General features: G+C 61.3%; 30 protein-coding genes and 4 tRNA genes. 21 read left to right on the forward strand and 13 right to left on the reverse strand.

What is annotated here, in order from left to right; all coding sequences use genetic code 11:
- Positions 1-66: 66 nt before the first annotated feature.
- The 6 genes from E4P01_RS11420 to E4P01_RS11445 form a co-directional block, all read right to left on the reverse strand.
- Complete coding sequence (locus E4P01_RS11420) at positions 67-1,806, reverse strand: dipeptidase (RefSeq protein WP_216090974.1); 1,740 nt, start codon at positions 1,804-1,806, stop codon at positions 67-69.
- Between the two features lie 95 nt (positions 1,807-1,901).
- On the reverse strand, positions 1,902-3,119 hold the full coding sequence (locus E4P01_RS11425) for a phospholipase D-like domain-containing protein (RefSeq protein ID WP_216090975.1): 1,218 nt from the start codon (positions 3,117-3,119) through the stop codon (positions 1,902-1,904).
- A 56-nt stretch (positions 3,120-3,175) separates the two neighbouring features.
- On the reverse strand, positions 3,176-3,823 hold the full coding sequence (locus tag E4P01_RS11430; protein ID WP_005786664.1) for a MotA/TolQ/ExbB proton channel family protein: 648 nt from the start codon (positions 3,821-3,823) through the stop codon (positions 3,176-3,178).
- A gap of 24 nt (positions 3,824-3,847) precedes the next feature.
- On the reverse strand, positions 3,848-6,133 hold the full coding sequence (locus E4P01_RS11435; RefSeq protein ID WP_216090976.1) for a TonB-dependent receptor: 2,286 nt from the start codon (positions 6,131-6,133) through the stop codon (positions 3,848-3,850).
- A 24-nt stretch (positions 6,134-6,157) separates the two neighbouring features.
- Positions 6,158-6,883 carry an energy transducer TonB gene (locus tag E4P01_RS11440; protein WP_148852257.1) on the reverse strand — a complete coding sequence of 242 codons (726 nt, stop codon included), beginning with the start codon at positions 6,881-6,883 and terminating at the stop codon, positions 6,158-6,160.
- A 2-nt stretch (positions 6,884-6,885) separates the two neighbouring features.
- Entirely contained in the window at positions 6,886-7,293 is a 408-nt protein-coding gene (locus tag E4P01_RS11445; protein ID WP_005786670.1) for a biopolymer transporter ExbD, read from the reverse strand.
- A 190-nt stretch (positions 7,294-7,483) separates the two neighbouring features.
- Between E4P01_RS11445 and E4P01_RS11450 the strand changes: the two genes are divergently transcribed.
- Both E4P01_RS11450 and E4P01_RS11455 read left to right on the forward strand, forming a co-directional pair.
- On the forward strand, positions 7,484-8,038 hold the full coding sequence (locus tag E4P01_RS11450; RefSeq protein ID WP_148852256.1) for a GNAT family protein: 555 nt from the start codon (positions 7,484-7,486) through the stop codon (positions 8,036-8,038).
- Positions 8,035-9,609: an alkaline phosphatase D family protein gene (locus E4P01_RS11455; protein WP_148852255.1), complete on the forward strand. Its 1,575-nt coding sequence runs from the start codon at positions 8,035-8,037 to the stop codon at positions 9,607-9,609. Before E4P01_RS11450 ends, E4P01_RS11455 begins: the two co-directional genes overlap by 4 nt.
- 65 nt (positions 9,610-9,674) lie before the next feature.
- Here E4P01_RS11455 and E4P01_RS11460 read toward each other — a convergent pair whose 3' ends face one another.
- Positions 9,675-10,355 carry an alanyl-tRNA editing protein gene (locus tag E4P01_RS11460; protein ID WP_216090977.1) on the reverse strand — a complete coding sequence of 227 codons (681 nt, stop codon included), beginning with the start codon at positions 10,353-10,355 and terminating at the stop codon, positions 9,675-9,677.
- A gap of 89 nt (positions 10,356-10,444) precedes the next feature.
- Between E4P01_RS11460 and E4P01_RS11465 the strand changes: the two genes are divergently transcribed.
- Complete coding sequence (locus tag E4P01_RS11465) at positions 10,445-11,419, forward strand: LysR family transcriptional regulator (RefSeq protein WP_216090978.1); 975 nt, start codon at positions 10,445-10,447, stop codon at positions 11,417-11,419.
- 60 nt (positions 11,420-11,479) lie between these two features.
- On the opposite strand, the gene E4P01_RS11470 is transcribed toward E4P01_RS11465, so the two are convergent.
- Together E4P01_RS11470 and E4P01_RS11475 are read right to left on the reverse strand one after the other, a co-directional pair.
- Complete coding sequence (locus E4P01_RS11470; protein ID WP_003190109.1) at positions 11,480-11,887, reverse strand: PA2817 family protein; 408 nt, start codon at positions 11,885-11,887, stop codon at positions 11,480-11,482.
- 75 nt (positions 11,888-11,962) lie between these two features.
- A complete protein-coding gene (locus E4P01_RS11475) occupies positions 11,963-14,410 on the reverse strand; it encodes an acyl-CoA dehydrogenase (protein WP_005786682.1) in 2,448 nt (815 codons plus the stop codon).
- 191 nt (positions 14,411-14,601) lie between these two features.
- On the opposite strand from E4P01_RS11475, the gene E4P01_RS11480 reads away from it, so the two are divergent.
- From E4P01_RS11480 to E4P01_RS11495, 4 genes are all read left to right on the forward strand, one after another.
- Positions 14,602-15,261, forward strand: coding sequence for a transglutaminase family protein (locus E4P01_RS11480; protein WP_216090979.1), 660 nt, complete (start codon positions 14,602-14,604; stop codon positions 15,259-15,261).
- Positions 15,262-15,317: 56 nt separating this feature from the next.
- Entirely contained in the window at positions 15,318-15,935 is a 618-nt protein-coding gene (locus tag E4P01_RS11485; RefSeq protein ID WP_148852252.1) for a glutathione S-transferase, read from the forward strand.
- Positions 15,936-16,070: 135 nt separating this feature from the next.
- Positions 16,071-17,003: an ABC transporter ATP-binding protein gene (locus E4P01_RS11490; protein ID WP_032877040.1), complete on the forward strand. Its 933-nt coding sequence runs from the start codon at positions 16,071-16,073 to the stop codon at positions 17,001-17,003.
- Positions 17,000-17,779 (forward strand): ABC transporter permease, encoded by a 780-nt coding sequence (locus tag E4P01_RS11495; RefSeq protein WP_005786689.1) that lies wholly within the window; start codon positions 17,000-17,002, stop codon positions 17,777-17,779. Before E4P01_RS11490 ends, E4P01_RS11495 begins: the two co-directional genes overlap by 4 nt.
- A 146-nt stretch (positions 17,780-17,925) precedes the next feature.
- Here the strand turns inward: E4P01_RS11495 and E4P01_RS11500 are convergent, their stop codons facing one another.
- The gene (locus tag E4P01_RS11500) at positions 17,926-18,465 is read right to left on the reverse strand and encodes a TetR/AcrR family transcriptional regulator (RefSeq protein WP_032877039.1); all 540 of its coding nucleotides are present in this window, start codon (positions 18,463-18,465) and stop codon (positions 17,926-17,928) included.
- Positions 18,466-18,555: 90 nt separating this feature from the next.
- Between E4P01_RS11500 and E4P01_RS11505 the strand changes: the two genes are divergently transcribed.
- The 3 genes from E4P01_RS11505 to E4P01_RS11515 all read left to right on the forward strand — a co-directional run bounded on the left by E4P01_RS11505 (position 18,556) and on the right by E4P01_RS11515 (position 22,937).
- A complete protein-coding gene (locus E4P01_RS11505; protein WP_032877038.1) occupies positions 18,556-19,743 on the forward strand; it encodes an MFS transporter in 1,188 nt (395 codons plus the stop codon).
- 111 nt (positions 19,744-19,854) lie between these two features.
- The gene (locus E4P01_RS11510) at positions 19,855-21,003 is read left to right on the forward strand and encodes a TDT family transporter (RefSeq protein ID WP_216090980.1); all 1,149 of its coding nucleotides are present in this window, start codon (positions 19,855-19,857) and stop codon (positions 21,001-21,003) included.
- A gap of 59 nt (positions 21,004-21,062) precedes the next feature.
- Positions 21,063-22,937: an MFS transporter gene (locus E4P01_RS11515; protein WP_216090981.1), complete on the forward strand. Its 1,875-nt coding sequence runs from the start codon at positions 21,063-21,065 to the stop codon at positions 22,935-22,937.
- Positions 22,938-23,043: 106 nt separating this feature from the next.
- Here the strand turns inward: E4P01_RS11515 and sugE are convergent, their stop codons facing one another.
- From sugE to rdgC, 3 genes are all read right to left on the reverse strand, one after another.
- Entirely contained in the window at positions 23,044-23,358 is a 315-nt protein-coding gene (gene sugE / locus E4P01_RS11520; RefSeq protein ID WP_010211634.1) for a quaternary ammonium compound efflux SMR transporter SugE, read from the reverse strand.
- Between the two features lie 112 nt (positions 23,359-23,470).
- Positions 23,471-24,430 carry a bile acid:sodium symporter family protein gene (locus tag E4P01_RS11525; protein ID WP_216090982.1) on the reverse strand — a complete coding sequence of 320 codons (960 nt, stop codon included), beginning with the start codon at positions 24,428-24,430 and terminating at the stop codon, positions 23,471-23,473.
- A 166-nt stretch (positions 24,431-24,596) separates the two neighbouring features.
- On the reverse strand, positions 24,597-25,517 hold the full coding sequence (rdgC, locus tag E4P01_RS11530; protein ID WP_005786703.1) for a recombination-associated protein RdgC: 921 nt from the start codon (positions 25,515-25,517) through the stop codon (positions 24,597-24,599).
- 159 nt (positions 25,518-25,676) lie between these two features.
- Between rdgC and E4P01_RS11535 the strand changes: the two genes are divergently transcribed.
- From E4P01_RS11535 to E4P01_RS11585, 11 genes are all read left to right on the forward strand, one after another.
- Positions 25,677-25,752, forward strand: a tRNA-Val gene (locus E4P01_RS11535).
- A gap of 19 nt (positions 25,753-25,771) precedes the next feature.
- A tRNA-Asp gene (locus E4P01_RS11540) sits at positions 25,772-25,848 on the forward strand.
- 176 nt (positions 25,849-26,024) lie between these two features.
- Positions 26,025-26,100 (forward strand) — tRNA-Val (locus tag E4P01_RS11545).
- A 19-nt stretch (positions 26,101-26,119) separates the two neighbouring features.
- Positions 26,120-26,196 (forward strand) — tRNA-Asp (locus E4P01_RS11550).
- 306 nt (positions 26,197-26,502) lie between these two features.
- A complete protein-coding gene (locus tag E4P01_RS11555; RefSeq protein WP_032877032.1) occupies positions 26,503-26,871 on the forward strand; it encodes a hypothetical protein in 369 nt (122 codons plus the stop codon).
- Between the two features lie 30 nt (positions 26,872-26,901).
- Complete coding sequence (locus tag E4P01_RS11560; protein WP_032877031.1) at positions 26,902-28,011, forward strand: MupA/Atu3671 family FMN-dependent luciferase-like monooxygenase; 1,110 nt, start codon at positions 26,902-26,904, stop codon at positions 28,009-28,011.
- Positions 28,008-36,545, forward strand: coding sequence for an SDR family NAD(P)-dependent oxidoreductase (locus E4P01_RS11565; RefSeq protein WP_216090983.1), 8,538 nt, complete (start codon positions 28,008-28,010; stop codon positions 36,543-36,545). Before E4P01_RS11560 ends, E4P01_RS11565 begins: the two co-directional genes overlap by 4 nt.
- Positions 36,546-36,579: 34 nt before the next feature.
- On the forward strand, positions 36,580-37,485 hold the full coding sequence (locus tag E4P01_RS11570) for a hypothetical protein (protein ID WP_216090984.1): 906 nt from the start codon (positions 36,580-36,582) through the stop codon (positions 37,483-37,485).
- Positions 37,486-37,626: 141 nt separating this feature from the next.
- The gene (locus tag E4P01_RS11575) at positions 37,627-43,857 is read left to right on the forward strand and encodes an SDR family NAD(P)-dependent oxidoreductase (protein WP_216090985.1); all 6,231 of its coding nucleotides are present in this window, start codon (positions 37,627-37,629) and stop codon (positions 43,855-43,857) included.
- 73 nt (positions 43,858-43,930) lie between these two features.
- On the forward strand, positions 43,931-47,263 hold the full coding sequence (gene fabD / locus E4P01_RS11580) for an ACP S-malonyltransferase (RefSeq protein ID WP_216090986.1): 3,333 nt from the start codon (positions 43,931-43,933) through the stop codon (positions 47,261-47,263).
- Positions 47,260-51,578 (forward strand): SDR family NAD(P)-dependent oxidoreductase (locus tag E4P01_RS11585; protein WP_248130008.1); only part of this gene is annotated, 4,319 nt, incomplete at its 3' end. The genes fabD and E4P01_RS11585, both read left to right, overlap by 4 nt.

The following is a 51,578-nucleotide window of genomic DNA, read 5'->3' on the forward strand; positions in this document are numbered from 1 at the left end:
TCCCCTGTGGGAGCTGTCGAGCTTCAGCGAGGCTGCGAAAGCGGTGGTTCAGTCGATGAGGATGGGTCAGAGCTTCGGCAACTGCCCGACGCGGCCCATCATTTCAGTGACGATCTGCAGGTCCAGCAGGAACTGCTCAACCGTTTTGAACTCACTGTCGGTGTGCCCGGTGTACTTCTCTTCCGGACGGGCCAGGCCAAATTGCACCCCGTTGGGCAAGTCGTGCACCGAGGTTGCACCGGCCGAGGTGCCGAACTTGTGCGGCATGCCCAGGTTTTCCGTGGCGACCGCCAGCAAGGCTTTGACCCACTCACCTTCAGGGTTGCGGTACATCGGTGTATCCAGCGAATAGGCGAAGCTCACGTTGACCTTGGCTTGCTGGTTCCAGGCATTCAGTTTCTGTTCGATCTGTGCCTTGAGTGCCTCCGGGGTTTTACCCTTCGGCGCCCGCAGGTTCACCGCCAGCTTGAAGGCTTTGTCATCCAGGCCGACAAAGGTCGGCGAGGTGGTCAACGGCCCCATGAAGTCATCGGCGAAGCCCACGCCCAATTTGCCGCCCAGGTAATCCAGGCCCCAGTTGTCCGCTGCATAACGCGCCGCATCAGTGATGTGGTTGTGCTTGAGGGCAATCTTGCCGTCGACGCCGTGGATCAGTTCCAGCATACGAGCCACCGGGTTGACCCCGGTTTCGGGTTCGGAGGAGTGGGCGGATACGCCGGTGACAGTGAGTTTGACGTCCTTGCCATCGACCTTGGCGCTGACCTGGAAATTGCCGCCGTTGCGCTTGGCATAATCATTACCGGCCTGCTGCAGGCTGGCCGCTAACTCAGCAGGCTTATCGCTGACCAGCGTAGCGACCGAAACCGATGGAATCTGGTTGGTGGCCTTGCCGCCGGTCATTGCGATGATTTCTGCGCCTGTGCCTTCACCTTTGCGTACCGGGAAGGTCGCCATGATGGTGCCCGAGCCTTTCTCGGCGATCACCACCGGGTAGCCGCCATCCAGCGCCAGGTTGTATTGCGGCACGGGGTTGCGTTCGAAGTAGTAAGGAATCGCGTCACCGGCGGTTTCTTCGGTGGTGTCCACCAGCAGCTTGAACGTGCGCGCCAGCGGCAGTTTTTCTTCCTTGATCACCTTCATGGCATACATCGCCACGACGATGCCGTTCTTGTCATCTTCGGTCCCACGGCCATACATGCGGTCGCCGATCAGCGTGACCTTGAATGGGTCGAGCTTGGTGCCGTCCTGCAGCACCCAGTTTTCCGGCGTGACCGGCACCACATCGGCATGGGCATGTACGCCGACGACTTCATCACCGCTGCCTTCCAGGGAGATTTCGTACACACGGTTATCGACATTACGGAAGTTCAGGTTGAAGGATTTGGCCAGGGCCTGGATCTTGTCGGCGATCTTGAGGAATTCCGGGTTTTTGTACTGTGGCAGCCCGTCTACGTTGAAGGTCGGAATCTCCACCAGTTCGCGCAAGGTTTCCAGGGCAGCCTTGCCGTACTTCACACGGGTGTAGATACCGAGCAGGCGATTGATCTCGTTCTGTTGCTCGGCGTTCAGGGTTTTGTTGTCGAGAAAGGCGCTGATAGCCGGGCCGACGTCAGCCGATTTACCCAGCTCGCCCTTGGCCAGGTTGCCGAGGAAGCTGCGGAAGTCGGTGACCGATGTCTCGCCGAAGCTCTTCACAATCGCCGCGCTTTGGTCTGCGCTGATGTTGGCGAAAGCGGGGGTTGAGAGTGCCGAAAGGCTAGCCGCGAACAGGGTGGCAACGGCCAATTGCTTGAGTGGAAAGTGCATTGTTTAAGGCATTCCTTTGCAGGTAGTGAGTAGGGTGTTTCTGACAGGCAAGTCGGAAACATTTCCACACACTACCACTACTCAGGTGCCCAAGGTCAATGCTGGCCAGGATGGGGCTCAGGGTATTCATCCGTCACGCTCAAGGCTCTGGCGTAGGGCCCGTCCCACAGTTGCTCATGCAATTGCCCTACACGCCTGGCCATCGCTTCACTGCGCATCACCACCTCCAGATTGCGCGAGTTATCCAGGTAACCGCCCAACCAGTTGCTGGTGCCGATCCACGCCACTTGCCCGTCGATCTCCATGGTCTTGCTGTGGATCACTCGGGCATAAGGGATAAAACCTTGCTTGGCTTCGGGCAGGGTGACGATCTTGATTTCGACGTTGGGCAATACCGCCAGGCTCTTGAGGTAGGGCAGTTCCAGCTTATCGGTGTTCCAGTTGGACACCATCAGTTTGATCGACACCCCACGGGCAGCAGCGGCACGCACGGCGTTGTCGATCACCGCGTAGTACGGGCGGGTTCGATCAGGCCCGTAGGACAGTGGCGCGTAATCGAGCAATTGCACACGCACTTCTTTTTTGGCTTCGCCCAGCAGGCGTGGCAGTTCCAGCTGTGAGTCGCCTACGCCTGGCGGGTTGTAGCGTTGCGGGCTGGCCACCAGGTAGTTGCCGGTGCGTGCGGGCGCCTGGCCGGTGGCCGGCAGCGGCACCGGTTGCTTATCGGCGAGCGCAGCCTGGGCTTGCCAGTCTTGATCGAAGATCGCCTGCACTTGGCCCACGACGGCTGCGTCACTGATGCGCAGCCCGGTTTCGTGGATATGTTCCAGGGAGCGCCAGTCGAAATTCTGGCTGCCGATAAACGCCTGCGTGCCATCCACCAGCAGGTATTTGGCGTGGATGATGCCGCCGCTCAGTTGCCCGTAGGGCAGCACCCGCAAGGTCAGGTTGGGGATCGCACGCAGGCGTTCCAGGGTGGCAGCTTCCGACAGCCTGAGGCCTTTTTCTTCCAGCAAAAAACGAATTTTCACGCCGCGCTTGCCGGCAGCCTCAAGGCGTTCGATGACCGTGTTCATCACCGAGCCGGGATGGTCGACGGCGTAGAACTGGCCGATATCAATGCGGCTCTTCGCACTGTCGAACAGCTCGATCCATACCGGGCCAGTCTGGCGCAAATCGGCGGTGACCAGGGCGGTATCCACCGGCACGGTGTGCACCAGCTCAAACCCCGGAATGGAAAAGTCCGCCTGGGCCAGCGGACTGAGCAACACGCCGGCGAGGCTGGCGATACGCAACTTCATCGAAAGGGACATAGGCGTCTCATCGGACAAAACAAAGGGGCGGGCGGATTACGCGCCCGCCCGACGGGTCACGCTGTGCGGCTGTGCAGGGAGGTCGGTACAAGGTGCGGCACTTCGCCTTGTACGCGGGCTCCGCTGGCCGCGCGGATCAACAGGATCTTCAACTGGTCGTTGATGCGTTCCAGGCTGTCCTGGAAAAAGTTGTGGAACACCACGCAGAACAGCGCGATGGCAATACCCAGGCCGGTGGCGAACAAGGCCGTGCCGATACCACCGGAAATCTGCCCTGGGTCGGAAACACCCGCCGTGGCCAGCGCCTTGAAGGTGTCGATAATGCCGAGGATGGTACCCAGCAAGCCCAGCAGCGGGGCGGCGGTGGTAATGGTCTCGATGATCCACAGGCTGCGGGCCAGCGGGGCGCGTGTCTTGAGGTATTGGGTGTCGATTTCGTCGTCCAGGTCCTTGCGTGAACCGTTGGAGGCTTTCTGCGCCAGCACCGGCAGGATCATGTTCAGCGGCAGGCTGTCGCGACGGCTCAGGTTTTCCGGCAGGTCACGCTCGCTGTGCACGGGGGCGCCGAGGGCGTCGATCAACGCCCGAGCCTGGCGGCGCACGTAGGCAAAGTAGATGCCGCGTTCGATGGCGATGAAGATCGCAATGGCCATCGCTGCGTACATCACATAGAAGGTGACGTCGTGGAGCAGGTTCATATCCATGCTGGTGTTCCTCTTGGGTCAGTCTTAGAAATTCGCTTCCAGCGAAACCGTTACGGTGCGGTCCAGGCCAACGATGTAGGCCGGGTCGCCATCGCGAAAACCGCTGTAGCTGGCCGCGTTGGTCTTGGTGGTGTACACGCCGTCCAGGTACTTCTTGTCGAACAGGTTGTCGACGTTCAGGCGCAGGGTCGCGTCCTTGACGACTTTCTTGTCCACCGGCAGGTAGATACCGGCGCCAAGGTTGAACACGGTGCGTCCGGAAATGGCTTCGTCGTTGGTCAGGTCGCCATAGAGCTTGCTGGTGTACTTGCCGCCGAAGGTGCCGTAGAAGCGCCCGTCGTCGTAACCAACGTTGGCCGCCAGCATGTTCTTGGGCACGTTGGCGAACTGCTTGCCGCTGGTGGGCAGCACGATGGGCTTGCCGGCGTTGTAGACGGTCAGGTCATCCTGCTGCTCGGCCTTGGTGTAGGTGTAGGAGGTGTAGTAGTTGAAGTGGTGGGGCAACTGGCCACTCCATTCCAGCTCCAGGCCTTTGTTGACCACGGAGCCCGCGTTGATGTCGGCAAAGTCGCCGTTGATGTCCCGGGACGAAACCTGGCGGTTCTTGAAGTCCATGTAGAACAGGGTGGCGGCCAGGGTCATGTCGTCGCCGCTGTAGCGCCAGCCCAGTTCATGGTTCCAGCTGGTTTCCGGTTCGGCGTCGATCGAGCCGGCGCCTTTGTCGTAGAGCACGTAGTTCTGCGGTACCCGCATGTTGCGCGACAGGCTGTAGAACAACTGGTCACGCTCGTCCAGCTGGTATTTCAGGCCGGCGTTGGGCAGCAGTTTGTTGTAGGTCTGGTTACGTTTTTCCGGGCGTTCGTTAAGGCTGCCATGGTTGGTGCCTTCACGCTCGACGTTCATGTAGGCCAGGCCGGCGATGAAGGTCCAATCCGGGTTGATGTACCAGGTGTCCTGGGCCCAGACCTTTTGCGCCGGGGTCACGGTGAAGCGGTCGCGCCCCTGGACCTGGTTGCCGTTGGCATCGACGATGGCGCTGTTGGAATCCGGCCAGGTATCCACTGGCTTGCCGTTGCTCTTTAGGGGAATGAACGGCTGGGTCTGGCTCTGGCGTGCGCGCTCGTACCAGTAGCCGAATTGCAGGCTGTGGTCGCCCAGGTCCCAGGTCAGTTTGGTGGTGATGCCCGGCCGCCAGGTTTGCGTGCGTGAAGGGCGGTAGTACACGCCGCTGTTCGGTGTGCCATCGGCGTTGTACTGGGCGGCGGTGGGCAGGTTGCCCAGATCGAACACGCCACCCTGGTTGGAGCCACGGTTGAGCGCATAGGCGGACGAGCCGACGCCGCTGCCGTTGCCCCAGTAGTAATACGGGATCACCGACAGCGCCAGGTTGTCGGCCAGTTTGAACTGGGTGTTGAGCACGGCGGTGAAGGTCTGGAACGGGTTCTGCGCCAGGGCGTAGTAGCTGTTGTACTTGCCGTTGCTGCCCACGCTCGGCGTGGCCGGGTAGGGATCGTACTTGCGGCCGTTCTGCTGGAACTGCGCCTTGGTCAACTGGCTGTAACTGTTGTTGTCCTGCTCGTGGTACTTGAGGATCAGGTTGGCGGTGTTGCCGTTGCCGGCGTCGAAGAAGCTGTTCCACTCCACCTTGTCCGCACGCACCGCGCCTGAGCCACGCCACATCTGCCCTTCGGTATGGGACACCGACAGCCAGTTGCTAAGACCGTTGATTTCACCGGTATTGAGGCGGGCGAAGGTCTTGCGCGTGGCGTTGCTGCCGACCACCTGTTTGACGAACGCGCCGGTTTCCTTGGTCGGGCGAATGGTCACGATGCCGATGTTGCCGCCGCTGGAACCAATGTGCGGGCCGTCGGATTCCGAAGCACCCTGGGTGACGAAGATCTGGTCGATGTTTTCCGGGTCGCCCAGCAGGTTGGAGTACAGCGCGTAGTTGCCGGAGTCGTTGATCGGCATGCCGTCCACCGACATGCCCACCTGGTCGGAGTTCATGCCGCGCATGGTGAAGCGAAAACCCGAGAGGCCGGTGTTGTCTTCACTGGAGATGTTCAAGCCTGGGGTGTACTTGAGCTTATCGATGGCATTGCCTGTTGCTGCCTGCTTGTCCAGTGCTTCCTTGGTCACCGTGGAGCGGCCCTTGATGCTTTCTTCCGGGACCATGTAACCGCCCCCTGCGCTCGCCTTGCCTTGTACCCCAATGGTGCCGACATCACTGTCGCTGGTCTCTGCCATGACCAGTCCCTGGCTCATGCTGGTCGCGGCAACGAGTGCCAGATGAATGCGGGTGAACTTCATCACTGTCGTCCTGATGTCGGGTGCTTATTGCACGCTGTAGTTGAAGGTGGCGGTGAAGCGCTGCTCATTGCGGCCCCCGAAGGCTTGTTCGGGGAACGGTTTGACTTGCTTGATGCGACGCAAGCTGTTGGTGGCGGCCCGGTTGAGCAACATGCTTGAGGCCTGAGTCTGCAAGCCGGAATCGAGCACACGGCCCTGGCGGTCCACCAGCAACCACACCACCACCTCGCCGCTGGGGCGTTCGAGCGACGCCTGGCGCCCGGTGGGGTACTGCTTGTAGGTGTCCAACTCGTTGCGCAAGCCTTTGAGGTAACCGCCTTCCAGGGCCTGGCCATCGACCTTCGGTGGCGCCGGTGGGGCGGGCGTCGGTGCCGTTTGGGCGACGGCGGCCGGGGCTGGCTTGGCGGCCACCGGTGGCGGCGTTGGCGCGGGCTTGGCGACCACGGGCGCCGGCTTGGGCACAGGTTTTGGCTTGGGTTTGGGTTCGGGTTTAGGCAGCGGCTTGGGCGGTGGCGGTGGCGCCGGCGCGGCCTCTTCCTCTTCTATTACCGGCGGTGGCGGTTCTTGTTCCACCACCGGTTCCGGTATGACTTCCGGTTCCGGCTCGACCAAGGCCAATTCGACCGCCGACTCGTCATACACCGGCTCGACCTTCAAGGTCTGGGACTGGATACCCAGTGCAATCAGCACCAGGGCGATCAGGGCCGGGACACTGCCCAGCAGCTGACGCGCACGAAACAGAACGTACATGATCAAGACTTACGCGTAGCAATGGACACGGAGGTGAAGCCACCCAGGCGCAGGGTGTCCATCACTTCCACCAGGCGCGAAACCTCTACGCCTTTGTCGCTGTTGACGATGATCGTCGACTTGGTGTCGGGCTTCTCGGCCGCCTTCAAGGCCGGCACCAGGGCATCCACCGTCAGGTCCTTGCCGTCCAGTTGCAACTGGCCTTCCAGGCCCAGGGTGAGGATGAATTTGTTTTGCGGTTTGAGCTGCTGCGAGCTGCTGGCGCTGGGCAATTGGGTCTTCATGCCGAGCGCGGGAATCACGTTCAGGCTCACCAGTACGAAAAACACCAGCAGGAACATCATCACGTCGATCATCGGGATCAGTTCGATGTGCGCCTTGCGTTTCTTGGGTTCGTCCCAGGTTCTCATTCCGTTACCCCGTTATTGAATTAGGGGCAACACGCTAGCAAGCAAAAATGACCGAATGGTTAACTTTAATTGACGGTTTAAAGGCTCTAGGACGGGTCTTTCAGAAAACTTACCGGTCAGTTTTGGCACGTAATGAAACTGACACTCGGGGCGTACATGCTTGAGAAATTTATCTTGAGAGCCAGCTTCCATGGACACAGCATTGCCTCAATTGACTACCCCGCGGCTGCTGTTGCGAGCACTGGAAATGCACCAGGCCCAGTTGCTTTTCACGCTCGCCAACGGCCCGAAAATTGCCGACAACACGGCGAATATTCCATCGCCCTACACTCTGGAAACCGCCGAGGATTTTATTGCAGGGATTGCCGATAAATACCGCACTGGTGAACTGCTGAACCTGGGGATGCATGTGCTGGGCACACACGAGTTGATTGGCATGGTCAGCCTGCGCATCAATGCTCGTCATCACTATGGGCACTTGGGGGGCTGGGTGGCGGCGCACTGCCGTAACCAGGGGTTCGCGGCAGAAGCGGCAAGCGCGGTGATGGACTTCGGCTTCGGCGAGCTGGGTTTGCAGCGCGTGGGCAGCCAGTGCTTTGGTCGCAACAAGGAATCGGCGCGGGTCATGGAAAAGATCGGCCTGCGCTATGAAGGCTGCATGCGCCAGGCGTTTCTAAAGAACGGCGTGTATGAGGACTTGCTCGGGTTTGCCGCCGTGCGTGACGACTGGGAGCGCTGTCTGTGAGCGGCGGGGTAGACCACAACCGGCGCCGGATACTTGGCGGGCTGGCGGTCGCTACCGCGTTTTCGATCCTCAGCCCGTTTGCGCGCAGTGCCGGGGTGGATTATCCGTTCACCCTCGGCGTGGCTTCCGGCGACCCGTTGCCGGATGGCTTTGTGATATGGACGCGCCTGGCGCCGTTGTTCAACGCCGCGGATGGCCGTGGCGGGCTGAGTCGCTCAGTGCCAGTGCGTTGGCGGGTGGCCAGCGATGCGGCGATGACGCGTATTGTGAGGCAGGGGGAGGTGCTGGCGACGCAGCGTTTCGCTCACGCAGTGCATGTCGAAGTGGCGGGGCTGGCGGCGGATCGGCCGTATTGGTACCAGTTTGAAGGGCTCGGTGCGCAGAGCCAGGTGGGCCAGTCCCGCACGATGCCGCCGCTGCAGGCCATGGCATCGGCCCGGCTGGGGTTTGTGTCGTGCTCGCACTGGGAGCGCGGTTACTTCAGTGCCTACCGACACCTTGCCGCGGAGCGGCCCGACCTGGTGTTTTTCCTCGGCGACTATATTTACGACAGCTCCTACGCGGCGGATTCTGGCAAGGTTTTTCGTTCTCACGGCAGTGGCAATGCGCAAAGCCTGAGCGACTATCGCAACCGCTACGCGTTGTACAAGACCGATCCGGACCTGCAAGCCCTGCACGCCGCCGCACCCAGCGTGGCGACCTGGGACGATCATGAAGTGCAGAATGACTATGCCAACCGCTGGTCCCAGGATCCCAAGGTTGCGGTGGCGCAGTTTCTCCAGCAACGGGCGGCGGCTTACCAGGCGTTTTACGAACACATGCCCTTGCGCGCCAGTAGCGTGCCCAAGGGCGCGGACATGCGTATTTATCGACGTCTGGACTACGGCCGGCTTGTACGTTTCCATGTGCTCGACGGGCGTCAGTATCGTTCCGAGCAACCGTGCATCGCAGCCAATGGCAGCCACCAGGGGCATGTTGTCACCACCCCTTGCAGCAACTTGCGTGACCCCGCCCGCACGTTGCTCGGCTGGCAACAAGAAGCCTGGCTGGACCAGGGTTTTGCCCAGTCGAAGGCGCAATGGAATGTGATCGCCCAGGATTTGCTGGTGGCGCCGCTGATCCAGCGCGATCTCACCAACCACAAGCCGGGGCGCTGGACCGATGGGTGGGATGGCTACATGGCTAACCGCTCACGGATGCTGGCGTCGATTGTGCGCAATCGCGTGAAGAACCCGGTGTTCTGGGGCGGGGACATTCATTCGTTCTGGGCCACTGACCTGCATGCTAACGCCGACAACCCGGACTCGGCGGTGGTTGCCACCGAGTTCGTTGGCTCGTCGGTGACCTCTGACGGCCCGCCCTATGACGCGTTCATGAAGATCATGCCGCTTAACCCCCATGTGAAGTTCTTCGACAGCCGCCAGCGCGGGTATGTGTCGGTGGAGTTGGCGGCCGACAGCATGTTGACGAATTTTCGGGCGATCAGTGACCCGCGTGACCCGGCGGCGACGGTGTCGACGTTGAAGTCGTTCGTGGTCGAGCCGGGCAGGGCAGGGGCGATTGCCGTCTAGCCTATTTCTCTGTGGCGCATCGGTCCACTGTGGGAGGGGGCTTGCTCCCGATAGCGGTGGATCAGTTACAGGTAAGCTGACTGACACACCGCTATCGGGAGCAAGTCCCCTCCCACATTAGTTTCAATTTCATAGCGCACCGACAATGCGCCCTTTTTCTCCGATAGCGCCAGGATCGTCACCTGGCCCAGCTCGCTCAACGCTTGCACATGAGTGCCGCCACAGGCGTAAGCCGGCAATTCACCGAAGCCGACTTCGCGGGTGCCTTCATCCAGCGTCATATGCCGTGGATAGTCAGCGGCGATCCATTGGTTGACCCATTGCTGGAGCGTTTGCGCATCCATGTCTTGCGCGCTTTGGCCACGGATAAAGGTGATCTTGCCTTCGCCCGGCCAGTGGTGGGCCTTGATCGGCATCCAGCCCAGACGTTCGCCGGCGTTGCCGATCAAATGGCCCGCCGAATGCAGGCGGCTGTGCAAGGCTCGACGCTGTGCGTCGACTCGTGCAATGACCGGTCCAGGTTCCAGAGGCCGGTCGACGTAATGCACCACCTGTTCGGCTTCCTGCACGACCCGCAGTACCTGGCTATCGCCGAGCCAGCCGGTGTCGAACGGCTGGCCGCCGCCTTGGGGATGAAAAATCGTCGACTGCGCAATCACGGCGAATTGCTCTTCGTGCGGGGTGCAACTGAGCACTTCCAGCTCGGCTGTCAGGTGGTCATGGGTAAAAAACAGGCGCTCGGTCATGGTCTACATCCGCATCAGGGTTCTGTGGGCAGTATAAATAGTGCGCAGATGAGTGATAATCCGCTCAATTATCAATGGACCTGTGCGTCATGAGCATCAATCTTCCTTTGCCGTTGTTGGGTGAAATGGCGATTTTCGTCAAGGTCGTGGAAACCGGCAGCTTCTCCGAAGCGGCGCGGCAACTGAGCGTCTCCCCCTCGGCGGTGAGCCGCAGCATTTCACGCCTGGAGCAGGCCCTGGCCACGCGCTTGCTGCAACGCACAACGCGCAAATTGCGCCTGAGCGAGGGCGGTGAAGAGGTATTCAAGCGTTGCCAGGAGATGGTCAGCGCGGCCCGCTCGGTGATGGAAATCAGCGGCCAGTTCACCGATGAAGCCGAGGGCCTGGTACGGGTCAGCGTGCCCAAGGCCGTGGGGCGGTTCGTGGTGCATCCGCATATGCCGGAATTTCTGCGGCGCTACCCCAAGGTGGATGTGCAATTGATCCTTGAAGATCGGCATGTGGACCTGATCGACGACAATGTCGACTTGAGCATTCGTATCACTGACAGTCCACCTCCCGGCCTGGTCGGGCGCCAGCTATTGCCCATCGAACACCTGCTGTGTGCGACGCCGCAGTACCTGGCCGAGCGTGGCACCCCAAGCCATCCTCATGATTTGCTCGAGCACAGTTGCATTTACCTGGGGGAAACGCCCGGCGATTCACGTTGGAAATTTCGCCAGGCCGGCAAGGCGGTGACGGTTGGCGTACGCGGGCGTTATGCAGCGAACCACACTGGGGTGCGGTTGGATGCGGTATTGCAGCATGTGGGGATTGGCAGCTTGCCGTATTTCACGGCGCGGCATGCGTTGGCGGCGGGCCAGTTGGTGCAAGTGTTGCCAGCGTGGGACTTTATTGCGTCTTACCATGGCGAGGCGTGGTTGCTGCATTCGCCAACGCGGTACTTGCCGCCGAAGTTGCGGGTGTTTATCGATTATCTGGTGGAGTGCATGGCCAAGGAGCCAAAGCTAAATGTGGGAGGGGGCTTGCCCCCGATAGCGGTCTGTCAGTCACCTTTACATTGACTGACCCACTGCTATCGGGGGCAAGCCCCCTCCCACATTTGAATCTCAGTGCTTGAAAAGTCAGTGCTTGCTCTGGTCCTGGGGCATGGCCAGCAGTTGCTTTTCCTGGTTCCAGTCGAACGGTTCGTCGTTCTGTTCGGCCTCATAGCGACGTTCTTCCAGGGCCTGGTACAGGTCCAGTTCTTCGTCGGGCATGAAGTGCAGGCAGTCACCGCCAAAGAACCACAGCAGGTCGCGTGGCACCAAGTGGGCGATTTGCGGGTAGCGCAGGATGACCTGGCTCATCAGGTCCTGGCCCAGGTACTGGCTTTCGATCGGATCGATCGGCAACAGGGCGCGCAGTTCGTCGAAACGCTCCAGGAACAGCGAGTGGCTTTCCTCGGGTACCTGTTCGGCTTCGCCGACGGCAACCAGGATGCTGCGCAAGTGGTCGAGCAAGACGAGATGATCGGCAACGACGTTGGACACGAGATAAGGCCTCTAAAGCAAAAACGGGCGCGAGAGTATATGCCTCTCGCGCCCGTTTTTATATGACCGCCGGTATCAGCGGACTTTACCTTCTGCCTGCATCAGCTCTTCCTTGCTGAAATCATCCACGTCGATCACCTTGCGCCGTGCCGCTTCGGCATCGCGCAGGGTTTGCGCTTCACCTGGTTGCAGCACGCCGGCATGCAAGGCGGCATCGATGGCAGACTCACCGGCAGTCGGTTTGACCTGCCCGCTTTTAAGCGCGGTATGCAGTTTTTTCTGCAACGGATGGCTGGCGCCGAGCAAATCGTAGGCATGTTGCAGAGCGCCTACTGGATCTTCCGCCGCTTGCGGTCGATAGCACCCGGCTAGCAGTTCTTCCAGGGTCGGGTCGCCCTTGGCACGACCGATTACCGCCGCCACTTCGGCATCCAGTGCATCGGAGGGCCCGGTATGCCGACGCCCGAACGGGAATACGATCACCCGCAGCAGGCAGCCGAGTACCTTGTTCGGGAAGTTGCTCAGCAGTTCATCCAGTGCGCGTTCCGATTCACCCAGGCTCTCTTCCATGGCCCAGGCAAACAGCGGCTCCAGATGGTCTGGCGAATCCAGGTCGTGATAACGCTTGAGCGCTGCGGACGCCAGGTACATATGGCTCAGTACATCACCCAGGCGGGCGGACAGGCGTTCGCGGCGCTTGAGCTCACCACCCAGCAGCATCATGCTCAGGTCGGCCAGCAGGGCAAATGCAGCCGCCTGGCGGTTCAGGGCGCGGAAGTAGCCCTGGCTCAAACGGTTGCCGGGGGCTTTTTCGAAATGGCCGAAGCCCAGGTTCAGCACCAGGGTGCTGGCGGCGTTGCTCACGGCAAAACCGATGTGTTGCATCAGCAGGCCGTCGAACTCTTTCAACGCCTGGTCATGGTCTTCGCGACCGGCCAGGGCCATCTCCTTGAGCACGAAAGGATGGCAGCGAATTGCACCCTGGCCGAAGATCATCAGGTTGCGCGAGAGAATATTCGCGCCTTCCACGGTGATGAAGATCGGCGCACCTTGCCAGCTGCGGCCCAGGTAGTTGTTAGGGCCCATGATGATGCCCTTGCCACCGTGCACATCCATGGCGTGGCTGATGCACTCGCGGCCACGCTCGGTGAGGTGATATTTGAGGATCGCCGACAACACCGAGGGCTTCTCCCCCAGGTCAACGGCATTGGCGGTGAGCATACGCGCGCTGTCCATCAGCCAGGCATTGCCGCCGATGCGCGCCAGGGCTTCCTGGATACCTTCGAAGGCTGACAGTGGCACATTGAACTGCTCGCGCACCTGCGCGTATTGCCCGGTCACCAGGCTGGTGAACTTGGCGGCGCCGGTGCCGACGGCAGGCAGGGAGATCGAGCGGCCTACCGACAGGCAGTTCATCAGCATCATCCAGCCTTTGCCGAGCATTTCCTGGCCACCGATCAGGTATTCCAGGGGAATGAACACGTCCTTGCCGGAGTTGGGGCCGTTCATGAAGGCAGCGCCGAGGGGCAGGTGACGACGGCCTATTTCTACGCCGGGCGTATCGGTTGGAATCAGCGCGAGGCTGATGCCCAGGTCTTCTTCTTCGCCCAGCAGGTGGTCTGGGTCATGAGCCTTGAACGCCAGGCCGAGCAAGGTCGCGACCGGGCCAAGGGTGATGTAGCGTTTTTCCCAGTTCAGACGCAGGCCGAGGGTTTCCTTGCCTTGCCATTCGCCTTTGCAGATCACCCCGGTGTCGGGCATGGCGCCTGCATCGGAACCGGCCAGCGGGCCGGTGAGGGCGAAGCACGGGATGTCGTCGCCACGCGCCAGGCGCGGAAGGTAGTGGTTGCGTTGTTCTTCGGTGCCGTAGTGCAGCAGCAACTCGGCCGGGCCCAGGGAATTGGGGACCATCACGGTGGACGCAAGGTCACCGCTGCGGGTCGCAAGCTTCATCGCAACCTGAGAGTGCGCATAGGCAGAGAAGCCCTTGCCGCCATACTCCTTGGGAATGATCAGGGCGAAGAATCCGTGGGTCTTGATGTGCTCCCAGGCCGCTGGCGGCAGGTCCATGGCTTGACCGATCTCCCAGTCGCTGACCATGGCGCAGAGTTCTTCGGTGGGGCCGTCGATGAACGCCTGTTCTTCTTCGGTCAATTGAACCTTGGGGTAGGCCAGCAATTTATCCCAGTCGGGGCGCCCGCTGAACAGTTCGCCGTCCCACCAGACGGTGCCGGCATCGATCGCATCGCGTTCGGTCTCGGACATCGGTGGCAGTACTTTCTGAAACCAGCTGAACAGCGGCTTGGTGAAGTATTGGCGGCGCAGGTCAGGCAGCAGCAACGGCGCGGCCACCACGGCGATGAGCACCCAGAAGATCAGCAGCAGCCAGCCCGGCGCGTGGCTCCAGGCGCCCATCGCCAGCAGGTAGACGGCGACCACGCCCAGGGCGGGCAGGGGGGCAGTTCGGCGGTGTGCCAGGTAGGCAATGCCGACCACCAGCACCAGTATCCACAACAACAGCATATGCAATCCTCCGTGAAACCAGGGGCGAAACCACCAGGGAGCTTAGTCCGCATCCGAACAAGCCGGGTGATCAGGGTGTTACAAGTTGTACTGGGGATACCCATCAGCAGGCGCCGACATTTGGCGTAATCGTCGTTATCTCTGTGGCAGGCCTGTCGTTAAACTCCAGGCTCACTTCGGAGATCAAGCTTATGAATGCGTACTTGAGTCCCAGCCGCTTCATCGATAGTGACCACCCTGCGGTGGTGGAGTTCGCCGAAAAACATCGCGGAACCCGCACGGATTTAAGTGACCAGGCAGTCAGTCTTTATTACGCCGTACGTGAGGCGATTCGCTACAACCCCTACACCTTCAGCCGCGACCCCAACACATTGAATGCCAGCTTCGCACTGGCTGCCGGCGAAAGCTATTGCGTGCCCAAGGCCACCTTGCTGGCCGCCTGCGCCCGTCACTGTGGCATCCCCGCGCGCATTGGCCTGGCAGACGTGCGCAACCACCTGTCCACACCGCGCCTGCTTGCCCTGCTCAAAAGTGACGTGTTCGCCATGCACGGTTATACCGAGCTGTACCTGAACGGCCGCTGGGTCAAAGCGACTCCGGCGTTCAATCAGCAACTGTGCGACGTGTTTGATGTGCCGCCACTGGAATTCGATGGCTTGCATGACAGTGTCTTCCACGCGTTCAATCGCCAGGGCCGTCGCTCAATGGAATATGTGATGGATCACGGGCAATTTGTTGACGTCCCCGAGGCATTCTTTTTCGCGCATATCCGCCAGTGTTACCCGCACTTGTTTGCCGACAATGCACCGACCCTGCTGGGCGATCTGCAGGACGATTTAAGCCGTGGCTGATCCGGCGTATGCTGCTGCCTTCATCCAGCCAAGTTCATCCACAATAAGGCGCGGTCATGCTGAAAATCTGGGGTCGTAAAAATTCATCAAACGTCAGGAAAGCACTGTGGTGCGCCGAGGAACTCGGCCTGGACTATGAGGCAATTGATGCGGGCGGGGCTTTTGGTGTGGTCGACACCCCGCAATATCGGGCCCTGAACCCCAATGGCCGGGTGCCGATGATCGAAGATGGCGATTTTGTGCTGTGGGAATCCAACACCATCGTGCGCTACCTGTGCGCCAAACAGGCATCGGACTTCTACCCCAGCGACCTGCAAGCCCGGGCCAATGCCGAAAAGTGGATGGACTGGACCACCTCCACGCTCGCCGACCCGTTCAAGGCGGTGTTCTGGGGGATCGTGCGCACCCCGGCTGACAGGCAAAACTGGGACAGTATCAATGCCGGGCGCCAAGCCTGTATCGACGCGCTCAAAACCGTCGACCAGGCCCTTGCCGAGCAACCCTACCTGTCCGGTCAGACGTTCGGCATGGGTGATATCCCTCTGGGTTGCTTCATCTATGCCTGGTTCGAGATGCCCATTGAGCGGCCGGCAATGCCCCATCTGGAGGCCTGGTACCAGCGCCTGCAACAGCGCCCGGCGTATCGCAAAGCGGTGATGACCGCGTTGACTTAATACACACTATTAATACGGGTGACTGTACTTGTGCGGCATGGGCAAGCACCATGCCCGCATTGCATCGTCGGTTGAACTACCTGCGCTGCGCCCTCATCTATTCTTTCTATTCCCTTCTTTGGTGCGTATTCCGATATGAGTTCCGCTCTGTCCATCCGGCAGCTAACCAAAACCTACGGCAACGGTTTCCAGGCCCTGAGTGGTATTGATCTGGACGTCGCCGAAGGTGATTTCTTCGCCTTGCTCGGCCCCAACGGCGCCGGCAAATCCACCACCATCGGCATTCTCTCCACCCTGGTCAACAAGACCAGCGGCACGGTGAACATCTTCGGCCACGACCTGGACAAGTCCCCGGCGGCGCTCAAGCGCTCCATCGGTGTGGTGCCCCAGGAATTCAATTTCAACCAGTTCGAAAAGACCTTCGACATTGTTGTGACCCAGGCTGGCTATTACGGCATCCCGGCGAAAATCGCCAAGGAACGCGCCGAGCAGTACCTGACCCAACTGGGCCTGTGGGACAAGCGCGATGTGCCTTCGCGCTCGTTGTCCGGCGGCATGAAGCGGCGCCTGATGATCGCCCGTGCGCTGGTGCATGAGCCGCGCCTGCTGATCCTCGACGAACCCACTGCAGGCGTGGACATCGAACTGCGTCGCTCGATGTGGACCTTCCTCACCGAGCTGAACGAGAAAGGCATCACCATCATCCTCACCACCCATTACCTGGAAGAGGCTGAGCAGTTGTGCCGCAACATCGGCATCATCGACCACGGCACCATTGTCGAGAACACCAGCATGCGCAACCTGCTGGGCCAGTTGCATGTGGAAACCTTCCTGCTCGACCTGAAGAACAATCTGTCGGTGGCGCCGCACCTGCTGGGTTACCCAAGCCGCCTGGTAGATAGCCACACCCTGGAGGTGCAGGTGGACAAAGCCATGGGCATCACCGCGCTGTTCACCCAGCTGGCGACTCAGAACATCGAAGTGTTGAGCCTGCGTAACAAAACCAATCGCCTTGAGGAGTTGTTTGTGTCCCTGGTGGAGAAAAATCTGGCGAAGGTGGCGGTATGAGTTCCGAACTGCAACCCAACCTTGTCGCGCTGCAAACCATCGTTTATCGCGAAGTGAAACGCTTTACCCGGATCTGGCCGCAGACCCTGCTGCCGCCGGCGATCACCATGGTTCTGTACTTTGTGATCTTCGGTAACCTGATTGGCCGGCAGATTGGCGACATGGGTGGTTTCACCTACATGGAGTACATCGTGCCGGGCCTGATCATGATGTCGGTGATCACCAACTCCTACGGCAACGTGGTCTCCAGTTTCTTCGGCAGCAAGTTCCAGCGCTCCATCGAAGAACTCATGGTCTCGCCGGTGTCACCGCACACCATCCTGATCGGCTATACGCTGGGCGGTGTGCTGCGTGGCCTGATGGTCGGGGTGATCGTGACGCTGCTGTCACTGTTCTTTACCCACCTGCAAGTGCATCACCTTGGGGTCACCATTCTGGTGGTGGTGCTCACGGCGACGATTTTCTCGCTGCTGGGCTTTATCAACGCCGTGTTCGCGCGCAACTTCGATGATATTTCGATCATCCCGACGTTCGTGCTGACGCCGCTGACCTACCTGGGCGGGGTGTTTTATTCCATTACCTTGCTGCCGCCGTTCTGGCAGACCGTGTCGCTGGCCAACCCGGTGCTGCATATGGTCAACGCCTTCCGCTACGGCATTCTGGGCGTGTCGGATATCAAGATCAGCGTAGCGATCACCTTTATGATCGTGGCGACCGTGGTGCTGTATATCGGTTGTGCGCGGCTGCTGGTGAGTGGGCGCGGGATGCGTACATAAGTACTGAGCTTAATGCAGTAAAAATGTTGGAGGGGCGGTGCGACGATTCGACTTGCTCCCGATAGCAGTGGTTCAGTCACACATGCAGTGACTGAGAGATCGCTATCGGGAGCAAGTCCCCTCCCACATTTGGTTTGTGTAGGTTTTTAGTTTTTCAGGGCCAGCTCTATCAGGGCATGCAGTTCTTCAACCGCCAAAGGCTGGGCCGAAAACAGAATACGAAACACCGTCGGCGCCGCGAGCAGGTTGATCAGCCGGTCGACGCTCGGTGGCGCTGATAGCGGATAGCGATCAACCATCACCTGCAACTGCCCGCTCAGGATGCTCACGCAATACCCCGGCGTCGGGCTGCTTTGCACGTCGCGCATCATATTGCGCCCAACGTCCGAACTCATCTCATCCAGATATTGCTCAGCCCAGGCTTGCAGGTCGCCGCGCAGGCTACCGGTGTTGGCCGGTTCGGTATCGGGGCGCATACGTGCCAGGGCGACGTCGGCGAGCAGTACTGACAGGTCGCCCCAGCGCCGGTAAATGGTCGACGGCGTGACGCCTGCGCACGCCGCAATCATTGGCACGGTGACACCGGAACGCTCATGGGTTTCCAGCAATTGGCGCACCGCCCTGTGGACGGATTCTTGTACCCGGGCACTACGGCCCCCCGGGCGGAGGCCTTCTTTGATTGCCATGGCTAAAACCTTAACACAAAGAATTTGCTTTAAGCGTCAGCGAGTAGCACACTCCACAAAAGCAAAATATTAGCTTTAGCGGAGTGTGCCATGATCAGCGTCAATTCCCAGCGGTCCAGCCTGACGTTCCTCGTGATCACAGTGTTGACCTTTCTCGCCGCCTCCAGCGCGCCGACGCCGTTGTACCAGGTGTATCAGGACAACCTGCATTTTTCGGCCGCGATGCTGACGGCTATCTTTGGCGTCTATGCCCTAAGCCTGTTGGCGGCGCTGCTGACGGTGGGTTCGCTTTCCGATTACCTGGGGCGCAAGCCGGTGATCTTTGCCGCGTTGCTGCTGAATATCGTAGCGATGCTGCTGTTTATCAACGCGGACAGTACGGCCTATCTGCTCGCTGCACGTGCATTACAGGGTTTTGCGACCGGTACTGCCACAGCGGTGCTGAGTGCGACGCTGCTCGATACTGACCGGGTGCGCGGCCCGATGCTCAACAGCCTTGCGCCGATGCTGGGCATGGCCAGTGGCGGGCTGGGTAGCGGTTTGCTGGTGGAGTACGCGCCACGGCCGACGCAATTGATCTATCTCACTCTGCTGGGTTTGATGGTGCTGCAGGCCGTGTATGTCTGGCGGTTGTCCGAGACGGTCAGTCGTATACCGGGGGCCTTGAAGTCCCTGGCGCCCACCCTGCATGTGCCACCGCAAGCGCGTCGGGCCTTGTGGTTGGCGATGCCGTTGAATGTGGCGGTATGGGCGCTGGGGGGGTTCTTTTCTTCTTTGGCGCCTTCGCTGGTGCGGGTCGCCACCGGGTCGACCTCGCATTTGATCGGCGGGGGGCTGGTCGCGGTGGTCACGTTAAGTGGCGCGGTCATGATCTACAGCCTGCGCAACCGTGCGGCTGACAAGGTCATGCGCCTGTCGGCGGCGCTGCTGGCCGTCGGCATGGGGCTGTTGCTGGTTGCCGTACAGACGGCCAGCCTGTGGTTGTTCTTTGTCGCCAGTGTGATCGCCGGCTTTGGTTTCGGCGGCGGCTTTATGGGCAGCGTGCGCAGTATCGTCGGGTTGGCGTTGCCCCATGAGCGCGCGGGGTTGATGTCGGCATTCTATGTACTGAGCTACCTGGCATTCTGCGTACCGGCGTTGGTGGCGGGCAATCTGAGCCGGGAGTTTGGCCTCGTCGTCACCACCGATGGCTACGCTGCGGTCCTTATTCTGTTGGCGTTGGGGGCTCTTGGCGGGCAGTTGTGGCAGGGCTCTGCCCGGGGCCGGGCAGCTGCGTAGATATGGCAAATATCTATAAAGTAGATAACAGTTAGAGATATTACCCGTTATATAGATATTCATTCAGGTTCTACCATGACCTCAACCTCATGCGAGGAAGAGGATCAAATCATGACCTGCTCGACCACCCACCGTTACAAACCTTTCAGCCACCTGACCCGTCCCCGGGAAGTGATTCGCCAGTTCACCCCGAACTGGTTTGCCGCCACCATGGGCACCGGGGTGCTGGCGCTGGCCCTGGCTCAGTTGCCGGTCACTTTGCCAGGCTTGCACGCTGTCGCTGAAGGCCTGTGGATGTTCACCATCGGCCTGTTCGTGTTGTTCAGCGTGTTGTATGCCGCCCGTTGGGTGATGTTTTTCCACGAGGCGCGGCGCATTTTCGGGCACTCCACGGTTTCGATGTTCTTCGGCACCATCCCCATGGGGCTGGCGACCATTCTCAACGGATTGCTGTTGTTCGGCCTGCCACGTTGGGGCAGTGATGTCATCCCGTTGGCCGAAGCCCTGTGGTGGCTGGACGTGGCCATGTCCCTGGCCTGCGGCGTACTCATCCCGTTCATGATGTTCACCCGCCAGGAGCACAGCATCGACCAGATGACCGCCGTCTGGCTGTTGCCCGTGGTGGCGGCAGAAGTGGCGGCGGCCAGCGGCGGCTTGCTCGCGCCGCACCTGACCGATGCCCATGCGCAACTGGTGATGCTGGTGACCAGCTACGTACTATGGGCGTTTTCCCTGCCGGTGGCGTTCAGCATCCTGACCATCCTGATGCTGCGCATGGCCTTGCATAAATTGCCCCACGCCAATATGGCGGCGTCGAGCTGGTTGGCGCTGGGGCCGATTGGTACCGGTGCCTTGGGCATGTTGCTGTTGGGGGGCGATGCGCCAGCGATCTTCGCCGCCAATGGCCTGGAGAATGTCGGTGAAATGGCCCATGGCCTGGGCCTGATTGCAGGTATCACCCTATGGGGTTTTGGCCTGTGGTGGATGTTGATCGCCGTGCTGATCACCCTGCGTTACCTGCGCGCCGGGATCCCGTTCAACCTGGGCTGGTGGGGCTTCACCTTCCCGCTGGGGGTTTACGCCTTGGCCACGCTGAAACTGGCGAACGTGTTGCATTTGGGGTTCTTCAGCATCTTCGGCAGTGCGCTGGTGGTGGCGTTGGCGTTGATGTGGCTGATCGTGGCCAAGCGCACCGTGCAGGGGGCTTATAAAGGCGAGCTTTTTGTTTCGCCCTGCATTGCAGGACTAGCGAATAAGTAAGCAGGATTAGGTAAAGTCGTGGCCTGATAAATAAAGGCCACGCAGGAACACGGACGACGATGAGCCATCCTTCCCAATTCACCTTGCTGCGCACACGGCGTTTCTTGCCGTTTTTCATCACCCAGTTGCTGGGCGCATTCAACGATAACATCTTCAAGCAATCGCTGATCCTGGCCATCCTTTACAAGCTCAGCATCGAGGGCGACCGCTCTATCTGGGTCAACCTGTGCGCCTTGTTGTTTATCCTGCCGTTCTTTTTGTTCTCGGCACTGGCCGGACAGTTTGGCGAGAAATTCAACAAGGACGCGTTGATCCGTGCGATCAAGATCGGCGAGATCGTGATCATGGCCGTCGGCGCGGCGGGCTTCCTGACCAATCATCTTGAATTGATGCTGTTGGCGCTGTTTGCCATGGGCACCCACTCGGCGCTGTTCGGACCGGTCAAATACTCGATCATGCCCCAGGCATTGCACGACGATGAACTGGTCGGCGGTAACGGCCTGGTGGAAATGGGCACGTTCCTGGCGATCCTGGCCGGCACCATTGGCGCCGGGGTCATGATGTCTTCCACCCATTACGCGCCGGTGGTGGCGGTGGCGATTGTCGGCGTGGCGGTGCTGGGCTACCTTGCCAGCCGCAGCATCCCGCGCGCGGCGGCTTCGACGCCGCAACTGCGCCTGGACTGGAATATCTTCACCCAGTCCTGGGCGACGTTGCGCATGGGCCTGGGGCAGACGCCGGCGGTGTCGCGTTCCATTGTCGGCAACTCGTGGTTCTGGTTTGTCGGTGCGATCTATCTCACGCAAATCCCGGCGTACGCCAAGGAGTGGTTGTACGGCGACGAAACCGTGGTGACCCTGATCCTCACTGTGTTTTCCGTGGGCATCGCCCTGGGCTCGATGCTCTGCGAAAAGCTTTCCGGGCGTAAGGTGGAAATCGGCCTGGTGCCGTTCGGCTCGTTTGGCCTGACGGTGTTCGGCCTGCTGCTGTGGTGGCACTCCGGCGGCTTCCCGCAGAACGTCCAGGCCAACGATTGGCTCGCGGTGCTCAGCTACGGCCAGGCCTGGTGGGTGTTGTTCGATATCCTCGGCCTGGGCGTATTCGGTGGCTTCTATATTGTGCCGCTGTATGCGCTGATCCAATCGCGCACTGCCGAGAACGAACGGGCACGGGTTATCGCGGCCAACAACATTCTCAACGCATTGTTCATGGTGGTCTCGGCCATCGTTTCGATCCTGCTGTTGAGCGTGGCCAAGCTGTCGATCCCCGAGTTGTTCCTGGTGGTGTCGCTGCTCAATATTGCGGTCAACACCTACATCTTCAGGATCGTCCCCGAATTCACCATGCGCTTCATGATCTGGCTGCTCAGCCATTCCATGTACCGCGTGGAGCATCGCAACCTGGAGGCTATTCCGGATGAAGGCGCGGCGTTGCTGGTGTGCAACCATGTGTCGTTTGTCGATGCGCTGTTGATCGGCGGCGCGGTGCGTCGGCCGATTCGCTTTGTCATGTACTACAAGATCTACCGTTTGCCGGTACTCAACTTTATCTTCCGCACCGCCGGGGCGATTCCGATTGCCGGGCGCCATGAAGATATGCAGATCTACGAACAGGCGTTCGCGCGGATTGCCCAGTATCTGAAGGAAGGTGAGTTGGTGTGCATCTTCCCGGAAGGCAAGCTGACGGCCGATGGCGAGATCAATGAATTTCGTGGTGGGGTGACGCGCATTCTGGAGGAGACACCGGTGCCGGTGATTCCGATGGCGTTGCAGGGGCTGTGGGGGAGTTTCTTCAGTCGCGATCCGCACAAGGGCTTCTTTCATCGGATCTGGTCGCGGGTGGTGTTGGTGGCGGGTGAGCCGATTGCTGTGGAGGCGGCAACGCCTGTGCAGTTGCAGGCAGTAGTGGGTGGTTTGCGGGGGAGTGTCAGGTAGTTTTCGTTGTTTGTCAGGGCCTCATCGCAGGCACGCCAGCTCCCACCTTTTGAATTGTGAATACAGTCAAATGTGGGAGCTGGCTTGCCTGCGATAGCGTAGTGGCTTAAGTGGAAATTTTGAGCCCAATCAGCCCGCAAATAATCAACGCCACACTCGCCAACCGAAACAACGCCATGGACTCCCCAAACAGGATAATCCCGGCAATCACAGTGCCCACGGCACCTACGCCTGTCCAGATCGCATAGGCGGTGCCCAGCGGCAGCTCTTTCATGGCCAGCCCCAGCAACCCAAGGCTGACGGCCATGGCGGCAATCGTCAGGGCGGTGGGCAGTGGCTTGCTGAAACCGTCGGTGTATTTCAGGCCGACGGCCCAGCCAACTTCAAACAACCCGGCAAAAAACAGAATGATCCAGGACATGATGACCTCGCTTCTACAAAGTGGGGTCGTCCCCTGGTAAGCGCCTGATAGCGTCGCGAGGTCGTCCTCGCGAAGCTTGGTAGAGTGCCGAAAATGGATCAGGCGATCAAGCTTACGGGGCGGTTTCCAGGGCGCGACGGTCTTCCTTTTCGCTCATGCGGCGGAAATACGTCGACAGCAATGCGCCGGAAATATTGTGCCAGACACTGAACAACGCACTGGGAACCGCCGCCAGCGGCGAAAAGTGCGCACTGGCCAGCGCGGCACCCAGCCCGGAGTTCTGCATACCGACTTCCAACGCCAACGACTTGCGTTGCGCCAGCGGCAACTTGAACAAGCGCCCGGTGAAGTAGCCCAGCAGGTAACCGAAGCTGTTGTGCAGCATCACCACCGCCATAATCAGCAGGCCCGATTCGGCGATCTTCGCCTGGCTTGCGGCAACCACTGCCGCGACGATGATCACAATACTGACCACCGACACCAGCGGCAGCACGTCCACCGCATGGCGAACCGGCTCGCCCAGCACCCGTTGCGCCACCACACCGAGCACAATCGGCAGCAGCACCACTTGCAGGATCGACCAGAACAGCTCCATGAACGATACCGGCAGCCAGGCCGAGGCCAGTAGCCAGATCAACGCAGGTGTGAGCAGTGGGGCGAGGAGGGTGGTGACGGCGGCAATCGCCACCGACAACGCCAGGTCGCCGCGGGCCAGCCAGGTCATCACGTTGGACGAGGTGCCGCTTGGGCAGCAGCCGACCAGGATCACGCCGACGGCAATTTCCGGCGGCAGGTGAAAGACCTGGCACAACAACCATGCCACGCCCGGCATGATCACAAAATGCGCGACCACGCCCAAGGCCACGCGCCATGGATGGCGAGCGACTTCGGCGAAGTCTTCAAGTTTCAAGGTCAGCCCCATGCCGAACATCACCAGGCCCAGCAGCGGGACGATGGCGCTTTTCAGGCCGATGAACCAGCTGGGTTCGAGGAAGGCGAGCACGGCAAATATCAACACCCAGTAGGCGAAGGTATTGCCGACGAAGCGGCTCAAGGCAGCGAGTGCGCGCATGGGGATGTCCTTGTTATTAGAGTGTTGAATAGGGCGACGCGATCAAATGTGGGAGCTGGCTTGCCTGCGATAGCGGTGTATCAGTCGGCACTACTCTGGCTGATACTCCGTTATCGCAGGCAAGCCAGCTCCCACACTGACCGTGCCCACATTGGATCGGTGTTGTTTAGATGCCCTGTGGGGTTTCCTCACCACCCAACGCTTCAACCAGCGCCGGCAGGAAGTCGCCGAACGTCAGCATCATCAAGGTAAAGCTGGCATCCAGTTGGCCCAGGGCTTCGTCGCCGCCGTCCTGTTCCGCCTGGTCTTGCAGCAGGTCTTCGAATTTCAGGCGTTTGACGGTCATCTTGTCATCGAGCATGAAGGACAGCTTGTCCTGCCACGCCAGGGACAGTTGGGTCACGACCTTGCCGGTGGTCAGATGCAGTTGGATCTCTTCGCCGGTCAGGTCCTGGCGCTTGCAGCGCACGATGCCGCCGTCTTCATGGGTGTCGCGCAGTTCGCATTCGTCGAGGACGAAGAAGTCATCGGCCGGTTTCTGGGTAGTGACCCAGTCGGTCATGATTGCGGTCGGTGCGGTTTTTACCGTCAGCGGACGGACGGGCAGGGTGCCGATCACTTCACGCAAGGTCGACAGCAGATCTTCAGCACGCTTGGGACTGGCCGAGTTGACCAGGATCAGGCCCTGTTTCGGCGCGATCGCAGCAAAGGTCGACGAGCGACGAATAAAGGCACGCGGCAGGAAGGCCTGGATGATTTCATCCTTGATCTGGTCGCGCTCCTTCTTATAGACCTTGCGCATTTGCTCGGCTTCGATCTCTTCGACTTTCTCTTTCAGTGCGTCACGCACCACGCTACCTGGCAGGATGCGTTCTTCCTTGCGCGCGGCGATCAGCAAAAAATCTCCGCTGACGTGAACCAGGGGAGCGTCTTCACCTTTACCGAAGGGGGCAACGAAACCGTAAGTGGTCAACTCCTGGCTTGCACACGGGCGCGCCAGCTTGGTGGCCATGGCCGCTTCCAACGCCTCGGCATCAACAGGCAGATCTTGGGTCAGGCGATAGATAAGCAGGTTCTTGAACCACATGGGGTGAGTCTCTCCTCTATACAAAGGGGGGCATTATTCTCTTGATCACGCCGTAGGCCAACCCTGCCTAAGCCATTGGAAGGGCTGAAAAAAAAGATTTAAGAAAGTGCTTGCCAGACATGGGGTCGCTACGTAGAATGCGCGCCACACCGAAACGAAGGGTGATTAGCTCAGCTGGGAGAGCATCTGCCTTACAAGCAGAGGGTCGGCGGTTCGATCCCGTCATCACCCACCATTCGCTTCAAGTGTTACGCGCAGCGGTAGTTCAGTCGGTTAGAATACCGGCCTGTCACGCCGGGGGTCGCGGGTTCGAGTCCCGTCCGCTGCGCCATATTCGGTCACCTGGAACGCTGAACGCCAGGTCACCACAGAAAGCCCGCTTAATCGCGGGCTTTTCTTTGTCCGGAATATGGCAAAAAATCGTACGCGGAACTTTTTTTAAATAAATTGCATTTAAATCAAGACATTACGATTTTTTGGTGTATGATGCGCCCACACCGAAACGAAGGGTGATTAGCTCAGCTGGGAGAGCATCTGCCTTACAAGCAGAGGGTCGGCGGTTCGATCCCGTCATCACCCACCATTCGCTTCAAGTGTTACGCGCAGCGGTAGTTCAGTCGGTTAGAATACCGGCCTGTCACGCCGGGGGTCGCGGGTTCGAGTCCCGTCCGCTGCGCCATATTTTGCTTCCAGGCCCACTGAACACCTGGAAACTACGAACAAAGCGGCCATTGGCCGCTTTTTTTGTGCCCGGATTTTTTCTCGCCGTTCCTCTCCAACCATAGCGTTCGCTCGCCCATCCTAGCGTCCTCATCGTCTTATTTGGGTCGCCAATCCTGCGCTGTCAATCGTCACGCCTCCAGGGTTCGTGCGCAGCCTTTATCCCTATTGAAGAACCTTGTCAATCCTAAGTGCTGATAGGAGTGCCAGTTCGTCTTGCTGCGGTAAGGTCTCGTGGACATTGGTTCTAACGGAACGGCCGAAGATGAATCGCACCTGCATGGCCATGCCTTATTTCGAAATCCCCGAACGTCACCTTGAAGCGTTCAAGGCGTATTGCGCCGTGTTTATCGAAAAGACCTCTAAAGAGCCCGGATGCCTGTACTACGGTTTCAGCTTCAATGGCACCCAAGGCCATTGCCGGGAGGTCTACAGCGATGCCCAAGGGCTTTTGAACCACTTGGTCAATATCGCTGAGCTGAATTCCGAGGCGTTTCACCTGGCTTCAATTGTTCGCTATGAAGTGCATGGGCCCCGAGAGGAGCTGGACAAGTTACGTGGCCCCCTGGCGTTTATGAAGCCGCAGTTCTTCGAACTGGAACAGTGTTTCAGCCGGCCGTCTGTGGTGGCGTGAACCCGATGTATCTACAAGAGGCCTCAAGACATGTCAGTTGAACAATTACTCGGCCTGGGTGTGACGAACGCTGCGCGTGCGCCGCGTCAGCCTGCCTTCAGCCTGTTGTTTTTTTCCGATGTGCGCGAAGACATCAGCGCCAGCGAGAAATATGAGTTCGCTCGGTCGTTGACGTTGTTTGGCGATGCGCAGGGTTTTGAGGCCGTGTATTTTCCTGAGCGTCATTTCCACGAGTTTGGCGCGATTTACCCCGATTCCGCAGTAATGGCGGCGTCACTCATCCCCCAAACCCGACACATTCGTTTTCGCACCGCAGGCATCAGTTTGCCCCTGCATCACCCGGCGCGCGTGGTCGAAAGTTGGTCGATGAACGATGTACTCTCTGGCGGAAGGGTAGACCTTGGGTTCGGCTCAGGTTGGAGCCGGCCTGATTTTCTCTTGGCGCCGCATGCCTACGAGGACCGGCGCGAGGTGATGTGGCAACGCATCGAGCAGGTACGTCGCTTATGGGCGGGTGAGCGCCTTTCATTCCCGGGGCCTGGTGGCGATCCAGTGTCGGTCGTCACCTTTCCCCGACCCCTACAGACCAGCCTGAATGTCTGGATCCTGGTAGCGCAGAATACAGAGTCGTTCATTGCCGCTGGCAAGGCGGGTTTCAACGTCTTCACGATGTTGTACGGCATTGACCTGCCGGACCTGGCCGAAAAAATTGGGCTTTATCGCCAAGCGCGCCGCGATGCGGGATTCGACCCGGCTTCCGGGCGCGTCACCCTTATGCTGCATACCCTGGTGGGGCCCGATAGCGCCTGGGTTCGCCGAGCCGTCGAAGCACCGTTCAAAGACTATATCCGCAGCTCACTGGTAGCCCACATGAAAGCACGGGCGACGCCTGACGGTCGTCCCCTGGATGCCACAGAGCAGGAAAACGTCCTGCAATACGCATTTGAGCGGTATTACGAAACCGGCGCGTTGTTCGGTACGGTCGATGAGGTTCGGTATCGAGTCGGCCAAGTGCTTGAGACCGGCGTCGATGAGATTGCCTGCCTGATGGATTTCGGCGTGGACTACGCCGTGGTGCATCAGTCCTTGCCCTACCTTGAACAACTCGTAGCCTCGTTCCAGGAGCGGTCAGCACAGTGAATATCGAACGCAAGAAAGCTCGCCTCGCCGCCGCCATCAATGCCTCGCTCAAGGCCCAGCCTGCCCCGTCCTTTCCTGAACCGGTGGCGATCATCGGGTTGTCCGCCAACGTCGCGCAGTCGGCTAGCGTACGTCAGTTCTGGCAGGCGCTGGATGATGATCGTTCGTTGATCGAGGAGATCCCGGCGACGCGCTTTGACTTCACGTCCTGGTACGCCGGATCGAATATTGAAGAAGGGAAAATGCGCACCCGTTGGGGCGGGTTTATACCCGCCATCGATCAATTCGATCCGGTCTTTTTTGGCATGTTGCCGGCGGAGGCGCGCAAGATGGATCCGCAACAACGCTTGTTGCTGATGTCGGTGCGCCAGACGTTTGAAGACGCCGGTTATCGCCACACTGACTGGAAAGGCTCGGCCACCGGTGTATTTATCGCCGCCGAGCGTAACGAATACCACCTCAACCTACTCCAGGCCCAGATTGATCCCGGCGAAGGGCTGGACCAGGCGGCCAGTATGCTCGCCAACCGGGTGTCACATTTCTATGACCTGCGTGGGCCAAGCGAACGAATCGATGCGATGTGTGCCGGCGGTGCCGTCGCGCTTCATCACGCGGTCACCGCGCTGCGCAGTGGCCAGATCAATGCTGCGATCGTCGGTGCCTGCAACTTGCTGCTGCGCCCGGACGTGTTCGTGACGTTGTCGCAAAGCGGGCAAATGAGCCCCGAACCGACCGTGAGATCCTTCGGCGCCGGCGCTGACGGCTACCTGCGCGGCGAAGGCGTGTGCAGCCTGTTGCTCAAGCCGTTGTCGAAGGCTGAGGCCGACGGCGATCATATTTATGGGCTGATCCGCAATACGGCGGTCAATTACAACGGCGGCGACGCGGCGTCAATCGCTGCGCCCAGTGTGTCCGCACATTCAAGCCTGGTACAGGATTGCTACCGACGGGCGGGGATCGATCCACGCCACGTCAGCTACATCGAAGCCCAGGGCATGGGCAACCCCGTGGCAGATATCGCTGAGTGGGATGCCCTTAATCATGGCTTGCTGGCCTTGGGACGGGAGCAAGGCGTGCAGTTGCAGGAAGGCCAGTGCGCTATCAGCACGCTCAAGCCGATGAGCGGACATATGCATGCCGCTTCAGCCATTGGCGCGCTATTCAAGATCATCCGCAGCTTGCAGACCGAAAAGATTCATAAAATCCTCGACTTTGAGCAGCCCAATCTCCACCTGCATACCGCCGGACAGCCTTGCAGGCTCGCTACCCATACCGTTGATTGGCCACGCCAGGCTACCCCGCGCCTGGCGGGTTTGCATTCCTATGGCGCAGGCGGAAACAACGCACACATTCTAGTCGAAGAATATGTGCACCAAGCGCCCGGTCGTGTGGTGCCGAGTCAGGCCCCATTGCTGTTCCCCCTTAGCGCGCCGACCCCGGCGCTGCTGGCGCTGCTCGCGGCACAAATGCACCAGGCCTTGATCGATGAGCCGACGCTGTGCCTGGAAAGTGTCAGTGACACGCTCAAATTCGGGCGCGAGAAATTTGCCGCCGCCGTGGTCATCGTGGCCATGGAGCGCCCAGGCTTGCTCGATGTGCTAGCCCAGTTACACACGGGCGATCTTACGGGCGCAGTTGTCTTCGCCAAGGACGTCGCAGCGCCTACGGACGCGGCGCTTGACCCTTGGGCCGAGCTCTGGCTGGCGGGTGAGCGCCCGATGGCGAAGGCCACCCGCGCACCACGGGTGCCCCTGCCGACGACCCCCTTTGATACCCAGTCGTTCTGGTATGACGCGCCTGCACCCATGGCGGCGTATCCGGCTCCTGGTACATCGCGTACAGGGCGCCGAGCCTGGAGCCCGGACGCCGCCGAGCAAGCGGTACGTGAAGCATTGGCCCAAGCGCTGGAACAGCCTGCGGCATCACTGGATCTGGACGCGCAGTTCAGTGAGTTGGGTTTTGATTCGATGATGGTGCGTCAACTCTGCCGGCATATGCGCGACCAGGACATCGTGGTCGAGCCAGCGGTACTGTTCGAGCACGCTACGCCGGCGCGACTGGTGGCCTGGCTGGCTTGCGCGCCTGCGCAGCGCATTGCCGCCCCTTACCACCTGCCCAGTCCGGGCGCGCGTGGGCAGATCGCGATAATCGGCATGGCCGGGGTATATCCCAAGTCAGCGGATTTGTCGGCGTTCTGGGATTGCCTGGCAAACGCAGGGGACTGCATCGAAACCGTGCCCGAGCAACGCTGGAGCCTTGACGAGCATTTTAACGCGGACCGCCAGCGTGCGATCCAAGAGGGTAAAAGCTACGGTAAATGGGGTGGTTTCATCGAAGGCCTGGATGACTTCGACCCAATGTTCTTTAACTTTTCCCTGGCCGAAGCCACCTACATGCACCCCAAGGAACGTCAATTCATCCAGTGCGCATGGCATGCCCTGGAAGATGCCGGGTATACGCCTGCGTCTCTGGAGCAGGAGAAGGTCGGCGTATTCGTGGGAGTGTCCAAGGCCGGGCACGATAACTATAAAGATTCGTTTTTTTCGATCGCCAACCGCGTGTCTTATCGCTTCGGGTTTACCGGGCCTAGCCTGCCCGTGGATACCGCCTGTTCTTCTTCGCTGACCGCGGTGCATGAGGCCTGCCTGCACTTGCAGGCAGGCGAGTGCACCGTGGCGGTTGTCGGTGGCGTCAATGCCTACACCCACCCTTCCACCTTTGCCGAGTTCGCACGACTGGGCGTGTTATCCGCCGATGGCAAGTCGCGAGCGTTCGGTGCGGGGGCCAATGGGTTTGTTCCCGGCGAAGGAGTGGGGGCGCTGTTGCTAAAGCCGCTGGAACGCGCGCTGGCGGACGGTGATATGGTTCACGGCGTCATCGCCGCCAGTGCGGTCAACCATGGCGGCAAAGCCAATGGCTACACGGTGCCCAACCCCGAAGCCCAGCGCGCCATGATTCGCCTGGCATTGGACCGGGCCGGCGTCAGTGCTGACCAGGTTACCTATGTGGAGGCCCACGGCACCGGTACGGCGCTGGGCGATCCCATCGAATTTCGCGGCCTGGTCGAGGCGTTTCGCCAGGACACCGAGCGCACCGGCTTCTGTCGCCTGGGGTCGGTCAAGAGCAACATCGGCCATCTTGAAGCTGCGGCTGGTATCGCCGGCCTGAGCAAGGTCCTCCTGCAGATGCGCCACGGGCAAATCGCGCCGTCGCTGCATTCGCAGCAGATGAACCCGGATATCGACGCCAGCCTCTCGCCTTTTCGCGTGCCTCAGGCGCTGGAACCGTGGGACGTCGACGGCGAGGGCGCGCAAGAGCGCATTGCATGCCTGTCATCCTTCGGTGCCGGCGGTGCCAATGCCCACGTGATCCTGCGCCAGGCCCCTGTGCGTGCCGAACCCGCCGAAGATGTGCGGGCCGACTACCTGATTGTCCTTTCGGCACGCCATGAGGCTGCACTTGTACGACAAGTGGACACCTTGTTAGTGTTTCTGGAACGCAATCCGTCGCTGCCCTTGCGTGACATTGCCTACACGCTGCAGGTGGGCCGCCAGGCCATGAATGCGCGATTGAGTTGCATCGCCACGTCGACTGCCGACCTCATGGATGCATTGCGTCGCTATTGTGCCGGTGAGGCCCACCCGGGCGTGCAGTCCACGACGCTCAAGGACGCCGACCGCCTGAGTTTGTTCGGTCAAGATGAATCAGCGCTGACGTTGCTTGATCAGTGGTATGCCGAGAGCAAATGGGCGCAATTAGCCCAGTTATGGAGAGCGGGGGAGGTGATCGACTGGGCGCGCCTGGTGGCGCCGGGTACTGCCCGTCGTATCAGTTTGCCGGGCTATTCGTTCGACCGTGAACCCATCCCCAGGGCACCGCAACTGGTTCCTCTTGGCAGCGTGGCCCGGCCCCCGGCGCAGCCTGGCAGGGCGCCCGTACCACCTACCACCGCCGCGACATTATTGGTGCGCCCGCGCTGGCAGCCGGTGCAGGCCTCACCTGCGGCGGCGGCGCCTCGGCGGTGCCACGTCATCCTGTGTGAGTGGCCTGGAGAACGGTCGGATCATCCAGGGTGGCAGGTGCTGACGCCAAAGGGCTTGCCGACAGAACGCTACGTGCACTGTGTCGGGCAAATTGCTGAGCATTTGCGCCAGATCATTGTCGATGCGGCGCACGAAGTTATCTCGGTACAAGTGGTAATACCCGTCAATCGGTCTGCGTGGCTGAGTGGCATTCATGGGCTGCTGAGGTCGGCGCAACTTGAAAGCAGCAAGCTGCGAACGCAGTTGGTTGAAATCGACCAGAGCTTCACTTTTACGCAGGTTCGGCACGCCGTTGAGCAGGCTGCGGCCCTGGAGGTTCATCCTTGGTTGCGGTTCGACGCTCAAGGTGGCCATGCCCGTCAGTGGACGCAGGCGACAGTACTGGATGATACGCACCGCTGTGGGTGGAAGAACGCGGGTGTCTATCTGCTGACAGGGGGAATGGGCGGGTTGGCGCAGTGTTTCGCCGCCGATATTTTCAGCCGTGTCGAAGGCGCAACCGTGGTACTGGTGGGGCGCTCCCCCTTGGGCCAGGCCGGCCAGGATCGGCTGGATGCCCTGCGGCGCATGGGCGGCCAGGTCAGCTATGAGCAAGTCGATATCAGTGACGAGGCGGCTACCGAACGGCTCGTGGCTGATGTGCAAGCCCAGTACGGTGCGCTCAATGGTGTGCTGCATTGTGCAGGAACGCTGCACGATGAGTTCTTGCGTAATTTCAAACACCAACACGGCGATGGGGTGCTGGCGGCCAAGGTGGGCGGTACCTGGTCGATCGATCAGGCGACGCGTCACTGCGACCTGGACTGTTTCGTGCTGTTTTCATCCGCCGCGGCAGCCGTCGGGCACCCGGGCCAGGCGTTCTACGCGGCGGCCAACGGCTTCATGGATGGGTTCGCCGAACAGCGCACCCAGCAGGTCCAGATGGGCGAGCGTCGAGGCCGAACCGTTTCGATTGCCTGGGGGCTGTGGCGCGACGGCGGCATGCAATTGGATGCACAGGCCAGTGCGTTGCTGGAGCGTGAGTCGGGCATGATCCCGTTGAGTCGCGAACACGGCGTTGCGGCGTTTCATCAAGTGATGGACAGTGATGCGTGCCGAATCGTGGTGATAGAAGGGGATGAACAGCGCCTGCGCCGGCGTCTGCATCCGCTGTCGAACGAGGCGACGCTGCCCGCTGATACACGCATGCTTGACGTGGTGAAAAGGTTGGCGGGGCAAGTGCTCGGCATCGCGACCAGCGAGCTTGAGGGTGACCACGACTTTGACAGCTATGGGTTGGATCAGGCGCGCTTTAATCAATTGATCCAGGCACTTGATCGCGAATGCGGGCTTGAGGTTTCGCCATTGGTTTATCGGCAAGTGCGTTGCCTCGACGATCTGGTGGCCCACCTGCCTGCCCAGCTACACGCCGGCACTGCGCCGCGTGCCGTGGCCGGCACCGCCTCAGCGCAAGTGCTGCTTGAGCATGCGTTGCAAGTGCTCAAACGGGTGCTATCCCCTGTGGTGCAATGGCCGGAGGATCGTCTGGACAGTGATGAGCCGCTGGAGCGCTACGGGCTGGACTCGATGATGGTCATGACGATCACCGCCGCGCTGGAGGCGCAATTCGGCGCGCTGCCCAAAACCTTGTTCTTTGAGTATTCGACGCTGCGCGCCTTGGCCGCATACCTGTGTCGCGAGCATGCATCGACGTTGGTGGCGCTGGTCGCCGACGTAGCGGGCACGCTGGCGTCAGGCCCCGATGAGGCGCGGGTGGCCGGTATTGCCAGCCACGACCCCGTGCCTGCCGACGCCGCGCAATCGCCTGCATCCGCCAAGGAGACGTCGCAACGCTTTGACGTCGCCATCATTGGCCTTGCCGGGCGCTATCCCCAGGCCCGCACCCTGGAAGAGTTTTGGCAGGTACTCAGCCAAGGGCGCGACTGTATCAGTGAGATTCCCACCGAGCGCTGGGACCACTCCCGTTATTACAGCGCTGATGAAGACGCGCCGGGCAAGACCTACGCGCGCTGGGGCGGGTTCATTGATGGAGTGGCTGAATTTGATCCGGCGTTTTTCGGTATCTCGCCGCGTGAAGCGATGGCCATGGAGCCCCAGGAGCGCTTGTTCCTGCAGACCGCTCACGAGGCCATTGAAGACGCCGGTTATACCCGCCAGGGCCTGGCAGCCAGCGCCCGTCACGAAGATGCCGAGGGCATGGTCGGTGTGTTCGTCGGCGTAACGTACGAAGAGTACCAACTGTATGGGGCGCAACAGACTGCCGAGGGGCGGCCGCTGGTGCTGTCCATGAGCCCATCGTCGATTGCCAATCGCGTTTCGTTCGTCAACGGTTTCCATGGGCCAAGCATGGCCATCGATGCGATGTGTGCGTCCTCACTGACGACTATTCACCTGGCCTGCCAGAGCCTGCACAGTGGCGAATGCCAAGTAGCGCTGGCCGGAGGCGTGAATGTATCGATTCACCCCGCCAAGTTCCTCATGCTGGGGGCAGGCAAATTTGCCTCCCGACGTGGCCGCTGTGAAAGCTTCGGTGCCAGTGGCAGCGGTTACGTGCCCAGTGAGGGTGTGGGGGCTGTACTGCTTAAACCGCTGCATCAGGCCCAGGCCGATGGCGACCGTATTTATGGAGTGATTCGCGGGAGTGCCATCAACCATGGCGGGCGAACCAACGGTTATGCAGTGCCTAATCCGGCAGCCCAGGCCGCGGTGATCAGCCGTGCCTTGCGCCAGGCGAACGTACAGCCGCGGCAGATCGGTTATGTAGAAGCTCACGGCACGGGTACGGTGTTGGGCGACCCGATCGAGGTGGCCGGCCTGTCCCGTGCGTGGCGGGCTTACACGCCGGACCGGCAGTTCTGCGCCTTGGGGTCGGTCAAGTCCAATATCGGTCATTGCGAAAGCGCTGCGGGCATCGCCGGGTTGACCAAGGTATTGCTGCAAATGAAGCACGGACTGCTGGTGAGCTCACTGCACGCTGAAACGCTCAATCCCAATATCGACTTCAGCGAAACCCCCTTTCGTGTGCAGCGTACGCTGGCACCCTGGGAGCGCCCGCTCGGCTCCGATGGCGTCCCGGGCCTGCGCATGGCTGCCATTTCCTCCTTTGGCGCCGGCGGGGCCAATGCTCACCTGATCGTCAGCGAGGCGCCGCTGGCCCAAGCTGCTCACGCGGCGATGACAGTGACTGCGCCGTTACCCATCGTTCTCTCTGCACGCTCTCGCGAAGCCTTGCTGGAGGTGGCGCAGCGGCTCGTGGACTGGTGGTTGGACGCTGCGGCCAATCGCGAGCCAGACCTGCAAGCCCTGGCCTACACGCTGCAAGTGGGGCGCGAGGCCTGGGAGTGGCGGGTGGCGCTGTTGGTCACTTCGGGCGACGAACTGGTGCGTGAGCTGCGCGCCTTTATCGATGGCGCGCTAGAGGGGCCGTCCTGGTGGTCCGGCTGCCTTCCCGAGGCGCACAGCCTGGCGACGCGTCCCAGTGAGCAAGCCTGCGCCGCCATTCGGCAGATGTTCGACCAGGCTGACTTGGGGGGCATCCTGCGTCGCTGGGTGCAAGGCGAAGCGGTTGACTGGTCACCGCTGTATCACTCGCACCGTCCAGCGCGCCTTGGCCTGCCGACGTACCCGTTTGCCCGGCAACGTTATTGGGCGCCGAGTGAGGTGGCGGTCTCGGTTGAGTCTGTGGCGTCCGTGGCGCAGGGCGGCAAGATTCGCCTGCGTGCACTGGATACTTTGCCTGTGGCTGATAGCGCACCCATCGTGCCGCCCGCGCCGCGGATACTCAGCCAACCCGCGCCTTTAGCGGCCAAGGCGGCGCCGGTCGTCCCAGTGGCCGACGACGAATGTGCACAGTTCCTGCGCCAGAGCCTGGCGGCCATGCTGTATTGCGAGCCAGGCCAAATACGCGACGGCAGCCGCTTCCTGGAGTTGGGCCTGGACTCGGTGATCGCCGCGCAATGGATCCGTGAAATCAACAAGCACTACCAGTTGAAGATTCCCGCCGACGGCATTTATACCTATCCGGTATTCAAGGCCTTTACGCAATGGGTGGGCACCCAGCTTCAGCCAACTCAAGCAACGGCTGCGCCGGTCCAGCGCGAGCCAGTGGCAACGGCACCGCAGCCTGGCGCGCAGGCAAGTGCGCAACGCGAGTCGATCCAGGACTACCTCAAGCAAAGCCTGGGTGAACTGTTGTTTCTCGACCCTGGGCAGTTGCGCAGTGGCGCGCAGTTCCTGGACCTGGGAATGGACTCGGTCACAGGCACACAATGGATGCGCGGGGTCAGCCGGCACTTTTCCATTCAACTAGCGGCCGACGCGATCTATACCTGGCCCACGCTCAAGTCCCTGGCGGATGAGGTCGATCGCCGGGTGCAGGTTGTACACAGCTCCGATGACTTGCTCGATACGATCCTGAACCAGGTGCAGAGTGGCGCCTTGGCGGCTGACAGCGCTTGCGCAGTGGTCGAAGACGTGTTGGCGCAGCGGTAGCAACCATGACTTTCAATGTCGCAGGTAAGTAACGATGAGAACTGCCTATTTGGCCTCCACCGCCTATGTCCTGGGTGAACAGGCCCATGATTATCGCGACGCGGCTTCTTTCGAGGCGGTGTGCAAGCAACACAGCATGCCCGATTTCGCCAGTGTGTTTGGCTGGGGCACCTACTGGCGTACGACACGCTCGGTCGGCGAACTGCTGGTTGAGTCAGTCGCCAGCACATTGGCCAGCAGCGGCTTACGGGGCTGTGACATTGATGCGCTGGTGGTGTGCAGCAGCAATTTCGAGTCGGGCCAGGTGGTGGACTATCTGCCGCTGCTGCGCGAGCTGCAACTGGCTCGCGCCTTCCCGCTGGGCGTGACATGGGGCGATTGCACCATGCTGTTGGCAGGCCTTGAGGTCGCCCGCGCCCAGGTATTGGCCGGGCTGGACAATGTGCTGGTGGTCTCGGCCAATCGTATCGAAGACGAAGCTTTCCGGTTCCAGCATTACGCGTTGTTCAGTGATGGTGCTGCCAGTTGCCTGGTGACTTCAGGGCGCCGCCGCGGCTTCGAGATGCTCGGCAGCCTGGCCAGGTCAAATGCCGGGCTGGCACACGACCCCAAGGAGGATGACACCCGGCTGTTCCGTGAGGTGCATGAGCAGTTTATGCACCGCCAGCAGATTAATACGGCGGACCTGGAACAGGTGGTGTGCAGCAACGTGTTCCTGCCAGTGCTCAAGATCAAGGAAGGCCGGCAGGGGGTGAGCGGTACACAGTTGTATGTGGATAACGTGACGCGGGTGGGGCATTGTTTTTCCGCTGATTCGCTGATCAACCTGTGCGATTACCAGGCGCGTGCGCAGCAGGTGCATGGCGGCCTGGTGATGTTGACTGCCAATGCCGATGGGCTGCGCTGCCAGACATTGTTGCAACGGGTGAGTGATGCCTGAAACCGGCGGGCTACCTTGGCTGTATGGGCAAACCTATAACCGCTCATAGGTTTGGTCAGGATCGAATTCTTGTAAGTTGAGAATGATGTGGGGTCGCCTGGCGGCCATTCCTCAAGAATTCTCCAAGGGTCGATACTGAACATGGTCAAAGACTTCGACAGCAATGAGAATGCCGGCAATGCGTCCGGGTCGGATACCCACCCGCATGCTTTCGACATTGCGATTATCGGGCTGGCGGGCCGCTATCCCCAGGCCGAAAATATCGAGGAGCTTTGGGAAAACCTCAAGCTGGGTCGCGATTGCATTACCACGGTCCCTTCGCAACGTTGGGACCACGACGCGATCTATGACCCATCCAAGGGTGTCTCCGGCAAGACCTACAGCAAGTGGGGCGGCTTCCTGCGTGGAGTCGATGAATTCGATCCGCGCTTTTTCAACATTTCACCGCGTGAAGCCGAGATCATGGACCCGCAGGAGCGCCTGTTTCTGCAGTGCGCCTACCACGTGCTCGAGGACGCCGGCTACACACGCCAGAGCTTGAGCGCCAAAGGCCGGGTTGGCGTCTATGTTGGCGTTCAGTACACCGAATACACCGCCTTCAGCACCGCACAGACGCTGGTCGCCGCACTGCCTGCCTCCATCGCCAACCGCGTGTCATTCTTCTGTGATTTTCGCGGCCCCAGCCTCACGCTCGACAGCATGTGCTCATCCTCGCTGACCACTATTCACCTGGCGTGTCAGAGCCTGCGCAGTGGCGAGTCGGAGTACGCCATTGCCGGAGGCGTCAATGTGTCGATCCATCCCAACAAGTACCTGCTGCATGCCCAGGGCCGTTTCGCGTCCAGTGTGGGTTGCTGCAAGACCTTTGGCCAAGGGGGCGACGGCTATGTGCCGGCCGAAGGCGTGGGCGCCGTGTTGCTCAAACCGTTGCCCCAGGCCATCGCCGACGGCGACCGTATCCATGCAGTGATAAAGGGCAGTTCAATCAACCATGGCGGACGGGCGACCGGGTTTACCGTGCCCAAATCGTCGGCCCAGGCCGTGGCCGTGCGTTCGGCGTTGCACCAGGCCGGCCTGGCGTCCAGCGACCTGAGCTACATAGAAGCGCATGGCACCGGCACGGCCCTAGGCGACCTGATCGAAATCGAAGGTTTGCGCACCGTGTTCGAAGCTGACGGCTTTGAACCGCAAACCTGCGCCATCGGCTCGATCAAATCGAATATCGGCCATTGTGAAAGCGCCGCGGGGATAGCCGGCCTGACCAAGGTCTTGTTGCAGCTCAAGCACCGCCAGTTGGTGCCGTCGCTGCACTCCACGCAGCTCAATCGCAATATTGATTTTGCCGGCAGCCCGTTTCACGTCCAACAAACCCTGGAGCCCTGGCTACCCAAGGGCGCCGCCGATGCTGTGCAACCGCGCCGTGCAGGTATTTCGTCATTTGGTGCCGGCGGTTCGAACGCGCACCTGGTGGTCGAGGAGTATTCCCTCCAGGCGCAGGCCCACACCCACGTACCGACGTTGCCGAGCGACGTCCTCATCGTGCTGTCGGCACGCACGCATGAGCGCCTGCAGGCGGTAGCGGCGCTGTTGCTGGGGCGCCTGGAGCAAACGCCACTGGCCTGCGACCTGGCGGGTTTGCATGATCTTGCCTACACCTTGCAGGTGGGCCGCGAAGCCCTGGACGCGCGGGCCGCGTTCACGGCCCAATCAGTGCAGGTGCTCAAGGAACGCTTGGTTGCCTTGGCAGACGGGGCCCAGCATCCCGACGTGCTCATTGGCCAGGCGCTCAAGCCGGTACGCCTGCGTGCGGGCGAAACGGCGGTGCCAGTGCAATCGCCGGCCATGGACGATAACCAGGCGGTGATGCGTCACTGGGTCAGCGGCGGTCAGGTCGAGTGGGCGCAGTTGTATCAAGGGTTCCAGCCGGCCCGAATCAGCCTGCCGCTGTACCCGTTCGTTCGGGAACGCTGCTGGGTGCCACCTGCGCCGCAGACTGCAGTGCTCGGGCGCTTCGCTGCACCCGGCGACGGCCCGCATCCGCTGCTGTCACGACAGATCACGGCAGGTGACAGCCAGCAATTTGAAGTGCAGTTTTGCGGCGACGAATTTTTTCTCGACCACCACCGTGTCAACGGGCGCAAGGTGCTGCCGGGCGTGGTCTACCTCGAAATGGCGCTGGCGGCGCTTTCGCGGGTTTCTGGGCAAGCCGACCTGGCCCTGAACAGCATCCTGTGGGTGCGCCCCTTCGAGTGCTTTAACGATCCAGTCACCCTTACCCTGGCTGTGGAACAGGCTCGCAAGGGCAGCGGTTGGGAGTTCGAGTTCTTTGCCTGGCTTACCCGTGAGCCGGGGGGCGAACCGGTGCGCCAGGTCTATTGCCGCGGCCAGGCGTCGGTGCCTGCAGAGCCCGCCCCCCTGGCCCACCTGGACGTGAACGCACTCGCGGCGCTGGCGCAAGGCGCGGCGTCGACCACCGAGTTCTATCGCCATTTTGCCGCCGTGGGTATCGAATATGGCCCTGGCCATCAGGGCCTGCATGCCTTGCGTGGCGGCGCCGAGCAAGTGCTGGGGCATGTGCGCTTGCCAGACTTCCTCAAGCCGGGTGATGAGTTCCGCTTGCATCCTTGTCTGCTCGACAGTGCACTGCAGGCAGCCATGGGTTTCACCACAGGCAGTGAGTCATCGCAAGGGCCCCAGGTGCCTTTCTCCCTGGAGCAATTGACCCTGGGCCGTTCCAGGCGCACACCCGCCTGGGTGAGGCTTACTGCACACACATCGGGTGGCGGTCGTGGCAGCTTTGCCTTCGATGTGGAGGTGTTCGACGCTCAAGGCGAGCCCTGTGTGCATCTGCATGGCCTGCGCTCACGGGTCATGGCACGAGCGCCTGCGCCGCCCAGCCTGGCCTTGATGACACCCGGCCTTGAGGCATTTGTCGAACCTGCTTGGGCCGGTCTTTCACACGCTCACCGGATTTACCTGTGCCCGGGCAGCGAAGCTTACGCCGCCCAGGTTGCCGAGCACTTTCCCCAAGCCCAATGCGTACTGCTCGAATCCGGCGATGATCAGGGGCTGACATTGCCTGAGCGCTACTGCCGGGCCGCGCAAGCATTGAGCGAGCACCTGCGCCAATTACCGCACGACGGGCAAGGTTGCCTGGCGCAACTGGTCGTCGCCGACGACGATAGCTCAGGCCTGTTCGCCGGGTTGTTCGGGCTGCTGCGATCATTTGCCCGCGAGCAAACTTCATTGCGGGTGCAACTGCTCCACCTGCAGCCGGGCGATGCGTTGCCGCCACTGCTGCAGAGCGCCTGCACCGCAGATGCGGAACTCGCCCTGCACCGTCGTGATGGTCAACTGTTCAGCGCCAGCTGGCAGCGCCGGCCTGACGAACAACTGCCGGCCGAGCCGGGTGCCGCGCCGTGGAAACCTACGGGGGTTTACCTGCTCACGGGAGCTTCTGGCGCCCTGGCACGCAGCATCGCGCTGGATATCGCCCGCGCAGCAGAGGGCGTGAGCCTGGTACTGGTGGGGCGTGGAGTGCCGGATGACGACATGGCGGCCCATATCGAGCAACTCGAGAGCTTGGGCGCGCAGGTGTTGCATCGCACGGCCGACCTCGCGGACGCGACAGCTTTACGCGCACTTGTGCAGGAAGTATCAGCTCGCGTGGGATCGCTCACGGGTGTGCTGCACATCGCCGGCTGCCGTCAGGATGGGTTGCTCAGGAACAAATCGGCCGAGCACCTGCGCCAGGTGTTGCTGCCCAAGGTTGACGGCCTGTGGAACCTGGACTGCGCGACGCAAGACCAGCCCCTGGAGTTCTTCCTGGCCTTTGCCTCCATCGCGGGTGCCTTGGGTAATGCGGGTCAAAGCGACTATGCCTGCGCCAACGCGTTCATGGATCAATTCGCTGAATATCGTAATCGACAGGTGGCTGACGGCACTCGACAGGGCCATACCATCGCGATCGACTGGCCGCTGTGGGAGGACGGAGGCATGCAGTTGAGCCCTGAGCACATGGGCGCGATGACCAAGGCAACCGGTCTGCGGCCTTTGGCGACGACGCAGGGGCTACAGGTGCTGCGCCATATCATCCACCAAGGCGGCGCACGCTGGTTGGTACTGCCAGGGCAGGGCGCCACCTTCGAGGCACTGGTAGCCGGGCTTGGCGTGGGGGTTGCTGCTGCCGTGGCACCGCGCAGTCAGGTGGACCCAAGCGATACTTTGCGTGGGCTGGTCGGGCAGATCCTCAAAGTCGACGCGCAAGAGATCGACGACACCACGGCATTTTCGGACATGGGCTTTGACTCGGTGATGCTGACCGAGCTGGCAACCGCCATAAATCGCACCTACACACTCGAACTGGGTACCGCGGCGCTGTTTGAGCATCCGACGCTGCAAGCACTGGCGGCGCACCTGCAAGGGGCGCGGACGGCCGAATCGCAGCCGCCGGCACCGGGCTTGACCCGGGCGCAGGTTGCCCAGGGCGTGCGGGAAGTGGTCGCCGAGGCCCTCAAAGTGCGTTTGGAGGACATCGGCGATGATGATCCCTGGAGTGACTACGGGATGGACTCGGTGAGCAGTGTCCAAATGACCGGGCTGCTCAACGAACGCTTCGATATCCAATTGGCCGCCGATACGTTCCAGGCTTTTGGCAACGTGGTTGAATTGACCACCGCGATTGCCGACATCCAGGTGGTGATGGCGTGTGCCGATATCGAGCGCCAGCCCAGCGCTGGCGGTGGGGTAATTGCTGATACAGCGCTGCTCGATGAGTTGGTGGCATTGGTGTGTCAATTGTTGAAAACCGTCGCGGGCGATATCGACCCGCACACCGATCTGCATGACTTCGGTTTCGACTCGGTACTGCTGACTCAACTGTTGGCACAGATCAGCAGTACCTACGGCGTCGAACTCGACCCCGGGAGTGTTCTGGAAGATGCGACCGTGGCCGGTTTGGTGGCTCAGGTACAGGCGCAGCGCCATGGCGCAGAGCCGGCTTCGCTGCGGGTGCCGCAGGTGCAGGAGCGCCCGGCTCCTCAACGCGTGGTTACCCTGGCGGAGCCTGAGCAGCGGGCCGACCGGCAAAGCCCGGTCGTGGTGCTGTTATCGGCCGGCAGTGCGGCGCAGTTACGGCAGGTGGCGGACAACTTGTTGCACCTGATCGACGGCCAGGCCGACCATGACGTGGACCTGCACACCCTCGCCAGGGTGACCCAGGCCGGCAGTGGCTTGATGCCCGTACGGTTGGGGCTCAGTGTGGTCAGCCTGGAGGCATTGGCCGAGCAGTTGCGCGCCTATCTGCAAACCGATGAGCACAGCGCTTACGCTCAAGTGGGTAACGCCGAGGTCGATGCCAGTGTGCTCAATCGCGTCATGGCATTGCCAGGCCTGGTCGATCAAGTGCAGGGCTGGCTGGATCAAGGCGGCACCTTGCCGTTATTGCAGCTGTGGTCCCAGGGCCTGGACGTGGATTGGCGTTCGCTGGCGGGCGCGGACTCGCCAGCGTCCGCGCTCAGCCGCATGCCTGCGTCGCCGTTGCGTGAGTCCGCCCCGGTCGTGACGCTGCTCAATCACGCTGGCGAGCAAGGGCTCTTCTGTTTCCCCGCCGCGGGTGCGGGCGCGCAGTCTTTTCATGCATTGGCCGCGGCCCTTGGCGATGTCGCGCAGTTGCAGGTGCTGGAGTACCCACCGCTGGATACGCAGGCACCGCCAGATCTGTCGATGCAGCGCATGGTCGCTGCGCATGTTCATACCGTCACCCGTCGCTGCCCCGCTGGTGTCGTCCGTTTGCTCGGACACTCTTTTGGGGCCAGCGTGGCTTTCGAGGTGGCGGTTGAACTCCAGGCACGCGGACGCCAGGTGCAGTTGTTCATGCTCGACAGCTTTTTCTATGTGCCTCAAGAGCTTCAAGGTGAGGTGTTGACCAGCGCGCAGTTGCGCTACTTCCTGGGTGATACACCGCTCTGCGCACGCCTGCTGGACGCCCAGGACAAAGGCGCCGTGGTGTCCCTCAAGCAGGTACGCGAGCTGATGCGTGATGCCAGCCTCAACCAGGGCCCCGCACAGGGTCCGGGTGCATGGCTGGCGGCGCAGATCGCCATGAGTGTCGACTATCGCCCCACCCACACCTTCACCGGCGACACCTGCGTGATCATCGCGGCGCAAAGCATTCTCGGCGCAAGCAGTCTTCCCCACACCCTGGCGCGCTATTGCGCCTACCTGACCGCGAGCCCCCATGTGGCCACGGTGGACGGTGGCCATATGTCGATGCTCAACCCGGGCAACGTCCATACCTTGGCGCGTGCGCTACGCCTGCACCTTGATACACCGGGTGGTAAGTCCCAAGGGCGACGCGCAGGCGAATTCTGAAGGTGGAGCGGCAAGGCTCCGCCTCAAGGGCGCGGCCGTGCCCGGGTTTGAGCAGTTCATAGGAGAAACCAGCGTGTCCATTGTTTTCATGTTTTCAGGACAGGGGTCGCAATACCGTCACATGGGGCGGGCGTTGTATGAGCGGCACGCCGGGTTTGGCCGGCACATGCGCGCGCTGGATGAGGTCGTGCGACAAACCGGCGGGTATTCGGTGCTGGATGGGTTGTATGGCGACCAGCCCCAGGCAGCGGCGCTGGACGACATTCTGGTGACGCACCCGGCCATCTTCATGGTCGAGTATGCGTTGGCGCAGTCGCTGATCGAGCACGGTGTATACCCCGACCATGTACTCGGCTCCAGCCTGGGAGAAGTGGCTGCGGCGGCTGTGAGTGGTGCGCTTGACGCCGAGCAGGCGTTGGGCTTTGTGGTTCGTCAGGCTCGATTATTCCATGAGCATTGCCCGGCGGGAGGGATGACCGCCGTACTGGCCGATATCGCCGTGTTCGAGCAATTGCAGGCCGACGGCATCGAGGTTGAGCTGGCGGCGATCAACTATCCGCAACATCTGGTCATCAGCGGGACAGTCTCTGCATTGGCGGCGGCGCAAATGCAGTTGGCGCGGCGCAACGTGGTGTTTCAGAGGCTTGATGTGAACCGCCCATTTCATTCTTCGCACATGGATCCATTGCGCGACGCATTCATTCAAACCAGCCAGGCATTGCAACTGCGCACACCGCGGATGGGCTATGTCTCGTCAACCCTTGGCGGCCCCGTCAGCCAGTTCGCCCCCGAGCACCTGTGGCATGTGGTGCGCTCGACACTGCAGTTGGCCCCCGCCATTGAATACCTTGAAGGCCTGGGCCCCCATGAATACCTCGACGCCGGCCCGTCCGGGTCGATGGCCAATTTCGCCAAACGCTGTCGCAGTGCCCACTCGGCATCCACCGACAGCCTCATTCTGAGTCCCTTCGATACCTCGGCACGCTCCTTCGAGCGGCGCATCACTTCTTCGGCACAGCGCGTTGTCAGCGCGGAGATCATGGCTATGAAACAAAGCAAAACGGTGTACATGTTTCCCGGGCAAGGCTCGCAGTTTCGCGGAATGGGTGAGGGCTTGTTCGAACGCTTTGCCGAACTGACGGCCTGTGCCGATCGCGTGCTGGGCTACTCGATCCGTGAGCTGTGCGAAAACGATCCGCGCAACGAACTTGGCCAGACCCGCTTCACCCAACCTGCCCTGTATGTGGTCAATGTACTGTCGTACCTGGCTCAGGCTGGCGATGCCGCGCCCCCCGACTATGTGCTCGGGCACAGCCTCGGCGAGTTCTGCGCTTTGTTTGCCGCCGGCGCCTATGACTTCGAAACCGGATTGCGCCTGGTCAAGCGGCGCGGCGAACTCATGTCCGAGGCCACCGGGGGCGGCATGTCGGCTGTGCTGAATCTGGATCTTGCGACGATCAAACAGGTGTTGCGCCAGGCTGGGAGTACACAGCTGGATTTCGCCAACTTCAATGCCCCGCAACAGACCGTATTGGCCGGACCGCTCGACGCACTGGAAAGCGTGCGTACGCAGATTGAAGACGCCTCGGGTATTTGTGTCGCGTTGAATGTCAGCGCGCCTTTCCACTCCCGCTACATGCGTGGCGCCCAAGAAGCGTTTGCGGCTGAGCTGGCCCGTGTGACCTTCAAGCCCCTGACGCTGCCGGTGATCGCCAATGTCGACGCACGCCCTTATGAGCAGGAAGCTATCGCCAGCCAGTTGGCGCGGCAAATGACGTCATCGGTGCAGTGGGTCGAAAGCATCGAGTATTTACTGCAGGCCGGCATCACCCAGTTCAAGGAGATCGGCCCCGGCAATGTATTGACCAATCTGCAAGCGAAAATCGAAAAAAACCGTTCGCCAGCCCAGCCAGTCGTGGCATCTGCCGTGGTTGCACCGCTGCCTTTGGCTGCGCGGCATGACGACGGCGTGCCGGGCCTGGCGCTGACAGCCGAGGGGTTGGGGAGCGCCGCATTCCGCCAGGCCTACAACCTGCGGTATGCCTATATGGCCGGTGGCATGTACAAGGGCATCGCGTCGGTGGAACTGGTGGTCAAGCTTGTCAACTCAGGGTATCTGGCGTTCTTCGGCGCGGGCGGCTTGAGTACCGCAGCGGTCGAACAGGCCATTGTCGAAATCGCTCAACGCACCCAACCGCGCGCTTTCGGCATGAACCTGGTCTGCAACCTGTCCAACCCCCACAAGGAAATCGAGCTGGTCGAGTTGTTCATGCGTAAAGGCGTTACGGTGATAGAAGCCGCGGCCTTCATGCAAATCACCCCGGCGCTGGCGCTGTACCGGTTGCGCGGCCTGATCAAGGTGGGTGACCGGATCGAGGCGCGCCACCGGATCGTCGCCAAAGTCTCGCGGCCGGAGGTGGCCCAGCAGTTTCTTGATCCGGCACCTGCGCGGGTGGTGGAAAAGCTGCTTGCGCAAGGGCTGGTGACGCCCGAGCAGGCGCAGTGGGCGCAGTCGGTGCCGATGGCGGACGATCTGGTCGTAGAGGCCGATTCCGGTGGGCATACCGACATGGGCGTCACCGTGGTCTTGCTGCCGACGATCATCCGTTTGCGTGACAGCCTATGCCAGGCTGCCGGGTATACCGAACGGGTACGGGTGGGGGCCGCAGGCGGCATCGGCTCACCCGAGTCTGTGGCGGCGGCCTTCATGCTGGGGGCCGACTTTGTGGTGACCGGTTCGATCAACCAATGCACGCCCGAGGCCGGTACCAGCGATGTGGTGAAGACTCTGCTGCAGGACATCAACGTGCAGGACACCGATTACGCGCCTGCCGGTGACATGTTCGAACTGGGTGCCAGGGTACAGGTACTCAAGCGCGGGGTGTTTTTCCCGGCACGGGCCAACAAACTCTACGACCTGTGGCGTCGTTACGACTCACTGGACGAGCTGGATGAAAAGACCGCCCGGCAGATTCAGGACAGTTTCTTCAAGCGTAGCTTTGATGAAGTCTTCGAAGAAACGCGTGCCTACTACAGCAAGGTTGCGCCGCAGGAAATCGACAAGGCTCTTAGCAACCCCAAGCACAAAATGGCGCTGGTGTTCCGCTGGTATTTCATTCACAGCACACGCTTGGCCATGACTGGCAGCGAGGCGCAGCGCGTTGATTACCAGGTGCATTGCGGGCCCTCGATGGGCGCGTTTAACCAATGGGTCAAGGGTACCGACCTGGAGGACTGGCGCAACCGGCACGTCGACCTCGTGGCCGAGCGGCTGATGAACGCCGCCGCCGCTTATTTGAACACCCGCTTGCGCGCCATGCTGACGCCCGCAGCGCCGGCGCAGACGGAGGGGCGGCCCGCCTACGAGGGCGCCCCCTTACGCATCGCCGGGAGTGTGCGGACATGAAGAATCGACTGTCATCCTTGATTCGTCGTCTGGCCGGGCACACGCACACTGAGGGAGGCGTCGGCGATGCCGCGGAGGCCGGCAAGCATCGTCACCCCGGTGATATCGCGATCATCGGGATGGCCTGCCGGGTACCGGGCGCGGGCGACTACCAGCAGTTTTGGGAGAACCTGGCGAACGCGCGGGACAGCGTCACGGAGATTCCGGCGAGCCGTTGGGATTGGCGAGCATTCTGGGGCGACCCCACGAGTGAAGACGATAGAAGTCACGCACGTCATGCCGGGTGCATCGATGCGGTCGATGCGTTCGACGCACGCTTCTTCGGCATCGCGCCTGCCAGTGCGCGGATCATGGACCCCCAGCAACGCATCATGCTGGAGCTGAGCTGGGCCTGCCTTGAAGACGCAGGCGTGGTGCCGTCCGCGCTGGCCGGCTCGCGCACCGGGGTGTTCGTTGCCGCGTTCAATTATGACTACAAGCAACTGCTGGAAAGCGCCGGGTTGCCCATCGATGCCCATCACTCCACGGGCAACGCAGCGGCCGTGATTGCCAACCGTATTTCGCACTTCTACGACCTTCACGGCCCCAGCGTGCTGGTGGACACCGCCTGTTCCGGTTCGCTGAGTGCCATCCATCATGCCGTGCAGTCACTGCGCCTGGGTGAAACCGAGCTGGCCCTGGCTGGCGGGGTCAACCTGCTGCTGACACCAACCCGGCATATCGCGTTTGCGAAAACCGGCATGTTGTCCCCCACGGGGGCCTGCAAGAGTTTTGATGAAGCGGCGGACGGATATGTGCGCAGCGAGGGCGCCGGTTTGCTGCTGCTCAAGCCCCTGGCCAAGGCGCTGGCGGACGGTGATCCGATCCACGGCGTGATCAAGGGCAGCGCAGTCAATCACTGTGGCAAGACCCATACGCTGACCTACCCCAGCTCTGCGGCACAGGCGCAGGTGATAGAGCAGGCGCTTGGGGATGCGCACATTCCGGCGTCGAGTGTCAGTTATATCGAAGCCCATGGCACCGGCACCCCCAAGGGTGACCCTATCGAGATCCAAGGCCTGCGCCAGGCATTTTGCCCGCAGGCAAGCGAACCGCAGACCTGTGGGGTGGGCTCGGCCAAATCCAATATCGGCCATTTGGAGGCGGCGGCGGGCGTCGCGGGGGTGATCAAGGTCTTGCTCTCGTTCAAGGCCGGGCAACTGGCTCCCCTTTGCCATTTTTCTGCACTCAGTTCGCGGATCGACCTGCAAGGCAGTCCCTTCTACCCGGTGACCCGCCTGCAGCCTTGGGAACCAGCGTCAGGGGTACGCAGGGCAGGGGTCAGTTCCTTCGGATTCGGGGGGACCAACGGTCACCTTATCCTGGAACAACCGCCCGCGTGTGCCGAGGTCGACGTGGCGGCCCGTCCCGGCTGGCTCATCGCATTATCGGCCAAGACACCGGCCAGCTTGCGCCGCCAATGCAGCGCGTTGCATGACTGGCTGCAGGGTGCCGGCGCATCTGCCAGCCTGGCGCAACTCAGCCAGGCATTGCTCACCGGCCGCGAACACCTGGCCTGCCGGCAGGCCTGGGTGGTCAGTGATCGCGACACGCTGATTGCTCAACTACTGGCTGCCTCGCAGGCCGAGGTCCAGGCACCTGAGATGGACGAGGAGGGCGCAGCGGTGCGCCAACTTGATGCCGCACGCCTGATCAAGGCACTGCCGACGCTGGCACACGAGCCGTCGGCCTACCTGGCCCACCTGCAAACGCTGGCCGAGCATTATTGCTGCGCGGTGCCGGTGAAGTTCAGCGTGCTGTTCAGTGACCAGACGCGCCACCACCTGGGCCTGCCGAGTTACCCGTTCGCCCGTGACCGCTTCTGGTTGCCGACCGCGCCGACCGATCTACTGGAGTACCGCCTGCAACGGCATGACCCGTCGATTGGTGACCATGTGATTGCCGACCAGCATCGGGTCGCCGGGGCTGTGACGCTGGCGGTCGCGGCTCGCGCCTGGGGGGCGCTGCCGGCGGGGGGCTGGTGCGCCAGCCAGGTGGCGTGGCTGCAGGCCCTGGACGTGCCGCTACAGGGTGCGCTGCTGCGTGTGAGCCTGCGACCAGCAAGCGCCGGGGCAACCGATTTCGAGGTGCGCCTCGAGGGCCTGGTGCATCCGTTGTGCAGCGGCACACTGGCGCCCGGCCAGACTGATGAGGTGCGGCGTGACGTGCACGCGTTGAGGCGGGCTCACCCTGACGCCTGGCTGACGCGGGAGGTGCTGTATGAGCAATTACGCAACGTCGGCATGGCATATGGGTCAACATACCGGGTGTTGCAGGACAGCCACCTGCAAGGTGATCAATCGTTGCTGGCGTTGGTCGTGGTGCCTGCGGGTGCGGCCGATGACCTGCCGTTTTCTCCCGCCGCTGTCGATGCGGCTTTTCAAGCAGCGGTGCTTTTGGCCATACGTCAATCCGGTGAGCAAGCCAGGCTGGGATTTTCGGTCGGCCAGTTGCAGCTGTCGGCTCCGTTGCCTGAGCGCTACTGGGTGCATGTCAGCGCTGCCACGACGGGCGCGCAGCAGTGCCGATTCAATATTGAATGGATCGCCGAGGACGGACGCGTTTGCGCCACGGCCAAAGATTTTGTACTCAAGGCCGCCCCAGTCCAACAAGAGCAATCGCCCAAGGCCAAGGTCCACAGCGTCGAATGGCGTGTGCTGCACCCTGTTGAAGAAGGGCATGCAGAGGCACAGCGCCGCACGTTGATTATCAGCGCCGACCCGGCACAGGCACAGGCCTGGTCAGCTGGCAGCACCCAGGCCAGCGTGCTGGCAGGTCAATCGGATTGGTCGGCAGAGCAATGGCGGGACGCGCTCGGCAATGCCGGCGCTTTCGAACGCCTGATCTGGCTGGCCCCGATCCCGAGCGGCGAAGCCTGGTCTGCACAGGCTGCCACTGCTGCGCAGGAACACGGGGTAATGGCGCTGTTCGCGCTGTGCCAGGGGCTGTTGATGCTGAAGGTGCGCGAGCACCCGCTGGAGTTGCTGGTGGTGACTCGCCAGGCACTGCAGGTGCTGCCGGGCGAGCGCCATGACCCCACGCATGCGCCCGTGCACGGTCTGGCGGGCACGCTGGCGAACGAGTGCCCAACGTGGCAGGTCCGCGTGGTGGACCTGCCCCTGGCGCCGATGGCGGCTTCACCGTCGCTTGTGCCACTGGCTGCCCTGCCGGTAGGCGCGAGCGGGGCGTGGCGCGAAGGTCAGTGGTATTGCCAGGTGCTGCGGGAGGTCAATTATTGCGCGGCGCCTCCGGTCTACCGAAAGGGTGGGTGCTACATCATCATCGGTGGTGCCGGCGGGATCGGTGTGGCCTGGACGCGACGCCTGATCGTCGATTACCAGGCTCAGGTGTACTGGATAGGCCGGCGACCTCTGGACGAAAACATCCGCGCCGACATCGAGCGTCTGGCGAGTGAAGGGCCGGCCCCGATTTACCTGCCTGCCGATGCGGGCGATCCGCAAGCGTTGCGCGAGGCTCTGGACTGGGTGCATGGCCAGCACGCCCAGGTGCATGGCGTGATCCATGCAGCCATGGTCATGCGGGGCAAGAGTGTTCAACGTATGAGCCGCGACGAGTTCAGCCAGGTGCTGGCGGCAAAGGTCGCTACCGGCGCGGCGCTGGAGCAGGCGCTGCAACGACCGCCCTTGGATTTCCTGGTGTTTTTCTCCTCGATCAATGCCTTCGAGCGATCGCCCAATCAGAGCAACTATGCAGCCGGGTGTTGTTTCATCGATGAACTGGGCGGCTATTTGGCGCAGCACTTGCCTTGTGCGGTCGCCGTTATCGACTGGGGTTACTGGGCGGACGCAGGCGCATTGGCCGGTTCGCCTGCTCTGCAAGTGCTCCGTGAGAAAACAGGCGCCGGCTTGATCGGTTTGTCGGCGGCAATGGAGGTGGTTGACCTGGCGTTGTCCCGGCCATGGCTGCGCGTTGCAGGGACGGGGCGGGAGGCGCGCACGCAGCTGGCATTGGAATGCCCGCGGCAACTGATCAGCGTGATGCCTTGCGAAACACAACGGATGGCAAACATGCTCGCGCTGTTTGCCACGGCCGTCGAAGGTCGTGGCTCGCTGCAATTGCGTGGCGGGCTGATGCTGGAGCCTTTACAGACACTATTGTGCCAGGTGCTGTTGGTGCAATTGCAGGCAGCCGGGCTGTTCGACCAACCCACACCGCAGACCACCCAAGCCCTGTATCAACGCTTGCAGGAACGCTCCAGCGGGGCGGTAGGTGTCGATCCTCGTTGGCTGGCCCACAGCCTGCGCTGGCTGGCCGA

It is taken from the genome of Pseudomonas sp. NCIMB 10586 (assembly GCF_023127895.1).
Classification (GTDB): domain Bacteria; phylum Pseudomonadota; class Gammaproteobacteria; order Pseudomonadales; family Pseudomonadaceae; genus Aquipseudomonas; species Aquipseudomonas synxantha_A.

What these genes read in the sequence shown, in the direction of transcription:
- E4P01_RS11420 (WP_216090974.1), bottom strand. Translation starts at nt 1,806, where the DNA reads ATGCACTTTCCACTCAAGCAATTGGCCGTTGCCACCCTGTTCGCGGCT.
- E4P01_RS11425 (WP_216090975.1), bottom strand. Translation starts at nt 3,119, where the DNA reads ATGTCCCTTTCGATGAAGTTGCGTATCGCCAGCCTCGCCGGCGTGTTG.
- E4P01_RS11430 (WP_005786664.1), bottom strand. Translation starts at nt 3,823, where the DNA reads ATGGATATGAACCTGCTCCACGACGTCACCTTCTATGTGATGTACGCA.
- E4P01_RS11435 (WP_216090976.1), bottom strand. Translation starts at nt 6,133, where the DNA reads ATGAAGTTCACCCGCATTCATCTGGCACTCGTTGCCGCGACCAGCATG.
- E4P01_RS11440 (WP_148852257.1), bottom strand. Translation starts at nt 6,883, where the DNA reads ATGTACGTTCTGTTTCGTGCGCGTCAGCTGCTGGGCAGTGTCCCGGCC.
- E4P01_RS11445 (WP_005786670.1), bottom strand. Translation starts at nt 7,293, where the DNA reads ATGAGAACCTGGGACGAACCCAAGAAACGCAAGGCGCACATCGAACTG.
- E4P01_RS11450 (WP_148852256.1), top strand. Translation starts at nt 7,484, where the DNA reads ATGGACACAGCATTGCCTCAATTGACTACCCCGCGGCTGCTGTTGCGA.
- E4P01_RS11460 (WP_216090977.1), bottom strand. Translation starts at nt 10,355, where the DNA reads ATGACCGAGCGCCTGTTTTTTACCCATGACCACCTGACAGCCGAGCTG.
- E4P01_RS11465 (WP_216090978.1), top strand. Translation starts at nt 10,445, where the DNA reads ATGAGCATCAATCTTCCTTTGCCGTTGTTGGGTGAAATGGCGATTTTC.
- E4P01_RS11475 (WP_005786682.1), bottom strand. Translation starts at nt 14,410, where the DNA reads ATGCTGTTGTTGTGGATACTGGTGCTGGTGGTCGGCATTGCCTACCTG.
- E4P01_RS11480 (WP_216090979.1), top strand. Translation starts at nt 14,602, where the DNA reads ATGAATGCGTACTTGAGTCCCAGCCGCTTCATCGATAGTGACCACCCT.
- E4P01_RS11485 (WP_148852252.1), top strand. Translation starts at nt 15,318, where the DNA reads ATGCTGAAAATCTGGGGTCGTAAAAATTCATCAAACGTCAGGAAAGCA.
- E4P01_RS11490 (WP_032877040.1), top strand. Translation starts at nt 16,071, where the DNA reads ATGAGTTCCGCTCTGTCCATCCGGCAGCTAACCAAAACCTACGGCAAC.
- E4P01_RS11495 (WP_005786689.1), top strand. Translation starts at nt 17,000, where the DNA reads ATGAGTTCCGAACTGCAACCCAACCTTGTCGCGCTGCAAACCATCGTT.
- E4P01_RS11500 (WP_032877039.1), bottom strand. Translation starts at nt 18,465, where the DNA reads ATGGCAATCAAAGAAGGCCTCCGCCCGGGGGGCCGTAGTGCCCGGGTA.
- E4P01_RS11505 (WP_032877038.1), top strand. Translation starts at nt 18,556, where the DNA reads ATGATCAGCGTCAATTCCCAGCGGTCCAGCCTGACGTTCCTCGTGATC.
- E4P01_RS11510 (WP_216090980.1), top strand. Translation starts at nt 19,855, where the DNA reads ATGACCTGCTCGACCACCCACCGTTACAAACCTTTCAGCCACCTGACC.
- E4P01_RS11515 (WP_216090981.1), top strand. Translation starts at nt 21,063, where the DNA reads ATGAGCCATCCTTCCCAATTCACCTTGCTGCGCACACGGCGTTTCTTG.
- sugE (WP_010211634.1), bottom strand. Translation starts at nt 23,358, where the DNA reads ATGTCCTGGATCATTCTGTTTTTTGCCGGGTTGTTTGAAGTTGGCTGG.
- E4P01_RS11525 (WP_216090982.1), bottom strand. Translation starts at nt 24,430, where the DNA reads ATGCGCGCACTCGCTGCCTTGAGCCGCTTCGTCGGCAATACCTTCGCC.
- rdgC (WP_005786703.1), bottom strand. Translation starts at nt 25,517, where the DNA reads ATGTGGTTCAAGAACCTGCTTATCTATCGCCTGACCCAAGATCTGCCT.
- E4P01_RS11555 (WP_032877032.1), top strand. Translation starts at nt 26,503, where the DNA reads ATGAATCGCACCTGCATGGCCATGCCTTATTTCGAAATCCCCGAACGT.
- E4P01_RS11560 (WP_032877031.1), top strand. Translation starts at nt 26,902, where the DNA reads ATGTCAGTTGAACAATTACTCGGCCTGGGTGTGACGAACGCTGCGCGT.
- E4P01_RS11570 (WP_216090984.1), top strand. Translation starts at nt 36,580, where the DNA reads ATGAGAACTGCCTATTTGGCCTCCACCGCCTATGTCCTGGGTGAACAG.
- E4P01_RS11575 (WP_216090985.1), top strand. Translation starts at nt 37,627, where the DNA reads ATGGTCAAAGACTTCGACAGCAATGAGAATGCCGGCAATGCGTCCGGG.